The organism is Quyinboa sediminis (assembly GCF_042219855.1).
Lineage (GTDB): Bacteria > Bacteroidota > Bacteroidia > Bacteroidales > UBA5342 > JBHJHP01.
On the sequence record NZ_JBHJHP010000001.1, the window covers coordinates 692056 to 749726 of the forward strand.

45 protein-coding genes and 1 tRNA gene (2 of these 46 only partly in view) are annotated in these 57671 nt (G+C 40.9%); 30 read left to right on the forward strand and 16 right to left on the reverse strand.

Translation table 11 applies throughout. The annotated features are described in order from the left end of the window. From ACE1EF_RS02850 to ACE1EF_RS02865, 4 genes are all read left to right on the forward strand, one after another. Positions 1-560, forward strand: partial view of a glycoside hydrolase family 28 protein gene (locus ACE1EF_RS02850; protein ID WP_375719100.1) — the 3' end only. Its footprint begins 790 nt before the window's first position; the window shows 560 of its 1350 coding nt (coding positions 791-1350); its start codon lies beyond the left edge, outside the window; it ends in the stop codon at positions 558-560. A 118-nt stretch (positions 561-678) separates the two neighbouring features. After that, positions 679-1890 carry an outer membrane protein assembly factor BamB family protein gene (locus ACE1EF_RS02855; protein ID WP_375719101.1) on the forward strand — a complete coding sequence of 404 codons (1212 nt, stop codon included), beginning with the start codon at positions 679-681 and terminating at the stop codon, positions 1888-1890. 85 nt (positions 1891-1975) lie between these two features. Then, entirely contained in the window at positions 1976-3406 is a 1431-nt protein-coding gene (locus tag ACE1EF_RS02860) for an outer membrane protein assembly factor BamB family protein (RefSeq protein WP_375719102.1), read from the forward strand. 72 nt (positions 3407-3478) lie between these two features. Next, positions 3479-3988: a DUF4251 domain-containing protein gene (locus ACE1EF_RS02865; RefSeq protein WP_375719103.1), complete on the forward strand. Its 510-nt coding sequence runs from the start codon at positions 3479-3481 to the stop codon at positions 3986-3988. 7 nt (positions 3989-3995) lie between these two features. On the opposite strand, the gene ACE1EF_RS02870 is transcribed toward ACE1EF_RS02865, so the two are convergent. Next, entirely contained in the window at positions 3996-6389 is a 2394-nt protein-coding gene (locus tag ACE1EF_RS02870; RefSeq protein WP_375719104.1) for a glycosyl hydrolase family 28 protein, read from the reverse strand. 250 nt (positions 6390-6639) lie between these two features. Here ACE1EF_RS02870 and ACE1EF_RS02875 point away from each other — a divergent pair, with 250 nt between their 5' ends. The 13 genes from ACE1EF_RS02875 (at position 6640) to ACE1EF_RS02935 (ending at position 21748) form a co-directional block, all read left to right on the forward strand. Beyond that, positions 6640-7605, forward strand: a complete 966-nt coding sequence (locus tag ACE1EF_RS02875; protein WP_375719105.1) for an NHL repeat-containing protein — start codon at positions 6640-6642, stop codon at positions 7603-7605. Continuing rightward, a complete protein-coding gene (locus ACE1EF_RS02880) occupies positions 7605-7814 on the forward strand; it encodes a hypothetical protein (protein WP_375719106.1) in 210 nt (69 codons plus the stop codon). The genes ACE1EF_RS02875 and ACE1EF_RS02880 overlap by 1 nt, the downstream gene beginning before the upstream one ends. Beyond that, entirely contained in the window at positions 7792-8361 is a 570-nt protein-coding gene (locus ACE1EF_RS02885) for a hypothetical protein (RefSeq protein WP_375719107.1), read from the forward strand. Before ACE1EF_RS02880 ends, ACE1EF_RS02885 begins: the two co-directional genes overlap by 23 nt. A 1-nt stretch (position 8362) precedes the next feature. Beyond that, a complete protein-coding gene (locus ACE1EF_RS02890; RefSeq protein ID WP_375719108.1) occupies positions 8363-9619 on the forward strand; it encodes a 4Fe-4S binding protein in 1257 nt (418 codons plus the stop codon). A gap of 3 nt (positions 9620-9622) precedes the next feature. After that, positions 9623-11533: an outer membrane protein assembly factor BamB family protein gene (locus ACE1EF_RS02895; RefSeq protein ID WP_375719109.1), complete on the forward strand. Its 1911-nt coding sequence runs from the start codon at positions 9623-9625 to the stop codon at positions 11531-11533. After that, the gene (locus ACE1EF_RS02900) at positions 11533-13875 is read left to right on the forward strand and encodes an NAD(P)H-dependent oxidoreductase subunit E (protein ID WP_375719110.1); all 2343 of its coding nucleotides are present in this window, start codon (positions 11533-11535) and stop codon (positions 13873-13875) included. The genes ACE1EF_RS02895 and ACE1EF_RS02900 overlap by 1 nt, the downstream gene beginning before the upstream one ends. A 266-nt stretch (positions 13876-14141) precedes the next feature. Further along, positions 14142-15680: an FAD-dependent oxidoreductase gene (locus ACE1EF_RS02905; protein ID WP_375719111.1), complete on the forward strand. Its 1539-nt coding sequence runs from the start codon at positions 14142-14144 to the stop codon at positions 15678-15680. A 635-nt stretch (positions 15681-16315) separates the two neighbouring features. Further along, positions 16316-18118: a translational GTPase TypA gene (gene typA, locus ACE1EF_RS02910; RefSeq protein WP_375719112.1), complete on the forward strand. Its 1803-nt coding sequence runs from the start codon at positions 16316-16318 to the stop codon at positions 18116-18118. A gap of 7 nt (positions 18119-18125) precedes the next feature. Further along, entirely contained in the window at positions 18126-18857 is a 732-nt protein-coding gene (locus ACE1EF_RS02915) for a tRNA threonylcarbamoyladenosine dehydratase (protein WP_375719113.1), read from the forward strand. Between the two features lie 78 nt (positions 18858-18935). Beyond that, a complete protein-coding gene (locus tag ACE1EF_RS02920; RefSeq protein WP_375719114.1) occupies positions 18936-19175 on the forward strand; it encodes a hypothetical protein in 240 nt (79 codons plus the stop codon). A 91-nt stretch (positions 19176-19266) separates the two neighbouring features. After that, positions 19267-19878 carry an OmpH/Skp family outer membrane protein gene (locus tag ACE1EF_RS02925; RefSeq protein ID WP_375719115.1) on the forward strand — a complete coding sequence of 204 codons (612 nt, stop codon included), beginning with the start codon at positions 19267-19269 and terminating at the stop codon, positions 19876-19878. Positions 19879-19922: 44 nt separating this feature from the next. Further along, complete coding sequence (locus ACE1EF_RS02930) at positions 19923-21170, forward strand: glycosyltransferase family 2 protein (protein WP_375719116.1); 1248 nt, start codon at positions 19923-19925, stop codon at positions 21168-21170. A gap of 56 nt (positions 21171-21226) precedes the next feature. Then, the gene (locus ACE1EF_RS02935; RefSeq protein ID WP_375719117.1) at positions 21227-21748 is read left to right on the forward strand and encodes a lipocalin family protein; all 522 of its coding nucleotides are present in this window, start codon (positions 21227-21229) and stop codon (positions 21746-21748) included. A gap of 8 nt (positions 21749-21756) precedes the next feature. Here ACE1EF_RS02935 and ACE1EF_RS02940 read toward each other — a convergent pair whose 3' ends face one another. Next, on the reverse strand, positions 21757-22890 hold the full coding sequence (locus ACE1EF_RS02940) for an App1 family protein (protein WP_375719118.1): 1134 nt from the start codon (positions 22888-22890) through the stop codon (positions 21757-21759). Positions 22891-22937: 47 nt separating this feature from the next. Here ACE1EF_RS02940 and ACE1EF_RS02945 point away from each other — a divergent pair, with 47 nt between their 5' ends. Continuing rightward, positions 22938-23852, forward strand: a complete 915-nt coding sequence (locus ACE1EF_RS02945) for a diacylglycerol/lipid kinase family protein (RefSeq protein WP_375719119.1) — start codon at positions 22938-22940, stop codon at positions 23850-23852. Positions 23853-23875: 23 nt separating this feature from the next. Here the strand turns inward: ACE1EF_RS02945 and ACE1EF_RS02950 are convergent, their stop codons facing one another. Next, positions 23876-24613, reverse strand: coding sequence for a hypothetical protein (locus tag ACE1EF_RS02950; RefSeq protein WP_375719120.1), 738 nt, complete (start codon positions 24611-24613; stop codon positions 23876-23878). Between the two features lie 288 nt (positions 24614-24901). Here ACE1EF_RS02950 and ACE1EF_RS02955 point away from each other — a divergent pair, with 288 nt between their 5' ends. Further along, positions 24902-25747 (forward strand): enoyl-ACP reductase FabI, encoded by an 846-nt coding sequence (locus ACE1EF_RS02955; protein WP_375719121.1) that lies wholly within the window; start codon positions 24902-24904, stop codon positions 25745-25747. A 162-nt stretch (positions 25748-25909) separates the two neighbouring features. Here the strand turns inward: ACE1EF_RS02955 and ACE1EF_RS02960 are convergent, their stop codons facing one another. Continuing rightward, a complete protein-coding gene (locus tag ACE1EF_RS02960) occupies positions 25910-26368 on the reverse strand; it encodes a Rieske (2Fe-2S) protein (RefSeq protein ID WP_375719122.1) in 459 nt (152 codons plus the stop codon). A gap of 44 nt (positions 26369-26412) precedes the next feature. On the opposite strand from ACE1EF_RS02960, the gene ACE1EF_RS02965 reads away from it, so the two are divergent. From ACE1EF_RS02965 to ACE1EF_RS02975, 3 genes are all read left to right on the forward strand, one after another. Further along, positions 26413-26910 carry a hypothetical protein gene (locus tag ACE1EF_RS02965; protein ID WP_375719123.1) on the forward strand — a complete coding sequence of 166 codons (498 nt, stop codon included), beginning with the start codon at positions 26413-26415 and terminating at the stop codon, positions 26908-26910. Positions 26911-27067: 157 nt separating this feature from the next. After that, positions 27068-27538 carry a transcription elongation factor GreA gene (gene greA / locus ACE1EF_RS02970; protein ID WP_375719124.1) on the forward strand — a complete coding sequence of 157 codons (471 nt, stop codon included), beginning with the start codon at positions 27068-27070 and terminating at the stop codon, positions 27536-27538. Positions 27539-27544: 6 nt separating this feature from the next. Continuing rightward, complete coding sequence (locus ACE1EF_RS02975; RefSeq protein ID WP_375719125.1) at positions 27545-27937, forward strand: HIT family protein; 393 nt, start codon at positions 27545-27547, stop codon at positions 27935-27937. Positions 27938-28023: 86 nt separating this feature from the next. On the opposite strand, the gene ACE1EF_RS02980 is transcribed toward ACE1EF_RS02975, so the two are convergent. Next, the gene (locus ACE1EF_RS02980) at positions 28024-28719 is read right to left on the reverse strand and encodes a response regulator transcription factor (protein WP_375719126.1); all 696 of its coding nucleotides are present in this window, start codon (positions 28717-28719) and stop codon (positions 28024-28026) included. A gap of 2 nt (positions 28720-28721) precedes the next feature. Next, the gene (locus ACE1EF_RS02985; protein WP_375719127.1) at positions 28722-30323 is read right to left on the reverse strand and encodes a sensor histidine kinase; all 1602 of its coding nucleotides are present in this window, start codon (positions 30321-30323) and stop codon (positions 28722-28724) included. Between the two features lie 134 nt (positions 30324-30457). On the opposite strand from ACE1EF_RS02985, the gene ACE1EF_RS02990 reads away from it, so the two are divergent. Beyond that, positions 30458-31018 (forward strand): hypothetical protein, encoded by a 561-nt coding sequence (locus tag ACE1EF_RS02990; RefSeq protein ID WP_375719128.1) that lies wholly within the window; start codon positions 30458-30460, stop codon positions 31016-31018. An 80-nt stretch (positions 31019-31098) separates the two neighbouring features. On the opposite strand, the gene ACE1EF_RS02995 is transcribed toward ACE1EF_RS02990, so the two are convergent. Together ACE1EF_RS02995 and ACE1EF_RS03000 are read right to left on the reverse strand one after the other, a co-directional pair. After that, positions 31099-32370, reverse strand: coding sequence for an MgtC/SapB family protein (locus ACE1EF_RS02995; RefSeq protein WP_375719129.1), 1272 nt, complete (start codon positions 32368-32370; stop codon positions 31099-31101). Between the two features lie 113 nt (positions 32371-32483). Beyond that, positions 32484-35066 (reverse strand): ATP-dependent Clp protease ATP-binding subunit, encoded by a 2583-nt coding sequence (locus ACE1EF_RS03000; protein ID WP_375719130.1) that lies wholly within the window; start codon positions 35064-35066, stop codon positions 32484-32486. Positions 35067-35399: 333 nt separating this feature from the next. Between ACE1EF_RS03000 and gyrA the strand changes: the two genes are divergently transcribed. Together gyrA and ACE1EF_RS03010 are read left to right on the forward strand one after the other, a co-directional pair. Next, entirely contained in the window at positions 35400-37928 is a 2529-nt protein-coding gene (gene gyrA / locus ACE1EF_RS03005) for a DNA gyrase subunit A (protein ID WP_375719131.1), read from the forward strand. Between the two features lie 76 nt (positions 37929-38004). After that, a complete protein-coding gene (locus ACE1EF_RS03010) occupies positions 38005-39213 on the forward strand; it encodes a tetratricopeptide repeat protein (protein WP_375719132.1) in 1209 nt (402 codons plus the stop codon). A 410-nt stretch (positions 39214-39623) separates the two neighbouring features. Here ACE1EF_RS03010 and ACE1EF_RS03015 read toward each other — a convergent pair whose 3' ends face one another. Both ACE1EF_RS03015 and ACE1EF_RS03020 read right to left on the reverse strand, forming a co-directional pair. Further along, on the reverse strand, positions 39624-39884 hold the full coding sequence (locus ACE1EF_RS03015; protein ID WP_375719133.1) for a transporter suffix domain-containing protein: 261 nt from the start codon (positions 39882-39884) through the stop codon (positions 39624-39626). Then, entirely contained in the window at positions 39881-40987 is a 1107-nt protein-coding gene (locus tag ACE1EF_RS03020) for a Fic family protein (protein WP_375719134.1), read from the reverse strand. The genes ACE1EF_RS03015 and ACE1EF_RS03020 overlap by 4 nt, the downstream gene beginning before the upstream one ends. A gap of 278 nt (positions 40988-41265) precedes the next feature. On the opposite strand from ACE1EF_RS03020, the gene ACE1EF_RS03025 reads away from it, so the two are divergent. Continuing rightward, on the forward strand, positions 41266-41475 hold the full coding sequence (locus tag ACE1EF_RS03025; RefSeq protein WP_375719135.1) for a dodecin family protein: 210 nt from the start codon (positions 41266-41268) through the stop codon (positions 41473-41475). A gap of 168 nt (positions 41476-41643) precedes the next feature. Here the strand turns inward: ACE1EF_RS03025 and ACE1EF_RS03030 are convergent, their stop codons facing one another. Beyond that, positions 41644-42705, reverse strand: a complete 1062-nt coding sequence (locus ACE1EF_RS03030) for an HU domain-containing protein (protein WP_375719136.1) — start codon at positions 42703-42705, stop codon at positions 41644-41646. Between the two features lie 492 nt (positions 42706-43197). Further along, entirely contained in the window at positions 43198-43836 is a 639-nt protein-coding gene (locus tag ACE1EF_RS03035; RefSeq protein ID WP_375719137.1) for a peroxiredoxin, read from the reverse strand. A gap of 263 nt (positions 43837-44099) precedes the next feature. Here ACE1EF_RS03035 and metH point away from each other — a divergent pair, with 263 nt between their 5' ends. Further along, complete coding sequence (gene metH, locus ACE1EF_RS03040; RefSeq protein ID WP_375719138.1) at positions 44100-47819, forward strand: methionine synthase; 3720 nt, start codon at positions 44100-44102, stop codon at positions 47817-47819. Positions 47820-48168: 349 nt separating this feature from the next. On the opposite strand, the gene ACE1EF_RS03045 is transcribed toward metH, so the two are convergent. Both ACE1EF_RS03045 and ACE1EF_RS03050 read right to left on the reverse strand, forming a co-directional pair. Next, positions 48169-48507 carry a MerR family transcriptional regulator gene (locus ACE1EF_RS03045; protein WP_375719139.1) on the reverse strand — a complete coding sequence of 113 codons (339 nt, stop codon included), beginning with the start codon at positions 48505-48507 and terminating at the stop codon, positions 48169-48171. 10 nt (positions 48508-48517) lie between these two features. After that, on the reverse strand, positions 48518-49489 hold the full coding sequence (locus tag ACE1EF_RS03050; protein ID WP_375719140.1) for a M23 family metallopeptidase: 972 nt from the start codon (positions 49487-49489) through the stop codon (positions 48518-48520). A 149-nt stretch (positions 49490-49638) separates the two neighbouring features. Between ACE1EF_RS03050 and alaS the strand changes: the two genes are divergently transcribed. Further along, positions 49639-52263: an alanine--tRNA ligase gene (gene alaS, locus ACE1EF_RS03055; RefSeq protein WP_375719141.1), complete on the forward strand. Its 2625-nt coding sequence runs from the start codon at positions 49639-49641 to the stop codon at positions 52261-52263. Positions 52264-52310: 47 nt separating this feature from the next. Beyond that, a complete protein-coding gene (locus ACE1EF_RS03060; protein WP_375719142.1) occupies positions 52311-53465 on the forward strand; it encodes an MFS transporter in 1155 nt (384 codons plus the stop codon). Between the two features lie 106 nt (positions 53466-53571). Here ACE1EF_RS03060 and ACE1EF_RS03065 read toward each other — a convergent pair whose 3' ends face one another. Both ACE1EF_RS03065 and ACE1EF_RS03070 read right to left on the reverse strand, forming a co-directional pair. Next, positions 53572-55566: a fructose-1,6-bisphosphatase gene (locus tag ACE1EF_RS03065; protein ID WP_375719143.1), complete on the reverse strand. Its 1995-nt coding sequence runs from the start codon at positions 55564-55566 to the stop codon at positions 53572-53574. 791 nt (positions 55567-56357) lie between these two features. Continuing rightward, positions 56358-56430: transfer RNA gene (locus tag ACE1EF_RS03070), tRNA-Arg, on the reverse strand. Positions 56431-56646: 216 nt separating this feature from the next. On the opposite strand from ACE1EF_RS03070, the gene ACE1EF_RS03075 reads away from it, so the two are divergent. Then, positions 56647-57671: the start of a DUF748 domain-containing protein gene (locus ACE1EF_RS03075; RefSeq protein ID WP_375719144.1), read on the forward strand. 1396 nt of this gene lie beyond the right edge of the window; 1025 of the gene's 2421 nt are visible here — the first part of the coding sequence; the start codon lies at positions 56647-56649; its stop codon lies off the right edge, out of view.

Genomic DNA, 57671 nt, shown 5'->3' on the forward strand with positions numbered 1-57671 from the left:
TTAACAACTCTGACGATAATGTTGCTATAAAAGCCGGACGCGACAATGAAGGCCGGGCTTCGGCTACCGGTTCAGAGAACATCATCGTTCGAAATTGTCATTTTAAAGGTCTCCATGCCATTGTGATTGGAAGTGAAATGTCGGCAGGAGTTAAAAACGTGCTGGTAAAGGACTGCGATTTTGCAGGAAAACTAAAACGTGGCATATATCTTAAATCCAATCCTGACCGCGGTGGATTCATTCATAATATCTATGTGGACAATGTCAGGTTGGGAGAAGTTGAAGACTGCATTTATATTACATCTTTTTATCATAATGAAGGGAAGGGCCATGTAACGGACATCTCCAATGTATATATGAATAACATTACATGTCAAAAGGCGACACAAAACGGTGTGGTGATTCAGGGATATCCCGACCAAAAAGTTAAAGACATTTATATCAGTAATCTTACCATCGATACGGTGGCTAATGCATTAAGCATGGTAGATGCAGAGAATATTGTATTTTCTGATGTCATATTGGGTGAAGCAGCTACAGCACCATCTTATGTAAAATAAAAAACATTGTAATGCACAGTATTTTGCTTACAAAGAATTATTTTAAACTGATAATCGCTATTGTATTCATAAACTTTGACAACTATATTTGAAAAAGACAACTAAAAAAAACTGCAATATGAAGGCATGTACATTCTTTTTAACATTCTTACTGTTCTGTTCTGTTTCTGGTGTAGCACAAATTGAGAACGCATGGAGAGGGCCGGACCGGAACGGTGTTTATCCCGATAAAGATCTGCTGGATCAGTGGCCAGAAAACGGTCCTGAGATACTCTGGCATTATGATAATCTGGGAGAAGGTTATTCTTCGGCTTCATTTTACAATAACAGGATTTATTTATCAGGTAACGAAGATACCACCGGCTTTATTTATGTATTGAGCATGGATGGAAACCTGTTGTGGAAAAAACCTTATGGCAGGGCATACACCGGATCATTTCCAAACACCCGCACAACACCACTTGTAACTGAAAATAAAATCTACATGTACACAGGATACGGTGTCCTTATTTGTATGAATGCGGAAAACGGAGATAAAATATGGACGCTGGATACGCAGCATCAACTTGACGGAAGAAATATTACCTGGGGTGTTACAGAAAACCTGCTGATCGATGGAGATAAATTATTCTGTTCTCCTGGTGGTGAGAAATACAATGTTATTGCAGTGAATAAAAATACCGGGAAGCTAATCTGGTCATCACCGGGGCTGGGTGATCTGTCAGCCTATTGTTCGCCAGTTATTATTCCACGAAAAGGAAGAGATATACTGGTGACCATGATGGCCAGTCATATACAGGGACACGATACAGAAAGCGGCGAAATGTTATGGTCGTATGAGCAACCTAACCAGTGGTCGGTTCATGCCAATACGCCGGTATATGCCGATAATGCCATTGCCTGTGTTAGTGGATATGGTAAGGGAACCGTAAAACTTAATCTGAATGAAGATGGATCACAGGTTACAAAAGCGTGGTTTAATGAGGAGCTGGATAACAGGATTGGCGCATTCGTAAAGCTGGGCGACTATCTTTATGGATCAGGTGATAAAAACCGTGGATGGCATTGTGTGGACTGGAACAGCGGAGAATCAAAATACTATGATAAATCGCTGGCAAACGGCGTGGTCATTGCTGCTGATGGAAAACTGATCTGCTATTCAGATCGTGGAGAACTGGCTTTGGTTAATGCCACACCGGATAAATTTGACCTTGTAAGCCAGACGAAAGTAAATATGGGAACCATGCAACATTGGGCACATCCGGTTATAAAAGATGGAAAACTGTATTTACGGCATGGAAAATCGCTGATCGTATATAAAATCAAATAGAATACATTCGTTTATCCGAATTTATAAAATCAGAAGCTTAAGTGTATTTGGTCAGAGTTGGGAATAATACCTGGGAGAACGCTACATGGGAAAACTGAAATCATCACACATAATCATCACTCTTTTAATTTTAACTGGTGGTGGTGCAATTATTTGGTGGTTAACCAAGGATCCGGTTTCTGACCTGTCACTCAGTCTGCCGGGTACCGATAACCGTGGCAGTGACTCTGTGTTTGAGGAAGATGTAAAGATCGGGAGTCTTTTTGAAAGTTTCTCAGATGAAAAAGCTGAGGGGACAGAAGTGTGGGCCTGCTTCCGTGGTGCTGACAGGGATAATATTTCCGATACTCAATTTCATTTAAAATCTAACCTTGATCATGATAAACTTCCGGTCGTCTGGAAAACAGAGTTGGGAGAAGGACACGCCGGAGCCGCAATTTATAAGGGACAGGTTTTTGTATTGGATTATATGGAAGATGAACGTGCAGATATGTTGCGGTGTTTTGATCTTAAAACAGGGAAAGAACTATGGCGCAGAGGTTACAAGGTTAAAATAAAACGGAATCATGGCATGTCAAGAACCGTACCTGCAGTTACCGGGGATTATGTGGTAACCATTGGTCCGCGTTGCCAGGTGATGTGCGTAGACCGGCTAACAGGTGATTTTAGATGGGGTATAGATATTGAAAAAGAGTACCAGACTGAGGAACCTTTGTGGTATACCGGTCAATGTCCTTTCATTGATAATGGTAAAGTTATAATTGCTACGGGTGGTAAGGCATTACTGATTGCTGTGGATTGTGCTTCCGGTGAAAAATTGTGGGAAGTACCCAATACCGGTAACTGGGACATGTCGCATGCTTCGGTTATGCCTTTTACTTTTAAAGGCCGAAAAATGTATGTATACAGCGCTGTTGGTGGTGTTTGCGGCGTATCAGCCGAAGGAGATGATGAGGGTAAGCTGCTGTGGGAGTCATCAGAATGGAATCATTCGGTCGTGGCACCTTCAGCCCTGTGTTTACCGGATGGTAAGATTTTTCTGACAGCAGGCTATGGCGCCGGTAGTATGGTAATGCAACTCATTGAAAATAATGGCTCCTTTAGTGTAAAGGTTCTGGATGAGTTCAAACCCAAAGACGGTCTGGCCTGTGAGCAGCAGACACCTGTCGTCTGGAAAGGCCATGTATTCGGGATCATGCCGAAAGAAGGAGGAGCCAACCGAAACCAGTTTGTATGTGTTGACCCGAAAGATTTTCGAAAGATGGTGTGGACAAGCGGAAAAGATAAACGCTATGGCCTTGGCCCTTATTTTATGGCTGATGATAAGTTTTTTCTGTTGAATGATGACGCTACCCTGACCATTATTGAACCAAGTGTCAATGAATTCAAAGTACTGGATGAGGTTAAACTTTTTGACGGACAGGATGCCTGGGCACCTCTGGCTACAGCAGACGGATACCTGGTTCTCAGGGATTCCAAAACGTTAATTTGCCTGGATATGTATGTTGAGCGTTAAATTTGCTTAAGGATATACCGGGCACTAAGCTATTGGTACAGAAATTGATATGATTTATCCAAATCAAGTGTCATGAAAAAAATAGTAGCAATCACAGTAGTCTTATTTTTAGTAGCCGGATATCAATCTCAGGCGCAGCAGAAATTAAGCCGTAAGGAAAGAAAAGCATTGAATGAAGCTAATGCACTGAAAGAAACCAAAGCGTTGGTCGACAGTGCCAGATTTGTATTTGTTCCGTCACAGGCACTGCCACTTGGTATGCGCACACAAAATCTTGATGGCACATTCAGAGCCAAAATTCAAAACGACTCCATTTATTCGTATCTTCCTTTTTACGGAAGGGCATATAAGGCAGATTACAACAGCCTTGACGGGCCCTTTTCATTCGACCTGCCCATTGAAAAATTTTCTGTGGATACCTTGAAGAAGGAATACCTCCTACAGTTTCAGGTAAGGAATCAGGATGATTTGGTAAAATATGTGTTTCACATTGGTAAAACCGGATACACCACATTGAGTATCAACAGCACCAACCGTCAGTCTATTTCGTATTACGGTAATATTGAAAAGCCTGAAGAATAGGACTGTTTTATCTGACGATAAGCGGTGCAGACTTCACTCCGTTGCCGGACCTGGCTTTCACAATATATAAGCCAGAATTAAGATTTAAAAGACCCGGTTCAATAATTATTTCGTCTGAATTATCTGAACCGAAGCTCTTTCCGTAAATAATATGTCCTGAAATATCAGTAACAACAACAGAGCAAGGTGCTTTTTCATTGTTGCTGACAAACAACTTTTGTCCGGTATTCAGAGGGTTTGGATAAATTCTGAGAGCCTGTTCCTTTTTAATATTGTTAGTATGCTGTATTACCGTTGCTCCAAAAGGTTGCTTTATTTTATGATATTCCGTTCCATTTATGACGACACTATCTAAACACAGATTCTGATAATTATTAATCAGAAAGGGACTTGATATTGACCTGAATTCACAATTTGATAAGCGTATATTTTTAATCAGAGACCTCTCATAGCCATCAAAGCGCAGGCCAGCAGGCGCTTTATCACATGTAAGGTTCTTAATATCTATATCACGGACGATAGGATCAAACGTTGAAATATCACCTTCACCATAATAGAAATTTATTCGGATTACGGCATCAGAAACCTGACCAACTTCGATATTTCTCAGGAATATCTTTTCTATCAGTCCACCTCTGATTGAATTGGTTTTGATTCGGAGTGCACGTTCGAGATTTGGACTGTCCATAATACAATCCTCTGCAAAAACATGGTTCACGCCACCGCTTATTTCACTTCCGACTACAACACCGCCATGGCCATCTTTCATGATACAATTCTGAATAATAATTCTGGAAGACGGGACATTAACTCTTCTACCATCTGCATTCCGGCCTGACTTAATGGCAATACAGTCATCGCCTGTATCAAAATAGCAGTTTTTTATCAGAACTCCGGTACAGGATTCCGGATTACATCCATCATTATTCGGTCCATGTCCCGTAACGTGAACATTTGATACAGTAATATTCTCTGACAATACAGGATGAATATGCCACATTGGGCTGTTTAGTATCGTAACACTGTCAATAAGTACGTTTTTACATCTGTAGGGTTGTATCATATTCGGCCGTATATAATGGCCACTACCAAATATCCGTTCACTTACAGGCACATTGTTTTCACCCATAGTTCTTAGCGCAGATACATCTGAATCATCTTTGCCTGTCCATGACCACCAGTTGTTGTTACTCCCCATACCGTTGAGCGTACCGCTGCCGGTAACCGCAATATTCGTTTGTTCAAAAGCATAAATACATGGCGAGTAATTGTAGCATTCCGTGCCTTCAAAACGGGTGTAAACCACAGGCAGATAATCTTCAGGATTGGTGCTGAATTTAATTGTAGCATTGACAGTTACGTGCAGATTGACATTACTCAGCAAGTGTATGGCACCGGTCCTGTAGATTCCTTCAGGAACTATCACACGGCCGCCTCCTGCATCTGAACAAGCCTGGATGGCTGATTTGAATGCAGCAGTACAATCCGTTAAATCGTCGCCTGTAGCACCATAATCAAGAATATTAAAGTCGTTATCCGGAAAGGTTGGTGGGGTGATTGATGCTAACAATACAGGAAGTTCAGCCCAACCGGAATCCGGATCATTAATTGTACGTACATTAAAATCATAAACTTCACTGCCTAAATGAAGCAAGGCTGAACTAACACTTGCGAATTCTGTAGAACTGTTCACCCTGATATTTATATTATCATTGTTCTTCACTGTTGCTGCAGCACTGGTGAAAGGGCTGTTGTTGATGGAGTACATTCCGTTTTCAATGCTGATATTTAAATCAGAAGTTAGTCCTGTAACAGTTGCAGATGCAGACGTAACCGGACTACCCAGGGCAACATCAAACCGATCTTCAAACACAATAGGATCGGGTGTATTCTGAGAAAAATCAGGATTAAAAAGGATAACCGTATAGTTACTTGTTCCGCTTGACTGGTTGACAGAGCCCAGTTCAACCCAGCTATCTGCATCAAAATCTCTGGCATAAAGGCTAAAACTTCTTGGTGTTGATTCATCATTCACAATATCTTCACCGGTATCTTCCCAGTCGGTCATCCATGAAAGCTTATTCAAACGGTTGTCGAGGGCAATCAGTACTTTTACATTTTCGGTAGTATAAAACTTTAGCAAAGGGTTTTCTGTAAAAGACTTGGAGGCATTCGCTGTTTTTATCCATTCAGATCCTGTATATTTATCGGGGATACTACTGAAGGTAAAGGTTCTGTCGCCAAACTGATAATCGCCAACCCGCAGGTTATTTTCCACAGACCAGTAGTCCTTATTCTCATTATCAAAAACCTGGAACTGTTCTATTAATGAGGCCTGTCCATTGACACACACAACGAATGAAATAACCAAAAAAGATGGTTTAAGCAGAAATCTGAACATGCAATATTAGTTTGTGATGAATATCTGTGTAAAGGTAAAAAAACATTAATGGCACGCACAACAATATATCAGTTAAACTGGCATAAAACAATATACAGATCCCAAAGACAGAGGTTCTGAAAACAATGGCTTTACTTTGATCAGACTACCGAAACTTGGATTGAAATTCAGACTGATTCTAAATGAGCTTAACCATGTTTAGGGATCATTAATCTTTATTATTTTTACACGATTACAGGCATTTTGGGTTATGCAAAAAAAAGGGATTATCATATTCATTTCAGTTTTGGCGCTGGCATTAATCGCTATCATCGTAGCCGATGTGATAAAAACACGTACGGATAACAGGCCTGATAATCCCTATGCCCTGGAGTACGATGATCTGATGCATGTTGATCCTGCCTTGATAAGCCATAAAGAGGTAAAGAATTTTCGGCTGAGTGGTGATTCGGTAGGCGCATTGATTACAGACACTGCGTCCATATTTGTATCTGTTGATCATCAAATCCTGCAACTTGATTTTAACGGAGTTTTAAAAAATAGTATTCCGGTTCCAGAGATGGCCAGATCCATGGCATTTGCACCGGACCATAATCTGCTTGTCGGATTCAGCAATCACATATTAAAAATCGACAGAAAGGGTAATATTCTGGTACAAACAAAACCGGTTAATTCAAATTCCGTGATTACAAATATTGTCGTATATCAGTCACGGATATTATTTGCCGACGCAGGAAACAGAACGATTTATGAACTGGATCAGCATCTGAATATCATAAACTCATTTGAAGGAAAGCGGGAGGAAGGAGCCTTACATGGTTTTATTGTTCCAAGTGCCAATTTCGACCTGGCATTTTCCGGTTCCGGCGAATTATGGGTTGTCAATCCCGGTTTGCATGCAGTTGAAAACTACGACAGTTCGGGTAAGATGAGGAGTTTCTGGGAGGCGACATCATTCAGGCTCGATGGTTTCAGCGGGTGCTGTAATCCTGCCCGCATAACCATAATGAATAATGATTCCTTTGTAACCAGTGAAAAAGGCATCGTAAGAATTAAAATACATGATCCTTCCGGTAAATTTGCATCTGTAGTTGCACCTCCTTCGGCATTTAAAGAAGACGGAGCAGCTCCTGATGTTGCAGTGAATGAAAACGGCGTGATTTACGCTCTGGATTATGACAGAAATACAATACGGGTTTTTGAACCAATACAATAATGGACAGAAAAGCATTTTTACAACAGGTAGGGCGGTTAACATTACTGGGAGGTCTGGCAGCAGTTTCAGGTGTCATTCTGACCAAAAGGGAGGTAAGTGCTTACAGCTGTTCTGTAAATGAATTTTGTAAAAAGTGTAACGAATTCAGTTTTTGTTCAAAAGATCAGGCATTAAAACAGAGGGCAGATGAGCGAAAACAAAAAGATTGACCGGCGAAAATTCTTCAATACTACAGCCCGGGCATCGCTTCTGGTAGGACTTGGAGGTGTCGGAGCTCTGGCATTTAAACATAAAACCACTGATGATTGGGTATGGCAGATTGATCCGTTTGCCTGTACACAGTGTGGCCGCTGCGCTACGGATTGTATCATGTCACCTTCGGCAGTTAAATGTGTGCATGCCTTTGATTTATGTGGGTATTGTGATTTATGTGGCGGTTATTTTAAACCTGATTCCCATGCACTGGAAACCGGAGGGGAAAATCAGTTGTGTCCAACGGCTGCCATTGAAAGAAAATACATAGAGGAGCCTTATTTTGAATACGTTATAAACGAAGAATTATGTTTTGCCTGTGGTAAATGCGTAAAAGGATGCACATCTTTTGGAAATGGTTCGTTACACCTTCAGATAAGACACGACCGTTGTGTGAATTGCAACGAATGTTCCATTGCCCGGGTATGTCCTTCGGATGCCATAAAACGTGTTCCGGCCAGTGCACCGTACTTAATTAAAGGTAGTTTTACAAAAGAAAGCTGATATGAGACAAATAATCCTGACCTTACTCCTTTCTTTTGTGTTAATGCAGACCACGGCCTTTTCGCAGGCCCAACAGCGTTTTCCCAAGCCTGAGTTTGAGAACGGCTATGAACAACCGGACACAACAACACCGGAGCCAAGATCGGTATCCCTGGAATACTTCGATGTGGCCGTACTCCTTTTCGTTCTGATTCTGGCCACATGGTTTGCTCTTAAAAAACGGTCAAGACGTGGTATTCTCTGGTTGTCTGTATTTACCCTGCTTTATTTCGGCTTTTACCGTAATGGATGTATCTGTGCGATAGGATCAATACAAAATGTATCCCTAACTCTGGCTGATCCGGGATATGCGATCTCCATAACCGTACTGTTGTTTTTCCTCTTACCGCTATTATTTGCCCTCTTTTTCGGCAGAACCTTTTGTGCAGGCGCCTGTCCGTTAGGTGCCATTCAGGATCTGATTATCATAAAACCCATTTCATTGCCTTTATGGCTAAGAAAAACACTTGGACTTATACCTTTTCTTTACCTGGGTTTGGCTTTACTGTACGCAGCTACAGGAACTGATTTCATCATTTGCCGCTATGATCCTTTTGTGAGCATTTTCAGAATGGACGGGCCATTTCTGATGATTGCTCTGGGAATTGTAATGTTACTGATCGGTATGTTCGTCGCCCGTCCTTATTGTCGTTTCTTTTGCCCGCTAAGTGTACCGCTGAACTGGATGTCCCGTTTTTCAAGATGGCATTTGAGCATAACACCCAAAGCGTGTATTCAGTGCAAGTTATGCTCGGACTCCTGTCCGTTTGATGCGATCAACGAACCTGAAAACAGGAAAGATGACAAAGGAAATTTAAGACAGTTCCTGTTCTATATTATTCTGGTTCCGCTTATTGCATTAACGTTTGGATTTGCTTTTTCAAAAGCGCATGGTTTTCTGGCCAAAGCGCATCCGGATGTTTACCTGGCTGAATTGCTGATTAAACATCCTGAATTGAAAAATAATCCGGATAATCTGGATATTCAAACCTTTATGGCTTCCGGTAAAACAATGGATGAGCTGGTAGATTCGGCTAAACATATTCAATCGAAATTTTATACAGGCAGCTGGATTCTGGGTATATTCATGGGGCTCGTAGTTGCTCTGACACTGGTAAATCAAACCATGTTCAGAAGCCGGAAAGATTATGAACCCGATAAAGGTAACTGTTTCAGTTGTGGCAGATGTATGGACTATTGTCCGGTAAAAAAAGATTAATTCATGGATGACAACAAAAAAATAAAACTAGCCTTTAATGTTGCTCTCGTTGCCGGGATTTTTACACTGGTCATAGCCTTGTTGTTTCTCATTAATTATATCAACATTAAGCAAAATGACCCGGTAGATAATCAGGCGCTTGAAGCCATGGTTCAGCGCCTGGCAGATGAACCGGGAAATGACGCATTAATATCTGAAATACGGAATCTGGATCTTCTGGCACGAAAGGCTTATTTTACAGGACAGTGGCAGATTAATACCGCCTCATGGCTGTTGTTACTGGGTGCCATCATCACTACTATCGCGCTGAGGTTTTATTATTCGCTGACCAGCAAAATTGGTCTTCCTGATCCTGCTGAAATAAAGCCTTCTGCTGCTCGTTTAATGAGCACGAAATGGATAGCCGGGCTTTCTGCTGCAATTGTTATCCTGGCCCTGCTTTCATCGTTTGGATCACGGAATTACCTTGCAAAATACGATCAGATGAAACAAACTGCAGTTCAGGATTCTGTTGTGCAAAACGACATTCTGGTGGTTGATGTTAATCCTGTTTCAGATACGAAACAACCTGACACATCGCAAATAATTAAAGAAACAGCTCAAAACCAGACTGCACCTGATGAACCTGAGGTAGAGACAAGACAAAAGAATAACAGTGTAATACAAGATATAGCAGTACAGTCTAAGGTTGCCACGATGGACAAAGAAAACACCCCCCAGGATAATCTTAAAGCTGAAAAACCTGAAGCTGCGGCATTACCAACACTTAATGACATTAAAAAGCAACAGGCTTACTTCAGGGGCTATCTGGGACAGGGAATTTCATATGCAAAGAATATACCGGAAAGCTGGAACCCCGAATCAGGCGATCACATTAAATGGAAAACCGAAATTCCGTTAAAAGGCTATAATTCACCTGTAATCTGGGATGATAAAATATACCTGACCGGTGCTGATCAGAGCAAAAGAGTCGTCTATTGTATCTCTCGTAATGACGGGAAGATTCTATGGCAACACGACGCCGATAATATACCGGGGTCCCCGTCAAAACCTCCTAAAACTACTGATGACACCGGATTAGCAGCCCCAACAGTAGCAACCGATGGACAAAGGGTTTATGCGATTTTCGGTACCGGCGATATACTAACTTTCAAGTCGGATGGCACCAGGCTCTGGGCCAAAAATCTGGGCGTACCTGATAACCATTATGGCCACTCCTCATCACTGATATGTTACGGGGATAAACTATTTGTGCAATATGACACCAATAAAGGGGGCAGAGTTTTGGCATTAAGTGTTTTTGATGGTTCCGTGCTTTGGGATACAAGCCGTGAAAGTCATATTTCATGGGCTTCACCAGTGTTGGCCGGGTTTAACGGAAAAATGCAATTGATTTTATCATCTGAGCCGATTGTGGCTGGATACGACATCGAAAATGGCAAAGAATTATGGTCCGTTGAATGTATGATGGGGGAAGTTGGACCTTCAGTTGGTATAGGGGAAGGATTGGTATTTGCAGCGAACGAATATGCAACATTAGCAGCAATTGATCCGGTAAAAAAAGCGATCGTCTGGGAGGATAACGAGTATTTACCGGAAGTGTCCAGTCCTGTATCAGCTGACGGCCTTTTATTCATCGCAACATCCTACGGCGTATTTGTATGCTATGATGCTAAAACCGGTGAAAAACAGTGGGAAACAGAATTCAACAGCGGGTTTTATTCATCAGCAATGGTTGTTGACCATAAAATATACATTGCAGATATGGAAGGGGTGGTTCATATCATGAAATTAAGCCGCCAACACGAAGGGATAGCAGATATAAGCATGGGGGAACGGCTTATGGCAACACCGGCTTTCATGGATGGGCAGATTTTTTTAAGAACGACAGGTAGCTTATATTGTATAGAATAATGACGGAAGATCAGGCATTAACAGAGCAGATTCTGGAGGAGAAAGGGCGTAGTAAAAATGCCGTTATTCCTGTCCTTCAGGCTATTCAGGCCCATTATAAATACCTGCCTCAACCGGTACTTGAATATGTTTGTGAACATTCCGATATAACACCGGCCCAGATTACGGGTGTGGCCAGCTTTTATTCCCAGTTCAGATTGCAACCTGTAGGGGAGCATATGATTAAGGTTTGCGTGGGAACAGCATGCCACGTGAAAGGTGCTGTTCAGGTTTACGATGCTTTTAAACGCGAGCTTAAACTTGATGGAGATGCAGATACCGATGCAGAAGGCAATTATACAGTTGAAAAGGTGAGTTGTCTGGGATGTTGCACGCTGGCACCTGTGGTACAGATTGATGATGTAACTTACGGACATGTTAACACCAATCAGATCAAATCGGTCATCAGTGATTTTGAAAAGCACAGAGACGATAAAAAACGCAGGAAATTCCGAAAAGGAGACGGGAGTGAAATACAGGGAGAGATCAGGGTAGGTCTCGGTTCATGCTGTGTAGCCAGTGGAAGTGAAGAGGTACGTGAAGCAGTTGCCGGTGTGGTGGAATCTTCGGGAATGAATGTTAAGCTGAAACATGTTGGCTGTGTAGGCATGTGTCATCAGGTCCCTCTGCTGGAGGTTGTTCCGGTAAATAAAGAACCAACATTGTATGCCAAAGTCAAGCCGGAAGATGTAAAGCAGATTGTGGAATCACATTTTCAGTCTGCAGGTCTCTTTCAGCGTCTGAAAAACAGCTTAACCAATTCACTTGAAAACGTCCGCAGCGATGCATCCTGGAACGGTGTGGAGCGGTATAAATTAGATATCAGGGAAAAACATGTATCCTCATTTTTAGGTAAACAGGTGCCGATTGCAACCGAACATCGTGGAATTATTAATCCGACAGATCTGGATGAATATCAATCAAACGGCGGATTTAAGGCATTGAAGAAGGCACTGAACGGCATGACACCTGATGCTATTATTGACAGTATAAAAGAAAGTGGTTTAAGAGGTAGAGGTGGAGCCGGATTTCCGACAGGACTGAAATGGGAACTGGTCAGAAAGGAAGAGTCTGATATTAAATATCTCATATGTAACGGTGACGAAGGTGATCCCGGTGCTTTTATGGACAGGATGTTACTGGAATCCTATCCCTACCGCGTGATAGAAGGAATGCTGATTGCTGCTTATGCTGTTAGTGCGAGCCATGGTTATTTCTATATCCGGGCAGAATATCCACTGGCCCTGAAACGTATTCGGGAAGCCCTGGAGATTTGCAGAAGCAGTCACTTTCTGGGTTCAGATATTCTGGGTTCGGGATTCAGTTTTGATATAAACATTTACGAAGGTGCCGGAGCATTTGTATGTGGAGAGGAATCTGCATTGATAACATCAATAGAAGGTAATCGTGGTTTTCCGCGACTAAGGCCTCCGTTCCCCGCACAAAAAGGTCTTTGGGATAAACCAACCTTGATTAACAATACAGAGACTTTTGCTCAGGTTTCATACATCATAAAAAATAATTCGCTGTCATTCAGCAGGATCGGTAAAGGAAAGAGCAAGGGAACAAAAGTTTTTGCACTGGCAGGTAAGGTTGCCCGTGGTGGATTAATAGAAGTTCCAATGGGTATAACCATCCGCCAGGTGGTTGAAGAAATTGGTGGTGGAGTAGCTGAAGGACGATCCTTTAAAGCGGTACAGATAGGAGGCCCTTCCGGGGGATGTGTTCCGCACTGGTTGGCTGACACACCAATTGATTTTGAGTCACTTAAGGAAGTGGGAGCCATGATGGGATCCGGTGGTCTGGTGGTTCTGGATGACACCGATTGCATGGTGGATATCGCTAAATACTTCCTTACTTTTACTCAACAGGAATCATGCGGAAAATGTACATTTTGTAGAGTGGGTACACGACGAATGCTGGATATCCTTGAAAAAATAACGGAAGGGAAGGGTAAACCAGAGGATTTGGATGAACTGGAAAAACTAGCCGAATGGACCGGAAAAGGGAGTTTATGTGGTCTGGGAAAAACAGCGCCAAATCCGGTGCTGTCGACCTTAAAATACTTCAGAGAAGAATACGAAGCACATATTAACGGTGTTTGTCCAACAGGTAAATGTCAGGATTTAATCACGTATTCCATTACCGATGATTGTATCGGCTGTACTAAATGTGCCCAGGATTGTCCGGTGGATGCAATCGCTTTTAAACCGCATGAAGTACATAGCATCGACACGGAATTGTGCATAAAATGCGATGCCTGCAGACTGGTGTGTCCTGAAGATGCGATTTTAGTGAAATAGTGATAAGTTGTAAGTAAAAAGTAAAAAGAGAAAAAGGAAAAAGGGATAATTAAAAGTATGATATAACTCCTTATAGTCAGGCTGATATTCCCTTAAACATCTCTATCCCTTAAAGGAGAAATCCTTCTTATTTGTGGATTGGTCCCTTTAGGGAATTAAAGGGTTAGGGATGGAATAAAATTTAAATCGATAATCTTGATTCTTAAGTCTTATATCTTATATCTTATATCTTATATCTTATATCTTGGTTCTGATGTCTAAAAAATATGAAACTAAAACTCAATCATACAGAAGTTAATTTTGAAGCTGGCAACACCATTTATGAGGTGGCCAAAGCCAATGGTATCGATATTCCTGTGATGTGCTTTAACGATGACCTGGAGCATTTTACCTCCTGTATGATTTGCCTTGTGAAGGATGCCGGAACCGGTAAACTGATGCCTTCATGTACGATGAAAGCTGAACAGGGAATGGATATTATAACCAACGATGAAGAGGTGCTTGAATCGCGTAAAATGGCTTTGGAACTGCTTTTAAGCGAGCATGTCGGAGATTGTGAAGCGCCTTGCCGGGTAGCCTGTCCAGCTTATATGGATATTCCTGTGATGAACCGCTTACTGGCAGCCGAAAAACTGGAAGAGGCGTGGAAGGTGGTGACCAAAGATATTGCTCTGCCATCCGTTCTGGGACGCATTTGCCCGGCACCATGTGAAGGAGTATGTAAACGAAAACCCATTGATGGTGCTGTATCCATTTGCATGTTGAAACGTTATGCCGGTGATTTCGGATCAGTACAGGAAATACAAAGTATTAAACCTACAGGAAAGAAGGTTGCAATTATTGGTTCAGGTATAGCCGGACTGGCAGCGGCCAGACACACTGCAGAAAAAGGCCATTCCGTCACTGTTTTTGAAAAAGCGGATTTGCCGGGAGGTAAACTCAGATACGATACAAACGATGAGTTATTACCTAAAGATGTACTGGACAAGGAAATAGGCCAGATTACAGCATTGGGTGTTAGCATAAAACCCGGAACGGAGATAAACCAAGAAGTATTCAAAACCATTCAAAACGATTTTGATGCAGTCATAATCGCCTCAGGGGAAATAACTGAAGAGCAGAAGACCTGGGGCATTCGCTTTAATGAAAAAGGGTTTAATGCCGATAAAAACACTTATGCGACTGATCTTCACGGGGTATTTGTTGTTGGGACAGCCTTAAAACCGGGCCGACTGGCTGTTAAAATGCTGGCACAGGGGAAGGAAGCGGCATTCAGTGTTGACCAGTTTTTATCCGGTCTGCTGGTTGTTGGCGAACCCAAACGCTTTAACTCCCGCTTTGGGAAGCTCCGGGAAATGGAATTTGACGAATACCTCAAAGAATCATTACCGGGAAACCGCATAGAACCTGAATCCGGCGTAAGAAGTGGTTTTACACTTCAGGAAATGAAAGTGGAAGCAGCACGCTGTATGCACTGTGATTGCCGAAAGCCGGATACCTGTAAACTCAGGATATATGCTGATGAATTTGATATTAAACAAAAGGTGGATAGCGATCGCAGGCACCTGACCAAAAAAAATGTTCAGCATGACTATGTGGTATTTGAGACCGGTAAATGCATTAAATGCGGCATCTGTGTACGCATGACAGCCAAATACCAGGAGAAGTTTGGTTTTACATTTATAGGTCGAGGCTTTGATGTGGAAATTGGTATACCATTCAACAAAACACTGCATGAAGGCTTAATGAATGTAGCTCTTGAAGTTGCCGAGGCCTGCCCAACCGGCGCCATAGCAAGAAAATAGCACGTCCCCCTTAATAAAATTTAGCAGTTCCAAACTTTAATAAATTAATATACCCTGAAGGGAGATCATTATTTCAGCCCGGGGTAAATGAATGAAGTGAATGCCACCCCGGGTAATAGAACGTATGTCAATCAAGGACGGCCATCATTACACCTGTTGAAATAGAAGCGAAACCCGGCCGCACGTTTGAAGGAACTCATGAAATAAGGGCAGAAACATACTATTTTGACTAAATCCTCCGTCCCCTTGCTTCGATCAGGATTTTTAACCCGTGGGAAATTTGCATAGCAAATGCCGCCTAAAATCAAATAAAAATGATTAATATTTCGCTGATGCTACGGATAACAATGGAATGAAGAATTATGAAGTCCTGTGCCTTGTTTCTTGGCTCTTATATCTACAACAACAGCAGTAAAATTCTGCGTCACAATTCACATTGCGACACCTCCTTCCAACAAAAGGATGACAAAATAAATCTGCTTTCATTAAAAAGATTACCTTTGCAGCGATTTTTCAGAAGGGTAGAATGAACCAAATGTTTTGCCATACATTCTATAAATAAACAGGTTCAGGAAAAATATTTTGAAGAGTCAGAAATATAGAATCTTGGACAAACACTGATTAATTTAAGACACTTGAAATCAATACGTAATATTGCTATTATTGCCCATGTTGACCATGGCAAAACCACGCTGGTAGATAAAATGTTACTGGCCGGACAATTGTTTAAGGATCACGAAAAACCGGGTGATCTGATCATGGACAGCAATGATCTGGAGCGGGAGAGGGGCATTACCATCCTATCCAAAAACGTTTCCATTCTTTATAAGGATGTAAAAATAAACATCATAGATACACCTGGTCATGCCGATTTTGGTGGAGAGGTAGAACGTGTTCTGAACATGGCTGATGGCGTGCTTTTGCTCGTCGATGCCTTTGAGGGCCCGATGCCCCAAACACGTTTTGTTTTACAGAAGGCTCTCGGACTTGGATTGAAGCCCATTGTAGTCATCAATAAAGTAGATAAGCAGAATTGTCGTCCGGATGAGGTACACGAAGAAGTCTTTGACCTGATGTTCAATCTGGATGCATCTGAAGAACAGCTTGATTTTGTGACGGTATACGGTTCAGCTAAAAATGGATGGATGAGTGAAGACTTGAACAATCCATCAGATAATATTGAGCCTTTGCTGGACGCTATCATTAAATATATTCCTGAACCGGAGTATAAAAAAGGAACGCCACAGATGCAGATTACTTCTCTTGATTACTCAGCATATGTGGGACGTATCGCTATCGGCAGGGTTTTCCGTGGTGAACTGGAAGAAGGACAGACCGTAGCTTTAGCTAAGAGAAACGGCTCCATCGTCAGGACAAAAATAAAAGAGCTGAATGTCTTCAGTGGTCTGGGGCGTACACCTGTAAGAAAAGTAAGTTGCGGTGAGATATGCGCACTGGTTGGAATAGATAATTTTGAGATTGGCGATACCATCACCGATATTGATAATCCGGATCCGCTGGATCCCATTTCAATTGATGAACCGACAATGAGTATGACCTTCACAATCAATAACTCACCGTTTTTTGGTAAGGAAGGTAAATATGTAACTTCCCGTCATATTCATGACCGCTTGATTCTGGAACTGGACAAGAACCTGGCACTTCGTGTTGAAACATCAAACGAGGCAGATTCTTGGACGGTTTATGGCCGTGGTGTATTGCATCTATCGGTTTTAATAGAGACCATGCGACGCGAAGGTTATGAACTACAGGTTGGTCAACCCAAAGTGATTATTAAGACCATTGCAGGTGAAAAGAACGAACCGGTTGAAGAGCTGACCGTGGATGTTCCTGAGGAATTTTCAGGAAAGGTCATTGAGCTGGTTACGCGAAAAAAAGGAGAGATGCTGGTTATGGAACGCAAGGGAGACCGCCTGCATCTTGAATTTAATATTCCGTCGCGAGGCATCATTGGATTGAGAAACCAGATACTGACTGCCACAACCGGAGAAGCCGTTATGACGCACCGGTTCATTGAATATCAACCATGGAAAGGTCCGATTGACAAACGTTTGGCCGGTTCATTGATAGCCATGGAAACCGGGACAGCTATCGCTTATGCCCTGGATAAATTACAGGACAGAGGTAAATTCTTTGTTGCTCCTCAGACTGAAGTTTACATGGGACAGGTAGTTGGTGAGCATACCAAGGAAGGCGATGTGGTGGTTAACATTACCAAAAGTAAAAAACTGACCAACATGCGTGCCTCCGGTTCAGACGATAAGGTTAAACTGGCACCTCCGATAGTATTCAGTCTTGAAGAAGCACTGGAATACATTAAGGATGATGAATATGTGGAAGTGACACCAAAATCCATCCGTTTGCGTAAAATTCTGTTAAACGAACACGACCGCAAACGCGCTTCTAAAAAAGAGTAGATCAAAAATGAGTCATCTCGACTGGACATCCCGAACGGAACTTTTACTGGGCAGCGAAAAGCTTGATATGCTTAAAAACGCTCATGTTCTTGTGGTTGGATTAGGCGGTGTTGGGGCATATGCTGCAGAATCAGTCTGCCGGGCAGGTGTTGGTAAAATGACAATCGTGGATGGAGATGTGGTTAATCCAAGTAATCTGAACCGTCAACTCATAGCATTAAACTCTACGATTGGCCAATCCAAATCTGACATTCTTGCAAAGCGCCTTATGGACATTAATCCGGATCTCAAACTCGATGTCCGTAATGTCTTTCTAAGAGATGAGGAAACCATTAAACTTTTGGATGCAGACCATTACGACTATATTGTAGATGCCATAGACACCCTGAGTCCGAAGGTTTATCTGTTGTATCACGCATTACAGAAAGGTTATAAGGTGGTTTCATCCATGGGTGCCGGTGGTAAAACGGACCCGACAAAAATTCAGGTTTCTGACATTTCGAAATCATCGGTTTGCAGACTGGCAAGAACGGTCAGAAAACGTCTGGGCAAAATGGGCATACGTAAAGGAATCACCGTGGTTTTCTCAACTGAAGAAGCTGCAGAGCATGCCATTATCGGAAGTAGTGAGGAACAAAACAAAAACTCAACCGTCGGAACCATTTCATATATGCCGGCTGTTTTCGGTTGTTTTGTGGCCTCCGTAGTCATTCGCGATCTGACAAATATGATAAAATAAGGTTAAATTTATCCCAAAACAGAACTAAGGCAGGATAATTGCTGTTATGTTTGTGAATTATAAAGAGAGGACTTTAACATGTTACAGATAGTATTAGTTTCAATAGGTTTGGTTGCCGTGGCATTTATACTGCTCGGAATAAATGTGCTGTTTAAAAAGAAAGGAAAGTTTCCGAATTATCATATCGGTGGAAACAAGGAAATGTCTAAAAGAGGTATTTACTGTGCCACAACAAACGATAAGCTGGAACGCAGATCAAACGGTCGTTTCGATTTTGCTAAACTTCAACAGGAAGTAGATGATTCCGTGAGTTGTTAATGTTTGTTAATAAGCCACTATTTTCCTGCCATCTGATTAATTGCGTGATGCAAAAAATTATTTTTGTATCTGGTCAATTAAAACGTAAATAATGAAGAAATTAATTCCTATCTCAATTGCAATTCTTTTTATAGCTGTCATTATTTTATTTGTAATGCAGTGCAATGTTTCAAAGCAATGTTCAGCACCTGCAGGTAAAACGGACAGTACTAATGTCAGGACAGATGGCACGAATTTAACCATTGCTTATATTAACACAGACACATTACTGTTAAACTATCAGTTATCACGTGATTTAAATGAAGAGCTTCTTAAAAAACAGGAAGATGCCAGAACCAACCTGAACCAGGAAGCACGCGCCTTCGAACGTGAAATGCAGGATTTTCAGCGTAAACTTGAAAACAATGGTTTTCTGTCACGTGACAGAGCGGAAAGAGAGCAACAGCGTCTCATCAACCGCGAACAGGAGCTCAAGGATTTAAATGCCAAGTTATCCAATGAGCTTATGACAAAACAACAGGAAATAAGCGCGCAATTGCTGGACTCCATTACGCTGTACCTTAAAGAAATGAATCTTGATAAGGATTATGATCTGATTCTAAGCACCACAGTCGGTGGAACAATTTTGCATGCCAAAGACGGTCTGAACATTACCGGTGAAGTGCTGGATGCTTTAAATAAAAGGTATAAAAAGAAAAATTAAAACAGATAAAATATTATTTTTAAGGGCTGCAAAGCCCTTTTTTTATGCACATATACGAACAGTATCTTAGCAAACATCAAATTCCGGGACAGCTGTTAACCGAATGGCAAAAAAACGTATCCATTGTCATCGTTATACCGTGTTACAATGAACCGGATATTAAAAATACATTACTATCGCTAAAAAACTGCGAAACCCCGAAAACCCATATTGAAGTTATTGTTCTGATTAATTCAGGGGAGTTATCACAGGAAAACATTATACTTCAAAACAGGAATACATACAATATGATCCTGTCTGAATTTCCCTTTACCCCGGAGGCCAACCTCAATTTCAGACCTTGGATTGTTGAAGGAATCCGCAAGAAACATACCGGTGCCGGATACGCAAGAAAACTGGGAATGGATTTGGCTGTGTCACTGTTCAATGGCTCAGGCAATGAAAACGGCCTCATTGTTTCACTGGATGCCGATACCCTGGTTGAATCCAACTATCTTCAGGAACTCTTCACGGTTTACAGTAATTCAGAAATAAGGGGTGGAACCATTCATTTTGAACATCCGGTTACCGATTCCACAGCGCCTGAAAACATGGCCATACTGCTTTATGAACTCCATTTGCGTTATTATCATAATGCACTCAGACAAATCGGTTTTCCTTACTACTACTACACCATAGGATCTGCTTTCTATATTCGGGCGATGGAATATGCAAAACATGGTGGAATGAACCGGAGACAGGGAGGGGAGGACTTTTATTTTCTGCATAAGGTACTCCCGCATATTACAAACAGAACCATCACAACGACCAAAGTTATGCCTTCGTCCAGAATTTCTGACAGGGTACCATTTGGTACGGGCCCCAGGATCAGACAATACCTTGAAACCGGTGAGATGCTGACATATTCCCATGAGGCCTTCCATTCACTTCAGGTGTTTTTCAGTTTAAAAGAGAAGCTGTTTAGAGCACGTATAGAACAGCTGCAGCAGTTGATGTATTCGGTTCCCGAACCACTACGGTCCTTTTTATCAGCGATTGATTCAGAGAAAAAAATGATGGATCTTAAACAAAATACGGCCAATATTCAAACATTTACAAAGCGCTTTTTTGATTTGTTTAATGCTTTTTTCATTGTGAAGTACCTGAATGAGACGCATTTGCAATGTTTTGAGATGAAAAGTGTCTGGCCTGAGGCTGCCGGATTTTTTAAAATGCATTATAACATTCATTCGGATTCTCCATATGATTTACTGTGTCAAATCAGGCTTAACGATATAAAAACAAGTAAATAATAAACTCATCCCGTATTAGTTTGTTTTTAGATTAACTGACAATCAAACTAAACAGTATGAGATATCTGACATTAATTATCATAATCATGTTATTCGGGTGTAAAACACAAAAACTGCAACTGGAAACAGTAAATCAACTGGATCTGAAAAAGTACACAGGTACCTGGTATGAAATTGCACGATTACCGAATTCATTTGAAAAAGGCTTAAAATGTACCACTGCGAATTACAGTATTAATGATGATGGAAGTATAAAGGTTGTGAACAAAGGTCATAAGACGGACGAACCGGATAAGGTAAAACAATCAACCGGCAAGGCGCTGGTACCTGATAAAGCTGAGCCGGGTAAGCTGAAGGTATCCTTTCAGTGGCCTTTTTATGGTAAATACTGGGTTTTAAAGCTGGACCCTGAGTATAAACATGTACTGGTAGGCACACCTTCAGGCAAATATTTGTGGTTGTTAAGCAGAAATCCGGATATGGATGACCGCGAAATGCTCGAATATGTTGAATATGCCAAGAGCAAAGGATTCAATATTCAAAACCTGATTTATGTGGCGCAGGATTGTAATCCGTAAAAACAACGTCAGATTAAAGTTTCCATCTGTTGCAGCTCGTTTAATTCCTTTGATTTCTCCGGGATCAGGCCGAGCTTAGCCGCATGTTGTGCTGCATCCTGGGTATCAGTTATAAACAGAACCGGAATATCTAATTTCCCCATTCGTTTTTCAAGCCTCTTTTCGTCACGATCCTTCTTCCTGATCAGCCTTATATAAACAGCTTTAATTCTATGGGTATATTCTGTTGCAATCCGGGCATAGATCTCAGGATCTTTTTGACCACTGTCCCCAATGAGAACAAAGGGCAGGTCAGGATATGTTTCAAGAATGGTTGTAATTTTTTTATACTTATGTTGATGTTCCTGTTTTTCTTTTTTACGCAACTTCAAAAGGCCTGATTTCAATTCCTTTAGCAGAAAAACACCTTTAGGAAAATCATGATATGTGCAAAAGTCGTCCAGCAGATCATACAGGTTCCATTCACTGCTTGAGACATAAAATACCGGATTTTGATTATCCCCATTGACACCTTTGTGCAAAGCCCTGTAAAAAGCTGCAGCGCCGGGTAACGGTGTTCTGGTACGTGAATTTTGCAGCAACATCAAACGTAATTTCCGCAAAATGTGTGTTGAATGGCTGACGATGATCGTATCATCCACATCAGAGATAATTCCGTAATCACTGTCCCTGCCTGGGAAAAGCACCTCGCATGATGCTTTTAAATCGTTTTTAATATCTGATAATGATGAACTTAAAACAATGTCAAATTGCTCCCATCTTGTTCTGTTTTCCGAAGATGTTGTTGTGTTCAGTGGAATATTCAGTTTATAAATTCCATTATCTGATGTGATTGTATTATATGATTTCTGCCTGCTTTTAACAATCACCTCAGCACCCGGAACTTCGTCACTGGTGTAACGTTTAATCATGGATAAAATGTTGTCTAAAACGGTATGGGTTTCGTCCGGTTTTAAAAGTCCGTTATCTTCGGTTACATAACCTGTAACAGTAGCTTCGAACTGATTTCCGTAACCTCTGAAAGTAACTAATTTAGGTATCCCCGGCCATCCAAAGATATATTTAATCACCAGCCAGATACTCCTGAAACTGTTTCTGGTGTGTTTTTTTAAACTGTGAAATTTCTTAACGATCCTAAGCATTTAATCTGGCACGAGTTTTATACATATTAATAATAAATGCAGAGCTTATGCCAAAGAATAATGACACGGATCATTCAACCATACTTTTTGTCATCAATCCGGTATCGGGTGATACGGACAAGGCAGAACTGGAAGAGAGAATTGAACGACTTTCCGTAGCAAAAAACATAAAATGTGACCTTTTTTATACCACAGGTAAAGACGATGAAGAACGGTTGAAAGAGAGACTTAAAACCTGTAATCCTGATAAAGTAGTTTCAGTAGGCGGGGATGGAACCTGTAATCTGACAGCCCGTGTATTGCTACACTCAGATATTCAGCTGGGAATTATTCCGCTTGGTTCAGCCAACGGACTGGCAAAGGAACTGGAACTGCCGGTTGACCTGGATGAAAGTCTGGATATTGTGACAGGAAACCAGATTAAAACGATTGATGTTTTGAAAATCAATAACCATATATCGCTTCATCTCAGCGATATCGGTGTTAATGCTGAAGTTGTAAATCGCTTTGAAAAAGATAATGTCAGGGGGCTTGCGGGTTATGCACGGCACTTCTTCCTGGAACTGTTCAGAGCAAAACCTCATCACTTTTTAATCGAATCCGGTGATAAAAAAATAAACAGAAAAGCCTATATGGTTGCCATAGCCAATGCATCAAAATACGGAACCGGGGCCGTAATAAATCCAAAGGGAAAACTGGATGATGGTTGGTTTGAAGTTATTTTAATCCGGCCCTATAAATTAGTGCATCTTTTACAGATGATTATTCCGTTTTTCACCCACGAACTGGACCAGTTGGATTATGTGGAAATATACTCCTTTAAGAAAGCAACCATATCCAATAAAAATAAGCGTGTTCTGCAAATAGATGGGGAAATTATTGGACAACAGGAAAAGGTAAACGTGGAAATTCTTCCCCAATGCATCAAAGTTCTGATACCCGAAAATAAAAAAGCGCAGTAAAAACCGCGCTTTTGAATCTTTATTTATTGTAGTGCCGGATTACATTCAGAATATGAAGCAAAACGCCGCAGGATATTAACCAGTCCGGTTAACTGTTCCGGCTCATTCATATATTCGAACTTAATCTTTTTATAAAAATAATTATCCTCAATGCTTATCCACTCAGTACCACCATCAGCACAATCAGGACAACCATACACTGATTCCATGTAATAGAACAGTGGTTTACTGACATAATCAAGAACCTTATTTGTGCTGTCAGCAGGAATACGCATGGAACAATCAATATCCGGCAGTGTATCGGTATTAAGACTTTCATACAAAAAATCGAGCTGACCACGGGTAAGGGTCATTGTTGAAGAACAATAACCTAAACACTCGCCAAACGAAGTGCCGTACTTAACTTTCATGTTTTGTTGTGAGCGTTCAGCTGTTTGCAGGTGTAAAACTTTTATCCTGACAGATTTAATCTCATCTGAAGTTGTGTCAGTATATTCAAAATCCTCAAATTCATCATAAGTGGTACCTGTGAAAATAATCTGTAAACCATCTTTTTTCAGGCTGTCCGGAAAGACATCCGGTTTAAGAAAAATATTGTAGTTCAGACTTTGTATAAGGTATTGGGATGAATCTCCTTTTGGAAAATCGTATACTGCTCCCGGACTGTCTATAAAATTAAATGTTGTGTAATTATCACCCTCCTTCAAACACGATGTTAAACCGACTAAAACGATCGCCAATGAAATAATTATCCTTCTCATATGTTTTTCTGTTAAAGATTTTAAATATACAGTTTTCGTTGCATGATCCTTCACAGGAATGCCAAATTTTAACGCTTTATTTCAAAACAGGAGAAAAGTTTTCATTTATTAGTAAACCCGGTAAAAAGAATAAAACCCTACTTATTTCGTGTAAAAACCTGTTATTTAATTCGTTTTAGAACTTTTTTAATGTAAGCCGTGTTTATAGTGTGATAAATTATACTGCACAAACAGTTCACTTTTTATCAAAGTGACTACTTTTGTGCCCGTAATCTTTAAAACTTTAATATGGCTTATAATTTACTTAAAGGAAAAAGAGGAATTATTTTCGGTGCGTTGAATGATATGTCGATAGCGTGGAAAGTTGCTGAACAAGCAGTTGAAGAAGGGGCAACGGTAACACTGACCAACACACCCATGGCAGTACGAATGGGTGAGGTTAACGAACTCGCTAAAAAGCTGAACACAGAAGTTATTCCCGCCAATGCAACAGAAGTGGAAGATCTTGAACTGGTATTCGACCGCTCCATGGAAGTTTTAGGTGGTAAAATTGATTTTGTTTTACACTCCATCGGGATGTCTCCCAACGTGCGTAAAAAGAGACCTTACGATGACCTTAACTATGCCTATCTGTCGCAGACCCTTGATGTATCTGCAATCTCATTTCATAAAATGATACAGGTTGCTAAAAAGAAAAAAGCAATAAATACCTGGGGATCAATTGTAGCATTATCTTATGTAGCAGCACAGAGAACCCTGTATGGTTATAACGACATGGCCGATGCTAAATCGTTGCTGGAAAGTATTGCTCGCAGCTTCGGTTATATATACGGCCGCGAAAATAATGTCCGGATCAATACCATCTCTCAGTCGCCGACCATAACAACAGCAGGACAGGGAGTTAAAGGTATTGATAAATTACTGGACTTCTCCGAACGCATGTCACCACTTGGAAATGCAACAGCAGAAGAATGTGCCAACTATTGCGTGGTTATGTTCAGTGACCTGACTAAAAAAGTGACCATGCAGAATCTTTATCATGATGGTGGATTTTCAAGCATGGGTATGAGCCTGCGTGCAATGACACAATATGAAAAGAGTTTTGACCTGGATGAGAACGTGTCTTACGGATAAAAACATATGATGAATTTATAAGGCTTTTCGGATTCGGAAAGCCTTTTTTTTGTGCCTTACCGTACCCATTGTGGCTGAAGGTGCAAACAAGCTTAAAGCAACAGAGTTCATCATTATCCAAAGTTTATAACCTGCCACTTACTATTTCTTCTTAACCAAACCCTAATTTGCATACTGATATACAGAAAGCTCATTTCCGGAAACACTGACATTATAGCGACGGAGAGGAAGCGTTGCCGGACCTGTGGAAGGAATCCCGGAACCGTCAATCAATACGTAAACAGAACTGTCTACAGGGCAAACGGCCAACGCACCGTCGGCGTTTACCTGGTGTGCCTCATTGGGATTATATGTGCAGCATCTGTCAAATGCGTAAAAACCGGAGCTGGCAAATGAACTCTTAATTATAACTAAACCGGCATAACCGGCTCTTCTCCCGTAATTATCAAATGTAGGCAGGGTTATAGATTGTCCGTCTCCCAGTAATGCGGCATATTCAGGTCGTGTAAGATTAATCGTCACATTAAAGTTGACCGTTGGTATATTAGAGTTTATTTTGTCCTTACAACTGCTTAAAAACAGCAAAACAGCTGTAAATGATGTGATCCATATTTTGAACATCGAAGAATATATTTTACTTTTGATGTAAAGTTAAAGCAAAAATCATGGATTCTGATAACAACATAGGCGATTTTATCTATTTGATATTACTCGTCGTATTCGGCGTTATCGGTGCTTTTGCCAAAAAGAAAAAAAAGCCGGTAAACGGTCCCAGGCCTGCTTCGCAAACGAGAGATATCTTTGATACCCTTTTCCCGTCAGATGATGATGAGATGGTCAGGGAAAGTACTTATGGCAATCAGGACGATGAGGATTATGAACCTTACGCCCATAAAGAGATTAAACCACAACCTGTTCCTTCATCAAAGTCATCCGGTACTAAATCAACATTGCCCGGCGAAGGGATGAGAATCCACGATGAAACCGTTTCCCGAAAAATAACGCACACAGAGATTTCCGATAAGATCAAAGATATGGACCCCATAAAAGCCGGGGAAATACAACAGCAGGGATCAAACATTGATGTTGATTTATCGGATCCAGAGGAAATTAAGAAAGCAATTATCTATTCTGAAATATTAAAAGCAAAATACGTTAATTGAATGTAATTGTTTTGATACATTCTAAATATTGTGAACGTACAGTATTTTAAATTCGGAAAAATCTTATTATTTTTGTGCCTGTACTTGAGGATCCTGATAAGGTATCAGGGTTCTTATTTTTTTATGTCACTATTGAAAACTATTGGAGGAAACTGATATGGCAATTTCGTATATTTCAAAGGAAGGTCTTGAAAAGCTAAAGAAAGAGCTTGATTATCTTGAAAGTGTTGAAAGACCATCAATTTCACATCAGATTGCTGAAGCACGTGATAAGGGTGATCTCTCAGAAAATGCAGAGTATGATGCTGCAAAAGAAGCTCAGGGATTACTGGAGATGCGTATTGCCAAATTGCAGGATACCATTGTCAATGCCCGGATTATTGATGAATCCATGATTAACACCGATACGGTTCAGCTCATGAACAAGGTCAAGATCAAAAACGTTAAAACGGGAGCTGTGATGACCTATACCCTGGTTTCAGAATCAGAGGCTGATCTCAAAAGCGGTAAACTATCCATCAGCACGCCAATAGCACAGGGCCTGCTGGGTAAAAAAGTGGGTGATGTTACCGATGTTAAGGTACCGACAGGTATTGTTCCGTTCGAAATTCTGGAAATTTCAATCTAAGGTATTATGTCTTCCATTTTTTCAAAAATCGTTGCCGGTGAAATTCCATCTTATAAAATTGCAGAAGATGAAAAGTTTTATGCTTTTCTGGACATTAATCCTCTTGTAGAAGGGCATACATTGGTAATTCCTAAAAAAGAAATTGACTATATCTTTGATCTTGAAGATGCGTTGTTGTCAGAGATGATGGTATTTGCCAAGAAAGTATCCAAAGGTATAAATGCGGCAATTCCCTGCAACAGAGTTGGCATCGTTGTCCTTGGGCTTGATGTTCCACATGCGCATATTCATCTGATCCCCATCAACTCTGCTGATGACATCAATTTTAGCCGTCCAAAACTCAAATTCACACCGGAAGAATTTAAATCAACGGTGGAGAAGATTCAAGAGAACTTATAAAACAGCGTGTTAGCTTTACGAAAAGTAAAACATAAAAGAAAGCCGTAGCAGATTTGTTACGGCTTTTTTTATATATCGGCTAATTTTTATTCTTTACCCACCAACAGGATATAACCACTCCTGGGAATGGAATCAATTTTTATCGCCGGATCCTTCTGAAGTCGCTTTCGGAGCTTCGTGATGAACACATCCATGCTTCTGCCATTAAAATAATCATCCTCACCCCAAAGTTTATTGAGCACTTCAGCCCGTGTTATCAACTCGTTCTTCCTAGAAATGAGCAGCTCCAGCAGCTCTGCTTCCCGTGGTGAGATCCGGATAATCTCATCCTGAATGAATAAGTTGCGTAACTGCACATTAAAGCGGTATTGCCCGATCTGATACTCACTATTTTCCGGCTGGACCGGCATTTTGTTCCGTTTCAGAACCGCATCGATTTTGTAAAGCAATACTTCAGTATCAAAAGGTTTGGTGATATAATCGTCCGCACCAGATTTATAGCCTTTTAATATATCTTCTTTCATGGATCTGGCTGTAAGGAACACAAAGGGCAAATCCGGTTCCTTATCACGGATGTGTTTTGCCAGGGTAAATCCATCCACATGAGGCAACATCACATCAATAATGGCAATATCAAAACAACCGGGTTTAAATCCGGACATGGCACTGTTTCCATCGGAATACCATTCCACCTGATAATTATTCAGCTCCAGAAATGTTTTTAGCACGTTTCCGAACGGGAGATCATCTTCGACAAAACAGATGTGTTTTAAAGCAGTCATAATTACTTTGCATAAGGTAAAAACATCCTGAATGTACTTCCTTTCCCCGGTTCGCTTTCTACGCTTACCGTTCCTTTATGAGCTTCGCAAACCGCTTTAACGTAACTTAATCCGATACCGAATCCCTTAACGTTATGTACATTGCCGGTTGGGATACGGTAAAACGTCTCGAAAATCCTGTGCTGCATCTGTTTACTCAGACCAATGCCGTTATCGGTAACCGAAATATATACCCCGTTAGCAGATCCTGATGTGGCTATTCTGATTTCAGGCTGATGGGGCGTATATTTCTCAGCATTATCAACCAGATTGGTGATGCTATTGTAAATATGCTCATAATCGGCCAGTACAACAGGATTGGCTGCCTTTAAACTGCATTCAATACTTCCGTTTCTACCCTCCAGTTTCAGTGCAAATTTAGTACAGATATCTTCCAGTACTTCATGCAGATCCACAGGTTTGAACCTGAATTCAACTTCCTTTCGTTCCATTCTGGCCACACTCAGAATCTTTTCTACATGACCATTCATACGTTTGTTTTCCTGTTTAATCAGTCCGGCATATTCCGCAACAGCTTCAGGATTTCCTAAAACCTTCTTATTGACCAGAGTATCAGCGGCAACAGCAATCGTTGCTATTGGAGTTTTAAATTCATGGGTCATATTATTAATGAAATCAGTTTTTACCTCCGATATCTTTTTTTGAAGTAATATAGAATAGATACTCAGTATAAACGCAGTGAGAATAAGGATAGTGAAGAGGAGAGAGGCAAACATCAGCCAGTTTACAGATTTAAGGAAATAACGGTTCTCTCCTTCAAATTTTATAGCAACAAAAAGGTCCTTTATTATAATATCGTTGGGAAATAGCATGGCCTGGTAACTGTTTTCCCTGAAATCCAGTGTGTCCGTAACAGCTTTATCGCTCTCGGTTATTTTACCTGAATCTATCACCGCCAGGTTGTATGGCAAATCGATATGGCTGTTTTTAAGTTCATCATCCACAACTTCTTTAATGGCATCAAAATCAAGCGGTAACTCTTTTTCAAGGATCGTTACTTCAGTCTGAAGTTTCTCGCCAATCCAGTGAATTCTTTTTTCTTTATCCTGTATGCGTTGAATTATGACATCCCTGTTATCATCACTACCGGTAAAAACGATGGTCGTATCAGAATTGACAATCTTTACGGTATAATCCCGGTTACTGCTGCTGTCGTGCCCGGTGCTTATAACCACATTATTATTTTTAAATGTAAACTGCTTACCTTTTGCATGACCTGAAGTAACAATATTCATTTTAAACTTTTTCAACTCAGCTGTATCGAGTTGCGGGATGGTAATATTTCGGGGAAGTTTAACCTCTATTTCCTGCGTAGGAGGCGGGGGAGGCGGTGGTACCGGAATTTCGTTTTTAACAAAGTAATTCATATACGACTTATTCTCTATGCGCTCTGAACTGCTTGTTAATGCATTGATAACCTTGGTTCTGTATTCCTCTTTACGCAATTTTACAGCATTATTGATCCAGATAATCTGAATGATAATAATTCCCGGCAATGCCAGCGACATGATAACAATAAGAATGATAAGTGTGCTGCGTTTCATATCTCAAAATTAGAAATTTAAACCATATCCTTAAAAACGTTAACCAACCATTAACCCGAATTAACCGGTCATTAACCATCTTAAAGAGCGCGTTGCCCTAATTTTGGTATATCAAATTACAAAATATGGATCAAATGAAACGAAATTTATTATTTAACAGCCTGGTCGTAACGTTCGGTGTAATATTCGCTATCTCCGCCCAGGATAAAACTAAAAAAGTGGAGAAGAATGTGCAGGTTGTTGTGAAGGATGGCAAAGTCATCATGGACACTGTAATCTGGAAAGATGTTGACGGTGATATGGATTATTCTTTCACTACGGACAGCAACGTCAATGTATTTGTGATCAAAAAGGGCAAGGGAAAGGAGCAGGAAAAGATCATCCGTATCAACTCAACAGGAAACTTACCCGGAAAGGAAATGAAAATTGAAACAATTGTGGACGGGGAAGGGGATACTTCTGTGGTAAAGACAATTGTACTTTCTAATGGTTTTGATCATGATTTTAATTTCAAAGTTCCACCACCTCCGCCACCTCCGGTGCCGAAATTCAGGTTCATCGAAAAGAATTCTGATCCACTGGAGGCCGTAATAAACGATCCCGGATATGAAATCCTGGACTACAGTAAAAAAGAGAAAAATGGCGTGGAGAAGATCGAAATTAAACGAAAAAAAATATCTGCCGATAAGGAATAGTGATAAAATATCAGATGCAGATTAATTCCCCGATTAATCAATGTGTTTCCAAAAGAGAAGTTTATACGGCTTCTCTTTTTTTATATAATGATCACAAATAATATGTTAACTGCTATAATAACCAGGAATCCGGTGATGAGCCACCGGGTTTGTTTTTTAGCAAAAAAACTGATGGCATAAAACATTTTAAGAAAATTGTTGCTTACGATAGCCAGTAACGATGAAGAAGCAATAGCTGTCAGTGCAATATCATATTTCCCCTGAAACATATTTAAAAGGAATGGATCAATATCAGCCACACCTACGATTAGTGCAAGAATATGAAGTCCGTCTGTACCCCAGGTTTTAATCGCAAAATGGTTCACAAAAGTAAAAAGGATGTACAGGCCGGTAAAAAGAAGAGCCACATTGAACTCCAGCGGGTTTTTATTCTCTTTCACTTCGGGAACATCTTTTTGTCTGTGCGTCCCTTTAAAATAATAGAGTAAGATTCCGGAGGCCGCTGCAATAACGGCCAGAATGACCAGGTAAGGCACCATCAGATTTGCCAGCCGGGTGTTAAAAATATACACCAGTATCACAATACGGACATACATCATAGCCTGGGCCAGAAGTATGCCAGCTGTAATTTCGCTGGATTGCTCAGGCATGGTTTTGCTTTTTCTGGACAGGACAACTGTTGTGGCTGTGCTTGAATATAAGCCACCCAGAATACCAACCAGTAACAACCCTGCATTTTTAAAAACAAACTTACGCAGTAAATAGCTGACATACGATATGGACGAAATGACTACCACAGCCAACCAGATTTTATAGGGAGTGATGGTGAGGTAAGACACGATCGGTTTATCCGGCAAAAGCGGCAGAATGATACCGGCAATCAGGATAAACTTAGCCACTGTGATAAATTCCGTCTTGTCAAATTTCTGTGATACAGAGCTGAGTTTTTCCTTTAATTCAGAAAATATGAGGATGATAACAATATATGTCAGATAAACATAAACAGGTTGTGTAATCAATACCGCTGCCTGAAGATAGGTGAGTAGTGCTACCATTACCGATGTGAGACCAGGTTTATCATGTTTACCCCATTTATGATAATAATGTATTCCCAGAAAAAAGGAAAGTATAACGGCTCCTGTCATAAAAAACAGTTTGTTCTCCTTATCCAGAATAAACAACACAAAACCCATTATCCCTATAAACGTAAAGGTCCGGTCTGTACCGAATACATACTCATCTTTATCGTTATCACGCAGGTGTTTCTGCGAAAGTCCGATAATCAGGGAAAATACAGTGATCATCACCAGGTGGATTAACACATCGTTTAACCAGGGAGTCAATTCATTCATACGCCGGAAATTTAAACTACAAGGTACAAAAAAAGCATTTTTCTGCTTTACAAAACGACAATAAAAAAAGGAGACCAAACAATTGATCTCCTTTTTTTGCTGTATGTTAGACTTTATTCTTTCTCAGAATCGTTTTTTTCCGGAATCTCCTTCGGAGGATCGGGAAGTGCCTTTCTTTTCTTACCGGGTGGCAGTTTTGCCTTACCCTTGTCAATGCTGGTGACTATTTTGTGCTCTTCCTTATCAAAGTCCACGACAATAGCATCTCCTTCCGTGACTGTGGCCTTAATAATTATTTCAGCCATTTCATCTTCCAGATACTTTTGAATAGCCCGTTTCAGTGGTCTTGCACCAAACTGAACATCATACCCTTTTGATGCAATGAACTTTTTGGCTTCATCTGTCAGCTTAAGTTCATAACCCAGGTTCTGTACACGGTTGTATAAGCCTTTCAGTTCAATATCAATTATTCTGAATATGGACTCTTCCGTCAACTGTTCAAATGTAATCACATCATCAATACGGTTAAGAAACTCCGGTGCAAATGCTCTGTTCAATGCTTTCTGAATAACACTGCGGGAATGTTCCTTATCGCTGGCAGACGCTGTCTGGAATCCAACACCACGACCGAAATCTTTCAACTGCCGTGTACCTATGTTGGAAGTCATAATAATGATGGTATTTTTAAAGTCGATCCTTCGCCCCAGGCTATCCGTCAGACGACCTTCGTCCAGCACCTGTAGCATGATGTTAAATACATCAGGATGTGCTTTTTCAATCTCGTCAAGCAGCACGACAGCGTAAGGTTTTCTCCTGACTTTTTCAGTCAGCTGACCTCCTTCTTCATAACCAACATAGCCCGGAGGGGCACCAACCAGACGCGAGACGGAGAATTTCTCCATATATTCACTCATGTCAATTCTGATCAATGCGTCTGTGGTATCAAACAGAAACTGTGCAAGTATTTTAGCCAGGTGTGTTTTACCAACACCGGTAGGGCCAAGAAAGATAAATGAACCAATCGGTTTGTTCGGATCTTTCAATCCGACCCGGTTTCGCTGAATGGCTTTTACGATTTTATCCACAGCCTCATCCTGTCCGATAACCTGGTTCTTCAGTTCTTCCGACATCAGCATCAGACGTTTACTCTCTGCCTGTGCAATTCGCTGAACCGGGATACCTGACATCATGGCAACCACTTCTGCCACTTTTTCTTCATCCACAATTTCGCGGTGTTGCTGAATCTCTTCTTCCCATTTATCTTTGGCCGCATCCAGGTTCAGAATATATTCCTTTTCCTTATCCCTGAAACTGGCTGCAAGTTCAAAATTCTGCGATTTAACGGCTTTCAGCTTTTGTTCCTTGGTTTCTTCTATCAGTTCTTCCAGTTTCACAATATGTTCCGGAACCACGATATTGGTAATATGAACCCTTGAACCTGTTTCATCCAGTGCGTCAATGGCCTTATCCGGAAGATGCCTGTCGCTGATATAACGTTCTGTCAAAGAAACACAGGCTTCCAGTGCTTCTTCTGTATACGTTACATTGTGATGATCCTCATAACGGTCCTTGATATTTTTAAGGATCGCCAGCGTTTCAGCCGCCGTGGTCGGGTCAACCATAACCTTCTGGAAACGTCGTTCCAGTGCACCATCTTTTTCAATATTCTGACGGTATTCATCAAGCGTGGTTGCACCAATACATTGTATTTCACCTCGGGCCAGGGCAGGTTTAAGCATATTGGCAGCATCCAGTGAACCTGCCGCACTTCCGGCACCTACAATGGTATGAATCTCATCGATAAAAAGAATGATATCTGAGTTTTTACTCAACTCATTCAGAATCGCTTTCATACGCTCCTCGAACTGTCCCCTGTATTTTGTACCGGCCACTATCGATGCCATATCCAGCGCAATAACACGCTTGTCGAACAACACTCTTGAAACCTTTCGGCTCACGATACGCATAGCCAGACCTTCCACAATGGCGGACTTACCCACACCCGGTTCACCGATAAGCACAGGGTTGTTTTTCTTGCGACGGCTCAGAATCTGCGCCAGTCGTTCTATCTCTTTTTCACGTCCGATGATCGGATCAAGCCTGTTTTCCTCTGCAGCGCGGGTCATATCAACACCAAAGTTATCCAGTACAGGTGTGTCTGAATTGGAACGCGGATTTGACTTTCCCTGATCACCGGAGGGAGAGGAACCTGATACCGGAATATCCTGGTCATCATCGTCGTCATGATATTCAGAACGCGTCTGAACATGCTCGTTTTCAAAAATTCTTCTCACTGAATCGTAGGTAATATTAAAATCCTGCAGCATACGGGCCACAAGGTTATTTTTCTCTTTTAAAAGTGCAAGTAATAAATGTCCTGTACCTACCACCTCACTACTTAAGGATCTGGCTTCAAGGTAGATAAGCTTTAAAATTTTCTCACTGGTACTTGTCAGTGGAAGATTACCGGATAAGCTCTGATGATAATCACCACGAATCTCATTTTCAAGTGATGTCTTTATATCAATAATATCAATATTCAACATTTCCAGTACATCCATCGCTCTTCCTTCTCCTTCACGTAGTATGCCAAGAAAAAGGTGTTCAGGACCAATGGATTCATTTCCAAGCCTTTCCGCTTCCTCCTTGCTGTAAGTCAGCACATCTTTTATTCGTTTCGATAATTTGGAATCCATCTATTCGTTATTTAATATGGGTAAAAATAGAAAAGTTAATACATAACAACAAAATTTCTTAACCCATCTTTTTAATAAATTAACAACAATAATCTCAATGTTGTATACATCTTTAACAAGAAGTATGCCGTATTTGTTGTTTAGCGTTTCAGCTCGATGTTGAAAGATGTTAAAATACTGATTATCAAATGGTTTATAATTTAATTAACTTTTTATCCAATCGTTCTGTTAATTGTCTTTTTTCTATTATTTTCGCTTAGTTGTAACGTATGGAACATAATATTTTTAACACATCGGAATCATTAAAAAAACGATACTAAAAACACATATTAAATGACTGAAGGAGAAAAGGTTATAAAGATTAATATTGAGGAGGAGATGAAATCGGCTTACATCGATTATTCGATGTCGGTTATTGTTTCCCGTGCTTTACCAGATGTCAGGGATGGACTGAAACCGGTCCACAGGCGCGTTTTATATGGAATGAATGATTTAGGGCTGGCATCCAACAGGCCATATAAGAAATCTGCCAGAATCGTAGGAGAGGTGCTTGGTAAGTACCATCCTCACGGCGACAGCTCAGTATATTTTGCCATGGTAAGAATGGCACAGCCCTGGTCACTTCGCTATCCGCTTGTAGACGGACAGGGTAACTATGGTTCAATAGATGGTGACAGTCCGGCAGCTATGCGTTACACGGAAGCACGATTACAGAAAATTGCAGAAGAAACACTCGCAGATCTGGATAAAAACACGGTTGATTTCAACAACAACTTTGATGATACCTTAAAAGAGCCATCTGTGTTACCGACAAAAATTCCGAATCTCCTGGTAAACGGGGCTTCAGGTATTGCTGTTGGTATGGCTACAAACATGCCGCCCCACAATTTAAGCGAAGTTTCAGATGCAGTTGTAGCATATGTAAGAAACCCCGAAATAGACATAGAGGGTTTGATGCAGTTTATTACAGCACCTGACTTTCCGACAGGCGGAACCATTTATGGCTATAATGGTGTAAAAGAAGCGTACGAAACGGGTAGAGGCAGAGTGGTTGTCAGGGCAAAAGCAGAAATTGAAGTCAGTGATAACGGCCGTGAGAAAATTATCGTCACCGAAATACCATATCAGGTTAACAAAGCGGAACTGATTATGAAAGTTGCTGACCTTGTCAATGATAAAAAGATTGAAGGTATTTCGAATCTGAATGATGAATCGGACCGTAACGGCATGCGCATTGTCTTTGAGATTAAAAAAGATGCCATTGCCAATGTGGTACTTAATAAACTGTATAAGTACACTCAGCTGCAGAATGCATTCAGTGTGAACAGTATTGCGCTGGTAAACGGAAGACCGAAAATTCTGAACCTGAAAGATCTCATTTCAAATTTTGTGGATCACCGTCACGAAATTATCGTAAGACGGACACAATATGAACTTGACCAGGCTGAAAAAAGAGCCCATATTCTCGAAGGACTCATTATTGCTAGTGATAATATTGATGAAGTAATCCGTATTATCAGGGCTTCAGCTACGCCAGACGAAGCCAGAGAATCGTTGATGGAAACATTCAGCCTTTCTGAAGTTCAGGCGCGTGCCATTGTTGAAATGCGTTTACGCCAGTTAACTGGCCTGGAACAGGATAAATTAAGAGCAGAATACGATGAGCTGGTTAAAGAAATTGCACGCCTTAAGGAAATTCTGGAAAAAGTAGAACTGAGAATGCAGATTATCATAGATGAAATGCTTGAGATCAAGGCAAAATATGGTGACGAAAGACGGACAGACATTGTATATGCCTCGGAAGAGTTCAACCCGGAAGATTTCTATGCGGATGAGGAGATGATCATCACGATCTCGCATATGGGATATATCAAGCGTACGCCGCTGGCCGAATTCCGCACGCAGACCAGAGGTGGTGTAGGCTCAAAAGGAAGCAATACGCGCGATGAGGACTTTCTTGAAGATATTTATCCGGCATCAATGCATAACACCATTATGTTCTTTACGCAAAAAGGACGGTGTTTCTGGAAAAAAGTATGGGAAATACCTGAAGGCAATAAAAACTCAAAAGGAAGAGCCATCCAGAACCTGCTGAACATTGATCCGGATGATAAGGTAAATGCATTTATCAAGGTAAAAAACCTGGATGATGCCGAATTTATCAACAGCCATTACCTTATGTTCTGTACGAAACAGGGCGTTATTAAGAAAACATTACTCGAATCCTATTCGCGCCCGAGGGTAAACGGTGTTAATGCGATTTCACTCCGGGATGATGACCGTGTAATACAGGTGAGAATGACGGATGGAGAAAGTGAAATTCTTATTGCCAATAAGAACGGACGTGCAATCCGGTTCAACGAAAAAACGGTGCGCCCGATGGGTAGAACAGCCACAGGAGTCCGCGGTATGACGCTGGATGGAGGAAGTGATGAAGTGATTGGCATGATTTGTGTTAATAACCTCAACGAATCTGTTCTGGTAGTCAGTGAAAAAGGATACGGAAAACGTTCCGATATCGATGATTACCGCATCACCAACAGAGGAGGAAAAGGTGTGAAGACCATTAACATCACGGATAAAACCGGAAATCTGGTTGCCATTAAAAATGTGACAGATGATAATGATTTGATGATTATCAATAAGTCTGGTGTTACCATCAGATTAGCTGTCAGTGAGATGCGCGTGATGGGAAGAAATACACAGGGTGTACGGCTTATCAATCTTGACAAACGGAATGATGAGATTGCAAGTGTAACAAAAGTGTTACATGAGGATGAAGAAATTATTGAAGAAATAATTGATGAAACACCGGATGTGGAAAATTCTTCTGAAAACATTGAAAATGGTGATAATGAATAGATTTTGAATTAATTATTTGTAAAAAATTCATAGTTTTGCATTCTCAATTGAACTCAAAATAAAAATGAAAAATAACATGAAAAAACTATTTTTAATATTCACAGCTGGTTTGATGAGTACCGGATTGTTTGCTCAGAAAGGTGCTGTTAGTTACGCCGATTACGAACTGACTGCAGATAAGCCGGATTATGAAAAAGCCATCTCAAAAATTGAAGAGGCTGTGAAAGATGACAAAACAAAAGAATGGCCTAAAACCTATGTGGTTAAGGAGCGTGTATACCGCACTGTTTATGAAAAAAAGGACAAAAAACAAGCCTATATTGACAGTGCCTATAATGCTTTAATGCGGGCGGATTTTCTGGATCGTCGCGGTGATGAAAAAGGGAAGAAGAAAGGTAAATACCAGAAAGACATTCTTTTAGAGATGGTAAGCCTCAGGAATACACTGATCAACGAAGGTGTGTATGCCAATAATGAACTCAAGGATTATGAGCGTACATTAAGTGCATTCGAAAAGGTTCTGGCTCTTGACAAAAATGAGACCTACCTGCAGGACAAACCTTACGTAATGGATACCGTAATCATGTATAACACCCTGGCTACAGCGTATTCGGCTCAGAAATACAATAAAGTTGTAGAGCTGGCTCCGGAGGTCATTAAAACAGGCTACCAGGAAGATCAGCCTTATCTTATTTTATATGATAGCTACAAAAACCTGAATGATACAGCCAAAATGCTGGATGTTCTTAAAGAAGCATTACTGAAATATCCGGACAAAAAAGTGTTCCTTGATCAGCTGGTATATCACTATGTAGAAATGGGAAATGCTGAAGAAGGTATCAATTATATTCAGCAATCGCTTGCGAAAGATCCTAATAATGCACAGCTGCTGTTCATTTTGGGTACGTTTTACGATGAGATAGGACAGAGGGATAAAGCCATTGAAGCATATAAAAAAGTAAATGAGGTTGATAACGCTACTGAAAGTTCAATTACGAATGCCAATTACAATCTGGGTGTAATTTACTACAACGTAGCGGTTGAAGCCATGAACGATGCGAATGAAATTAAGGATTATAAGAAATTCAAGGCTGCTGAAGAAAAGGCCGTTAAAGAATTTGAGGTTTGTATTCCTTATTTTGAAAAATGTCTCGAAGTTGATCCTAATAATGTAGATGCACTTCAGGCGTTGAAACCGGTGTATTATCGTTTGATTAAATTCAACAATACATACCAGCAGAAGTATAACCAGGTAATGGATAAACTGAAAGCGCTGGGTAAATAATAGTATTCATGAACCGGTCTGAATAGGGCCGGTTTATTTTTACATATTCTATTTAACATAATATCTATTATGAGACACTTAAATATAACCGTAACAGGACTGAAAGTCATGTTTAACATAAAATCTGTTATGGTTGACGGAGTCCCATAACTATCGATTTTATGTTAAGTTTTTATGCTTAGTTCTGTAACGATAGATTTTATATTAAAGTTTTATGTCTGGTCTTTTTGAACAACAAATTATGAATGCCGGAGAAAATATATTTTCCTTACCGGACAATATCATAAATAGAAATATCCTTTACTGTAATTTATTATGTTAAACTAATAATCTCTCAGATTTAAATATTCCTGTATAAATAGCCGGATAATTTCAAATATTGAATTCTCAGAGCCTTTAGCCACAGATAATTATTTTGACTTGCGCTTAAACCAGTTTACGGGATTCAGTTTGTCCTTGTATTTTTTAAACAATTCTTTTCCCAGTAAAAATCCTCCGACATAAAATAAAACCTCCATGGTAATCAACGCAGTTGTTGATCCGATGACCTTGGTTTTATTTTCCAGGTCCAGAAATGGAATCAGTAACATAATTGCAAAAGCGACACCTGACAGTAATATTAGAATAACTCCCAATTTTATTTGTTGGCTCTTTTTCAACGGAAGTTTCATGATGAGGATTTAATAGTATAACTGGTACTGCGGCCACCACCTGGTTCCTTTTCCAGAATTCCTTTATCCATTAAATCCTGTATATCCCTGAGTGCCGTATCCGGTGAACATTTGGCTATTTTAGCCCACTTACCCGTTGTCAGCTTACCATAAAAATTATCCAATATCTTATTTAACATAATATATTGACGCTTATTAAAAGATGTGGCTGCATGTTTTTCCCAGAATCTGGCTTTAAACATCACATTTTCAAGCATTTCGTCTGTGTCGTTCAGGGCATCCTGCAGTATTCGCAAGTACCACTGTAACCATATGGTGATATCCAGCGATCCTTTCTGCGTTAACTCCAGGATTTCGTAATAACTTTTGCGGTTTTGCTCTATTTGTTTGGAGACACTGTAAAAGCGCAGATTGGTCTCATCTGCCCTTGATAACTGCATATCGGCTATGGCCCGGGCTATTCTTCCATTACCATCATCAAAGGGATGAATGGTTACGAACCACAAATGTGCTATCCCGGATTTAAGCACCGGCTCTACAGAATTTTTTGCGTTAAACCACTGTAGAAACTGTTGCATTTCCTTTGGCACCAGGGCTGATTCAGGCGCTTCAAAATGCACTCTTTCCTTTCCTAACGGACCGGAGACAACCTGCATCGGGCCGGTTTCGCCTTTGCGCCAGCTTCCTACGGTAATTTTATGCATTCCACTTCTGCCGCTTGGAAAAAGCGCAGCATGCCATCCAAACAAACGTTCATTGGTTAACGCAGTATCATAATGTTGCGTGGCATCCAGCATCAATTCAACCACACCATCCACATCACGGTCCGATGGTACCAGGCCTGCTATATCCATCCCCAGCTTACGGGCAATGGACGATCTTACCTGCTCTGAATCAAGCATTTCCCCTTCTATTTCGCTGGAAGTAACCACATCTGCCGTTAAGGTCTTTAACATGGCCTGATCGCGCAACTGGAAGCCAACCAGTTCCATTTTACCCAGCAATTTTCCCTGTAAACTTCTTACCTGGCTTAATGCGGGTAATAATGCATCATTATCCCATTTAAAATCCGGCCATTGCGGTTTTTGATGAATATAAATCATTATTCGCCTTAATTTTGCGGTAAATATACAAAATATTCTCCGCAAATTAAGTTAAATATAGTAATAACAAGTCTATTATATTTAAGTATTCCTTTTCGTTTTAAGTCTTTGAGTAATAATTTTCAATTTGTTATGAGTTAAAAACTAAAATTATATTATTCTTTTAAATTAGTTTAAATGCTCTTTAATTGATAATTATATGTAATTTTTTGACTTCCCAGTCAAACTGCCGTAACTTTAAAAGACAGTATATTTTTTAACCTCAAAAACAAAACATTATGTCAGAAAGTGTTTACAAAATTATTGAACTGGTCGGAACCAGTTCAGAATCATGGGAAAAAGCAGCAGAAGCCGCTATTAGCAAAGCTTCAAAAAGTCTGCATGACCTTCGTATTGCCGAAGTTTCCCAACTGGATATGCACATTAAGGACGGTAAAATTGAAAACTACCGTGCTAAAGTGAAAGTATCATTCAAGTACGAAGATTAATAAGGATGCGAGCCTACCACCCTTTTACCCAATAACTGATTTATACTAATATTTGCTGCTGGAAAGTAGTTTATTCAGCGGAAATCTGCGTCATTTTTCTGCGTACATCTGCGAGAACTATTAGCTGTAAATTAAATGATTATATAAATATAAAGTCTGAATTTAATATCAGACGGTTGCCTTAATGGTCAGCAACCAGGCATCTTTAAATTTAGGGTTCTTTTCCCTGAATGTTTCCAGTACAGGAACCGCATCTTTTTTGCTGGTAAAGGTTCCGATGCTTACCCTGAATCTGCCGTTGCTTTCAATGATGCTGTAATCAGGAAAATACTTTTTACAGTTCTGTTCTACAAATTCCAGGGCCTGTTCCTTGGATATCAGGCTGGCAATGATGATATGATAGGTTACCGAGGGAACCATTTTCACCTTATCTGTAACAGGATTTGAAGTCTGATCCTCATTCTGATCCTCAGAAGCAGCCGGCTCTATTTCACTGTCTTCAGGGACATTTGCACTTGCAAACTCATCTGTTTCAGACCCGTGGTGTTGAGCTGTCTGATCCATATCCGGAGTCAGATCATTCTGAGATACAGCATGTTCCTTTGCTGGAATATCGGTAACACTTTTGTTCAGCGAATCAAACATGCTGGTAAAATCAGCAGTCTCAAGTCTTGGATCCTTTACTTTAGCCGGAAAAAGAAAAAAGAACAGTAAAAACAATGCAGCCACGGCAGCAGCAAAATGCGAAATAGAGCGACCTGATTGCGGTTTGTTTTTTTTCACCAGCTTCATATCCGCGCCCCTCTCCTGCTGTTCAATCTCATTCATACTGAATGATGCCAGTCCGTAAGCAGATTTGAGTAATCGGTTTTCCTGTTCAGGTTCAAACAGCAATATCCCATCTTCCCGGCGCGACAGAATTCCCAGACCACTTAATACAAGTACATCATTATCAAGCCATTGTTCAGCATTTTCAACGGCCGACTGAATTCTATCAACCGAATCTGCAAAACTCTTCTTTTCGTGCTTCATAATCTGCTGGCACAGCAGACCATCGTTATGTGTCAGCTTTGAATTGAATGTAATCTCTTTGGAAGGTGGAAAAAAACGTTTCAGAGCAGCATCAAAACAGGCCGGTTTATAACTGGATACAAAGCCACCGAATTGCGGAATAATCACACAATCGTGCACGAGTAACAGGTCTTTAATATATCCGGCGAGATTTTGCATCAAACAAAAATAGCAAATGATGCTATCCTCACCAAGGAACGATAGTACTTTAGGTACACTTTTTATTAACAATTTTTAGGTTAGGTTCACAATTCGCTAACTATCAGATTGGTGCTTACATCGAACCGTTCTTTTAACTTCGAAATCATGACATAGGAATAAGGAGGACGGTTTACACCATATTTGCCGGTGAGGACGGAAGAGTTCCGGTGAAACATATTACAATTCAAAAACATAAACCTCTCTTTTTCTTCGCTTTTCAAGTTAGCTATCGGGACGAGATAAAAAGAAGCGAAGAATCTTTAAGTAATATTGCTTTCTAATAAAGATAACAAAGATTGCCAAAACCTGAGTTATAGACATACATATATCTTTTGTCTTATGTCTTAAACCTTGTGTCTTGATTCTTGTGTCTTGATTCTTGTGTCTGTATATAAACAAAAAGGTCACCCGAAGGTGACCCTAAAAAATAACCAAAAAGAACTATTAACATTAATTTTTATGTTTTCCCAGGAATTCAGCAATACCTTCCTGAGTCGCTTTCAAACCTTGTTCGCCCTTGTGCCAGTCAGCCGGACAAACCTCACCGTTTTCTTCAAAAAACTGCAGAGCATCTACCATACGCAGGGCTTCAGAAACACTACGTCCCAGTGGCATGTCGTTAACAAGCTGATGACGGACAACACCTTCCTTATCAATTAAGAAAAGACCGCGGTATGCTCTTGGTTCACCCACAAACACACTTTCACCCTCATCATTAATATCATAATCACCAGCAAGCACATCGTAATTTTCAGCAATCGTCTTTGCGGAATCTGCTACCAGGGGAAATTTCACACCTTTAATACCGCCATCGTTTAGCGGTGTCTGTAACCATTTCCAGTGCGAAAATTCTGAATCGGTAGAGCACCCAACAACAGCTACGTCACGATCTTCAAATTCTTTTATCGCGTCCTGAAATGCAATGATTTCGGTTGGACAAACGAATGTAAAATCAGCAGGGTAGAAAAAGAATACAACATATTTTTTACCCTCATACTGCTCCAGAGAGAAATTTTCTACGATTTCACCGCCGTTTACAACAGCTGGTTGAAAGAATTTTGGAGCTTTTTTTCCTACTAATACAGCCATAATTGTTTTTAAAAGTTAAATTGTTTGTAATAATGGTATTATTTATCTCAATATTTAATTCAATAAAAAAGGCCGGACTGATAAAAACCAAAAAATAAAAACACAACGAAATACCCCTAAACAGCAAAACCCATGCAGTCCGGCCTACATACATAACAAAAGGGTATTTAAATTGTTTTTCAAATGAAATATTTTTTTGAATCATTCTAAATAAAGATAAGAATCGGTGGATTTTATTACTTTTGCAGCACAAAACTACAGTTATGATACAAAAGCCGGATATCAATAATATAGCCAAAAACAGAGTATTAATTTTAGATGGTGCTATGGGATCAACCATACAGCGCTACAAGCTTCAGGAAGAGGATTTCAGAGGCGATCGCTTCAAAGACCACCCCTCTCCTGTCCAGGGGAATAACGATTTGCTCTGTATTACCAGGCCGGATATCATTTCGGAGATTCACCGGAATTACCTGGTGGCAGGTGCCGATATTTTATCTACCAACACATTCAATGCCAATGCCATCTCACTTGCTGATTATCACATGGGTGATCTGGCTTATGAGATCAACCTCGAAGCAGCAAAGCTGGCACGTCAGGAAGTGGATAAAATGACCCGGGAAACACCGGATCAGCCGCGTTATGTTGCCGGTTCAATAGGACCCACAAATAAAACGGCATCCATGTCCCCGGATGTAAATAATCCGGCCTATCGTGCTGTATCTTTCGACGATCTCGTAAAAATATATAAGGAGCAGACCCTGGGGCTGATCGATGGAGGTGCTGAACTATTGCTGATAGAAACCATATTTGACACCCTGAATGCCAAGGCAGCCATATTTGCAGCCGAACAGGCACAGAAAGAGCGTTCAGTAAATCTGCCGTTGATGATTTCGGTAACCATTACCGATCTGAGTGGCAGAACATTATCCGGTCAGACGGTCAAAGCATTCTGGATTTCTGTGGCACATGCAAAACCATTCTCTGTTGGTGTCAACTGTTCTTTTGGAGCCAAAGCACTTATGCCTTATATCAAAGAACTGGGTGATATGGCATCATGTCTGATCAGTGCACATCCTAATGCCGGCTTACCAAATCAGCTGGGCGACTACGATCAGACACCACGGATCATGGCGGAACTTGTTCAGGCATATTTTGACGAAGAGCTGGTAAACATTATTGGCGGTTGTTGCGGTACACGACCTGAGCACATTGCGGAACTGGCAAAACGGGCCAAAGCAGCAAAACCACACGTGCCGGCTGTTGGAGACCATCTGATGCGTTTAAGCGGTCTTGAGCCCTTGGAGATCAGACCTGACTCCAATTTTGTTAATATAGGTGAACGCTGTAATGTAGCCGGATCGAAGAAGTTTGTCCGGCTGATAAAAAACAAACTGTATGATGAAGCCTTGGAAGTCGCCCGCGATCAGGTAGAAGGCGGAGCACAAATCCTTGATATCAATATGGACGATGCACTCCTTGAAGCGCAGGATGAAATGGTTCAGTTTTTAAACCTGCTCATGTCTGAACCGGATATATCCAAACTGCCCATTATGGTAGATTCATCCAAATGGCCGGTGATTGAAGCCGGTCTGAAATGTTTACAGGGAAAATCCATCGTTAATTCCATAAGCCTGAAAGAAGGTGAAGAACAGTTCCTGTATCAGGCTTCACTCGTTAAAAGCTACGGCGCTGCAGTTGTGATAATGGCCTTCGATGAGAAAGGCCAGGCTGATAGTTTTGAAAGGCGCCAGGAGATTTGTTCCAGGGCATATCATCTTTTGGTGGACAAAGTGGGTTTTCCACCCCAGGATATCATTTTTGATCCTAATGTTCTGGCTATTGCAACCGGAATCGAGGAACATAACAATTATGCCATTGATTTTATCAAAACGATAAAATGGATTAAATCAAATCTCCCTCATGCGAAAATCAGTGGCGGAATCAGCAACCTGTCCTTCTCTTTCAGAGGAAACAATGTGGTTCGTGAAGCTATACATTCCGTATTTCTCTATTATGCTATTAAGGAAGGTCTGGATATGGGAATTGTTAATCCGGCCATGTTACAGGTGTACGATGAAATTCCGAAAGATCTGCTTGAACTGGTGGAAGATGTGGTTTTGAACCGCAGACCTGATGCTACTGAACGGTTGATTGAAGCCGCTGAAAAAATCAAAAGCAATGATGACGGACAGGGTCAAACCAAAGCAAAAGATGAATGGCGTAACGGCACACTGGAAGAACGGCTCAGTCACTGCCTGGTAAAAGGGATCGACAGCTATCTGGATGAAGATCTGGACGAAGCTCTGCAGAAATATCCTGCGGCTCTCGACATTATAGAACAGCCTTTAATGGCCGGAATGAATGTGGTCGGCGATCTGTTCGGGGATGGTAAAATGTTTCTGCCTCAGGTGGTAAAAACAGCCCGGGTAATGAAAAAAGCCGTAGCCATACTTCAGCCCTATATTGAACAGGATAAAAAAGGCGGATCACATTCTGCCGGAAAAATATTGATGGCCACTGTAAAAGGTGATGTCCACGATATCGGAAAGAACATCGTGAATGTAATCCTGGCCTGTAACAACTTCGAGGTCATCGACCTAGGGGTAATGGTTCCTGCAGAAAAAATTCTGGATACGGCTGTGGAAGAAAAAGTGGATGCCATTGGACTTAGCGGCCTTATCACACCCTCGCTGGAAGAGATGGCCAAAATAGCTGAAGAGATGGAGAAAAGAGGTATGACACTTCCATTGATGGTGGGTGGTGCTACGACGTCAAAAGTACATACAGCAGTTAAAATTGCCCCTAAATATTCCCATATTGCGGTACATGTAAAAGATGCATCTCAAAGTGTTCAGGTAGCTGCTGCCATTATTAATCCGAAGACAAAAGATGAGTTTAAAGCAAAGCTTGACGTTGAATACGGACTGCTGCGTGACAAATTCGCGAAGGGTAATAAAACCAGTTTTGAACCTATCGAATCCGCCAGAAGAAAAGGTGTAAAACTTGAATTCAATGCGAGTACCATTTATAAACCTGAATTTTTAGGCGTTAAAGAACAGGGAGAACTGGATATCAGCAAACTCAGGGCTTTTATCGACTGGACCTTCTTTTTTAAAGCTTGGCGACTGCCAGGTTCATATAAAGGCATACAGCTGTTTAAAAGTGAAAAAGATGAAACTGCATGGTTGAATACTTTCAATGAGGGGCTGGAACGCGTTAAAGCCAAAGAAGCACTTACACTTTACCGTGAAGCAAATGAGATGCTGGATGATATCATGGGAAATAAGAAATTAAGGGCTAAAGCGGTACTCGGGTTCTTCCCGGTAAATTCAGATAAGGACGACATTATATTCTGGACAGATGAATCCCGCAGGGAAATTCAATTGCGCTTTCCATTCCTGCGACAGCAGGCATCCAAGGATTCCGGTGTTTATAACTGTTTAAGTGATTATATTGCACCTGTCTCTCATCCAACATGTGATTATGTTGGTGCATTTGCTGTAACTGCCGGACTTGATATTGAACCGTGGATAGAAAAATATGAAAAGGATAACGATGATTACAGTGCTTTGCTGTTAAAATCGCTTTCTGACCGTCTGGCAGAAGCCTATGCAGAACTTTTGCACATGGAGGTCCGCCGCAATTACTGGGGGTATGTTAAAGATGAAGATCTGAGTATAAAAGATATGCTTCGGGTAAAATATCAGGGCATACGACCAGCCATCGGGTATCCGTCAATGCCTAACCAGGCGGATAATTTTCTGCTGGATAAACTCATACCACTGGAAAAAGCAGAAATTGAGCTGACTGAAAACGGTGCCATGTATCCGAATGCATCGGTGAGCTGTCTTGTTTTTGCACATCCTGAATCGTCATATTTCGCAATTACAAAAATTGATGATGACCAGGCTTCAGATTATGCAAACCGGCTTGGCATCGCACACGAGGAAATTGAAAAATGGCTGTACGGAATGGTGTAGTCAATTATTAATGAAGAATGAAAAATTAAGAATTACAGTTTCAATAATAAATGAATCCGGTTATTTAGTGTCCCTGTGTAAAACTGGAATGTTTCAAAATACCGGGTTACTGAGTAGAAACAAAGTTGCGTATCGAAGTAACCGGATTGATTGTGATATTTGAGAAAATTCAGTATAAATTTATGAGTGTGAAACCTGATTCTCGCTGATTTTCGCTGAACTAATAGCAGATCTTCGCAGATGAGGTCTTAAATAATTTATTGATCTAATCGGTTACTGAGTATACCGATGCTAAATCGGCATGTACCGAAGTAACGTCTCACAAATAACGATTCACAAAAAAAATAAGTTAATCCAGGTTTTCCAGAATTTGCTTCAGCTGATCTCTGACATTGGATAGCCGGGTTGCAATTTCAAAGGTCTGAATGGTTTTTTCGGGATTTTCTTCCAGTTTCTTCTTTGCGCCCTTCAGGGTCATCCCCTGCTCTTTCAGTAGAAAATAAATGAGATGAAGATTTTTCAAATCCTCAGGCCTGAAATAACGTGTGCCCTTTGCATTTTTAAAGGGTTTAAGAATTTCGAATTCATTTTCCCAGAAACGAATGGTCGTTTGCGGGATATCAAACATCTCGGCTGTTTCCCGCATGGAGTAAAACATTTTCTCTATAACCGGCTTTTTGTATGGCATCAGCAGGCTGTTAATCGAATGTTTGACCTGTATTGGTTGAAATACTGATCATTTCGTCATACTGCTCCGGTGTAAGATCCTGGTAGTAAAAATCTTTAGGATTAACCGGTCTGTTTTTATAATGAACCTCGTAATGTAAATGTGGACCTGTTGAATCACCGGTATTCCCTACATAACCGATAACATGGCCACGTGTAATATTCTGTCCCACTTTAACATTAAAACCACTTAAATGTCCGTACAATGTTTTATACCCGAACCCATGATCAATGACGATATAATTGCCAAATCCGCGTTTTGACTTGATAACCCGCACCACTCTTCCATCACCTGTGGAGTATACATCGGTACCGATTGGTGATGTAAAGTCCATACCGTAATGGAATTTTCGTATTTTTTCAATGGGATGAATCCTGTATCCCCAACCGGAAGCTGTTCGTTTCAGATCGCGGTTTGATATTGGCATGATGGCAGGAATGGAATGTAACATTTTTTCCTTGTTACGTGCCAGTTCCACGATCTCATCAAAGGATTTTGTCTGAATATACAACTCTTTGGTGAGTATATCGAGTTTTTTTCTGGTGGAAATAACGAGCTCTGCATTCTTCATATTTTCAAGATGCTCGTAGCGGTTGGCACCACCAAAACCTGCTTTGCGAATGGAAGACGGAATAGGATCAGCTTCAAAAATCACCCGGTAAATTCCTTCATCACGCTGCTGAACTTCATCCAGTATCTGCGAAAACTGATCCATCTGCTGATTCATCAGATCCAACTGCATGATAAGCCGGGAATTTTCCTGTTTTTCAGATTTTAACCTTGGCGACTCCGCATAAGTCCAGAGCAGATATGCCATAACACTACCAAAAACCAAACTGGGAACCAGGTAAACCAGAACTTGTTTTAAACGATACTTGATACCCTTCTTAACTTTCTTAAAACTAAGGGTCTCCGGATCGTAATGATAATGAGCTTTTGCCATGTATCCTCTTTTAAAACAATTTAAGTGCAAAATTAATTATTTCGACTAACTTTGCAAAGCTGAAAAAAAAGGGTATTGCAACCCCAAATCAGTGCTTAAATATAATAAAATTTTCATTCATTTAACATTAAATTAGTTTTTTCGCTCATATGAAGACAGCTAAAGAGATACGCCAAGCCTTTAAAGATTTTTTTGAAGAGAAGGAACATCTAATTGTTTCGTCTGCTCCAATGGTGGTTAAAGACGATCCTACACTGATGTTTACCAATGCAGGAATGAATCAGTTTAAAGAGATTTTTCTGGGGCATGCCAAAGCGAAATCTCCGAGAGTAGCAAATTCTCAAAAGTGTTTACGCGTTTCAGGAAAACATAATGATCTTGAAGAGGTTGGTCACGATACCTACCACCATACCATGTTTGAAATGTTGGGAAACTGGTCGTTTGGTGATTATTTTAAAAAGGAAGCGATTCAATGGGCCTGGGAATTTCTGGTTGAACGAATGAAAATTGATCCGGACAGATTATATGCCACAGTATTTGAAGGCGATGAAGAAGACGGACTTGAACGCGATAATGAAGCTGCTGGCTATTGGAATCAATTTCTGCCGGAAAACCGTATCATCAACGGAAACAAAAAAGATAATTTCTGGGAAATGGGCGATACAGGGCCATGCGGACCTTGTTCTGAAATCCATGTAGATATAAGAAACGACGATGAACGTCAAAAAATAAGTGGCCGTGAGCTGGTCAACAAGGATCATCCGCAGGTTATTGAAATCTGGAACCTGGTGTTCATCCAGTTCAACAGGATGGCAAGTGGCAAACTGGTTTCATTACCTGAGAAACATGTGGACACCGGCATGGGTTTCGAACGCCTTTGCATGGTTTTACAGGGCAAACAGTCAAATTACGATACTGACGTGTTCCAGTCCATTATCAAATCCATCGGATCGATGTGTAACACCTCTTATGGTGATGATCCGAAAAAAGATATTGCCATGCGCGTGATTGCCGATCATGTAAGAACCATCGCATTTTCTATAGCTGACGGACAGCTGCCATCCAATAACAAAGCCGGCTATGTAATCCGAAGAATATTACGCCGTGCCGTGCGTTATGGCTACACATTTCTTGATTTCAGGGAACCTTTTATGTATAACCTGACTACGGTATTGAACAGAACCATGGGTGAAGCCTATCCTGAACTGATAAAGAACAGCGACCTGATATCGAATGTCATGCACGAAGAGGAAGAATCTTTCCTGAGAACCCTTGATACCGGAATTCGTCTGCTGGACAGCGTTATAAAAGAGGTGAAAGTCAAAAATGAAACGATTGTTTCAGGTAAAAATGCGTTTGAATTATACGATACATTCGGATTTCCTTTGGATCTGACCGAATTAATATTAAAAGAGAACGGGCTGGTGGTTGACCGCAAGGCTTTCGATGTGGAAATGCAGAAACAGAAAGAAAGGGCCCGTAACGCCGCTGCCATTGAAACAGATGACTGGGTGATCATTAAAGAAGATGACAGAGAGGAGTTTATCGGATACGATTACCTGGAGACTGATCTTTATATCACCCGTTATCGCCAGGTAAAATCAAAAAACAATACATTTTATCAGTTGGTGTTCAATGTCACACCGTTTTATGCTGAAAGCGGTGGACAGGTTGGTGATTCGGGATATATAGAAGCTGAAGGTAAAAAATACAGTGTTATTGATACTAAAAAGGAGAATAACCTGATTGTTCATATTGTAAAGGAACTTCCCGAAAATATTGAAGCACGATTTAAAGCCACCGTAAATGATAAAGACAGGCAGCTTACTGCCAATAACCATTCGGCCACTCACCTGCTCCACCAGGCACTGCGGATGGTTCTTGGCGAACATGTAGAACAGAAAGGTTCACTGGTATGCCCGGATTATTTACGGTTTGACTTTTCGCATTTTCATAAGGTAAGCGATGACGAGATAAAGCAGGTTGAGCGTATTGTGAACCGGAATATCAGGAAAAATTTCAAACTGGAAGAATTCAGGGAAATTCCGATCAATAAGGCTAAAGAAATGGGTGCCATGGCGCTGTTCGGTGAAAAATACGGCGATGTGGTCCGTGCCATTAAGTTTGGTTCATCCGTTGAATTATGCGGTGGTACACATGTATCGGCCACAGGTGAAATTGGTCTGCTTAAAATTACAAGCGAAAGTTCAATATCTGCCGGTGTTCGAAGGATTGAAGCTGTTACAGCCGATAAAGCTGACGAATTTGTGGATAACCTGGCCGATACGTTAAACAACGCAAAGGAAATTCTGAATAATCCACCTAACCTGGAAAAAACACTGGAGAATCTACTGGCAGAAAACAGCGAACTTAAAAAACAGCTGGAAGCATTTAAAGGTGATGCACTTAAATCTGTTAAAGGCGAACTTAAGCATAAGATTGTGGAACAGAATGGTGTAAAAATCATCAAATCTGTTGTAGATAAAATGGACGCAGCTGCTTTACGCGATCTCTCATTTCAGTTGAAAGGTGAATTCGCGGATCTGATTTGTGTGCTTGGAACAGAAAACGATGGAAAAGCCAACCTGTCTGTGATGATCTCAGACGACCTGGTAAAATCGAAAGGCTGGCATGCCGGAAACATCATCAGGGAAGCCGCTAAATCCATTCAGGGTGGCGGTGGCGGTCAGCCGTTCTTTGCCACAGCCGGTGGGAAGAACCCCAAAGGACTGGAACAGGCTTTGGATAAAGCCATAGAGTTACTGAACATATAATTTACCGATTGCCACTTTTTCAGTGGCAATCGTTTTTATACCCATTTATGGTTACGATAAGTAAAGAGGTTCGCAAAGATCCGATGTACCTGTTTCTGTTGATGCTCGTCATCAGCATGGCCGTCTCTTTTCAGGGCTGGCGTACACTTTACAGCAATTTTGCTGTAGATGTAATCGGAATAAACGGGTTTCAGAACGGTGTGATACAGGCCGTACGTGAAATTCCGGGATTCTTATCATTCACCGTGGTGTTTTTACTGTTGTTTTTAAAGGAAAACCAGGTGGGTTATCTTTCTGTTCTGTTACTTGCCTTCGGTGTTCTGATTACCGGTTTCTTCCCCTCATTTACAGGATTGATGATCACCACTTTTGCGATGTCTGTTGGCTTTCACTATTACGAAACGGTGAACCAGTCCCTTACCCTGCAAAGTTTTAATTTAAAGACCGCACCACTTGTTCTGGCCAAACTGCGTAGCGTTATGTCTATCGCCAATGTATTGATCGGTGCTGCAATAATCGGCCTGGCTTACATATTACCGTTAAAATGGATTTACGTCGTTCTGGGTGGTTCAGTGATCATCCTGGTCATCTATACTATATTTAAATTTCCGGCACGGGAACCGGACGTTATACAGCATAAACGCATTATTTTACGCAAGCGGTACTGGTTGTTTTACCTGCTTAACTTTCTGAGCGGAGCCCGAAGACAAATCTTTGTGGTTTTTGCTTTGTTTATGCTGGTGGAGAAATACCATTTTTCAGTTCAACAGATAGCACTGCTTTATGCTGTGAATAATCTCATAACCTGGCAGCTTAATCCATATATTGGCAAATGGATCAATAAGTTTGGCGAACGCAAAGTACTCAGCATGGAATACGTAAGCCTGATTTTTGTGTTCATCGGGTACGCCTTTATTGAAGAACCCATAATTGTGGCAGTATTATATGTAGTGGATCATATCTTTTTTGGATTTTCAATCGGCATTAAAACATTTTTTCAGAAAACGGCTGATCCAAAAGATATTGCACCGTCCATGGCAACCGGATTTACCATTAACCACATTATGGCAGTCTTTATGCCGGTTGTTGGTGGTGCCTTATGGATATGGAACTGGCGGCTACCGTTTCTGGTCGGCTCAGGCATTGCTGTGACATCACTGATTTTTGCACAGTATATAAGAGTTCCCGAAGAGCTGGAATAGCATTAGAGGTTCAAATACTACATGCTTAAAAATCCTCGTTGCAAACGAGGATGAGATACACTTTCCCTAAATATTGGTCTTGCATCTTGACTCTTGGTTCTTGAGTCTATACTTGTTTCACCTTTACCACGCCTTTCCGGTAGGCTTCAAGCAAACGGTGCAGGTCACGAATTTGCTGTTTCAGGTGCACGCCATTGTCCGTGTCTCCTACCCTTATCCTGGTGATGGCATGTTCAATCATATTTCGTGTGGAGACGATATCTATCTCATCCTCAATGGCTTTACGTCTGGACTCAAATGGCATATGCTCCGCAAGGATCAGATTATAAGAGTCGAAGATAAGCGTATACCCTGCTATCCCGGTCACTTTCTGGTAAGGTTTTGACATACCGCCGTCAATCACAAACAGTTTTCCGCCTGCTTTTACCGGACTCTCTCCTTTGGTCACCTTGACCGGCACATGGCCGTTGACGATATGCGATACATCCGGATCAAGGCCAAACTCCTTTAATATCCGGGTACAGGTCTCTTCATCATCCCGGAGTTTATAATAGAGATTGCCTTCTTCATGATGTGTTTCCTTGTCATCGATAAAATAGCGCTCAAAAGTTGCCATTTTCTTTTTACCGAATAACGGGGAAGCAGCGCCACTCCAGAGTGACCACATATAATCCCGGTCCTTACTGACAAGCTCCTGGTGCTCGCGGTTAAAATAGGCACGGCGACAAATGCGGTCATACTGATCACATAAGGCTTTACCACTATACTCCTGGCCATGCAGGGTCACTTTTTGAAAATTACCCTTGTCATCCAGTGGAATACAGCCATGGTACAGCAGATTGGAATTGTAGATCATATAGGTGCTGCCCTTGGTAAACAGTGTCTTCACATGCCGTTGAAGTTTTTCACTGTTTAAAAAGGAGAAGCGCAGTTTCCGGGTCAGCTCTTTTTCTTCATCACTCAACTCGTAAGGATGCTCCGGATCAATAGTTGGAAATAGTTTATCGTTCAATTCATAATCCTTACCATCCAGTTTAATGGTTCCCTTTTCATGATCTATTTTATGCAACAACAATCTGTCTTCCATGCCCAGTTCAGGTGTGCGTTGAATGATTTGTCCCGACAGCTTCATTTCAATAATGGCAATGGCTTTGTGCATTTTACTGATCAGCTGTACATGGGTAGAGCCAATATTTTCCTTAGGTGTGTTTACCGGAATAAATTGAGTACACGGATCATTGCGATAGGCTTTCATCGCAAATGTGGCTAAAGGTACCAGGTTTATCCCATAAGCATCTTCGAGTGTATCAAGGTTGCTGTAACGAGCACTAATTCGGATTACCGCAGCAATGCTCGCCTGTATGCCGGTAGCAGCAGCCATCCACACAATATCATGATTCCCCCATTGAATATCCACGGCATGATGATTCTGAATCACATCCATCACCTTATCAGCATATGGACCGCGGTCAAAGATATCACCAATAATATGCAGGTGATCAATCAACAGACGCTGAATGAACTTACTCAGGGCAATGATAAAGGAATCCGCCCTGTCCACATCAATGATGGACCGGATTATGCTGTTAAAATACTCTTCTTTTTTAACGTTATGCTCTGTCAGTAACTCCTCTATGATATAGGCAAAATCAGCCGGCATAGCCTTACGCACTTTGGATCGTGTATATTTATCTGCAGAGACACGGGCAACCTCAATCAACCGGCGCAGGGTAACTGCATACCAGTTTTCCAGATCTTCCTGGTCTTTCACTATCAGCTCCAAACGTTCTTCGGGGTAATAAATAAGGGTAGCCAGTTGTCGCTTTTCCTTTTCACTGATGGTATACATGTACACATCATTAATCTTTTTACGCACCATGCCGGATGCATTTCTCAGGATATGACTGAAGGTCTCATATTCACCGTGAATATCGGTCAGAAAGTGTTCTGTACCTTTGGGCAGATTAAGAATTGCCTCAAGATTAATAATTTCTGTACAGGCAGCCTGAACCGTTGGAAACTTTTCAGCAAGCAGATTCAAAAAACTCAATTCATCTTCACCATAATTGTTGCGGTATAAACTTTCTTCAGTGTAATCCATTGTGGTAGATATAAAAATTCAGAATATACTAAGATAACATAATTAGCTATCAAAATGCTCAATCCACATCGATACTTTGGGGTATAATACCTAAAAAAAGTACTTGTATCAGGCATTGCAAATGCTTACAAAATGCATTCTCGTTATACAGGAGGATGAGATTATATATGACTTATTTAAAAAACAAATTCCATTCCAGGTTCAGTTAAGGTATGTAAAAACCAATAAGCCACATAAACCGTGTATAGGCCGCTGTAAAGGGTGTGGATTTTGGGGACCGAAAACCTACAGTTCTATAGTTTCGGGTAAGTTATTGCGGTTCTTTACAGCTCCCGACATTTTATGTCGGAATTGATGTCTCAAGAGAAACAACTGGGAGAATCCTGATCTTAGCGAAGGAGAGAGTGTTAAATCCCACATTGATTGCACTTTTAAAATTTAAGATTTTGATAAGGAGATTACCTTCCTTACGTCAGTCACTTCTCGTCCCTCTGATTACAGACATAAAAAAACGGACCAACATTTCTGCTGATCCGTCTTAAGTGAACTTGGAGGGACTTCCCGATACGCTTCGCTATCGGGATTACCTTCCTTCGTCAGTCACTTCTCGTCCCTCTGATTACAGACATAAAAAAACGAACCAACATTTCTGCTGATCCGTCTTAAGTGAACTTGGAGGGACTTCCCGATACGCTTCGCTATCGGGATTACCTTCCTTCGTCAGTCACTTCTCGTCCCTCTGATTTCAGACATAAAAAAACGGACCAACATTTCTGCTGATCCGTCTTGAGTGAACTTGGAGGGACTCGAACCCCCAACCTTCTGGTCCGTAGCCAGATGCTCTATCCATTAAGCTACAAGTCCTTTTTATATGGTGCCTTCCGCTTTGGAATTGCGAGTGCAAAAATACACAATTTTACTTAACTGCAAACCTATCCAACAGATTTTTTATACCAACAATTGATAAACTTATTTTTGGCGATTTTCGTTAATAATGTGTAACAGGTTTATGCAGATTTACTAATCTTTATTATTTTAGGCTCTTGGATAAGAAATCTGAAATCAAGATAATTTAAACATATGAAGAAGGTTCTTGGGATCATTGCGATCATCATCACGGTTTTAATCATTGCCATCATTGCAACGCCGTTTATATTTAAAAAGCAGATATCATCGCTGGCAAAGAAGGAGATCAGTAAACAGATGGAGGCCGAAGTGGATTACAGCTCTGTTAACATCTCCCTATTTAAGCACTTCCCCGAGCTGACCCTTTCTCTTAATGACCTGTCCGTTGTTCAGGAAGAAAAAGATACATTAATCAGCATGAAACAGATGCTGTTGAACATGGAAGCATGGAGTGCCATCACCGGCAATGAACTCAAAATTAAAACGATCGTCTTAAATACACCCAGAATTAGTTATGTTACCGGTGTTGCGGATGCCTCTTCTGCAGAATTGGGGGAAGAAATGCCGGAAAAATCAACTCAGGATACCATTACAGAGGAACCTTTTCTTGTAAAGCTACAAAACCTTTCCGTCATTAACGGACGAATAGCTTATCTGGATACCACTGAACAGATGCATGCCGTTGCAGATGGCATTAACCTTAATTTAAGCGGTGATTTCTCTGAAATTAAAACCTTACTGGATATTGATTTTAAGGCAGATAATATCTTTTACGCACAGGAAGGGGAAACCTTAATCAAAGGCTTTCCGTCCAGTTTAAAGGCTCAGGTTGACGCCGATTTACAACACATGGTTTTCACATTGAAAGATAATAATCTAAAGCTTGGCGTGTTAAACCTTGAACTGGATGGGAACGTAAAGGAAAGCGGACCGAATTACTTTATTGACCTGACACTGAATGCACCTGTAACAGATATGAGCGATCTTTTAGGCATGCTTCCGGAAAGTTATGCCAGCATGATGGACGGTATGAAAACCGATGGCAAAATAGCCATAAACGGTAACATCAAAGGCGATTTTGTGGATATGGATCATCTGCCGGAGTTTGATTTCAAATTCAGTGTGGTGGATGGTATGTTCCAGTATCCTGACTTACCAAAATCCATTAACAGCATCAACATCAGTGCAACTATAACCCA

Coding starts and splice junctions, on each gene's coding strand:
- ACE1EF_RS02890 (WP_375719108.1), top strand. CDS start 8,363: ATGAGACAAATAATCCTGACCTTACTCCTTTCTTTTGTGTTAATGCAG.
- ACE1EF_RS03000 (WP_375719130.1), bottom strand. CDS start 35,066: ATGGATTCCAAATTATCGAAACGAATAAAAGATGTGCTGACTTACAGC.
- ACE1EF_RS02950 (WP_375719120.1), bottom strand. CDS start 24,613: ATGAGAAGGATAATTATTTCATTGGCGATCGTTTTAGTCGGTTTAACA.
- ACE1EF_RS02960 (WP_375719122.1), bottom strand. CDS start 26,368: ATGTTCAAAATATGGATCACATCATTTACAGCTGTTTTGCTGTTTTTA.
- ACE1EF_RS02975 (WP_375719125.1), top strand. CDS start 27,545: ATGTCTTCCATTTTTTCAAAAATCGTTGCCGGTGAAATTCCATCTTAT.
- ACE1EF_RS02860 (WP_375719102.1), top strand. CDS start 1,976: ATGGGAAAACTGAAATCATCACACATAATCATCACTCTTTTAATTTTA.
- ACE1EF_RS02930 (WP_375719116.1), top strand. CDS start 19,923: ATGCACATATACGAACAGTATCTTAGCAAACATCAAATTCCGGGACAG.
- ACE1EF_RS02995 (WP_375719129.1), bottom strand. CDS start 32,370: ATGAATGAATTGACTCCCTGGTTAAACGATGTGTTAATCCACCTGGTG.
- ACE1EF_RS03035 (WP_375719137.1), bottom strand. CDS start 43,836: ATGGCTGTATTAGTAGGAAAAAAAGCTCCAAAATTCTTTCAACCAGCT.
- ACE1EF_RS02980 (WP_375719126.1), bottom strand. CDS start 28,719: ATGACTGCTTTAAAACACATCTGTTTTGTCGAAGATGATCTCCCGTTC.
- ACE1EF_RS02880 (WP_375719106.1), top strand. CDS start 7,605: ATGGACAGAAAAGCATTTTTACAACAGGTAGGGCGGTTAACATTACTG.
- ACE1EF_RS02915 (WP_375719113.1), top strand. CDS start 18,126: ATGAGTCATCTCGACTGGACATCCCGAACGGAACTTTTACTGGGCAGC.
- ACE1EF_RS02940 (WP_375719118.1), bottom strand. CDS start 22,890: ATGCTTAGGATCGTTAAGAAATTTCACAGTTTAAAAAAACACACCAGA.
- alaS (WP_375719141.1), top strand. CDS start 49,639: ATGAAGACAGCTAAAGAGATACGCCAAGCCTTTAAAGATTTTTTTGAA.
- metH (WP_375719138.1), top strand. CDS start 44,100: ATGATACAAAAGCCGGATATCAATAATATAGCCAAAAACAGAGTATTA.
- ACE1EF_RS03060 (WP_375719142.1), top strand. CDS start 52,311: ATGGTTACGATAAGTAAAGAGGTTCGCAAAGATCCGATGTACCTGTTT.
- ACE1EF_RS03020 (WP_375719134.1), bottom strand. CDS start 40,987: ATGATTTATATTCATCAAAAACCGCAATGGCCGGATTTTAAATGGGAT.
- gyrA (WP_375719131.1), top strand. CDS start 35,400: ATGACTGAAGGAGAAAAGGTTATAAAGATTAATATTGAGGAGGAGATG.
- ACE1EF_RS03045 (WP_375719139.1), bottom strand. CDS start 48,507: ATGCCATACAAAAAGCCGGTTATAGAGAAAATGTTTTACTCCATGCGG.
- greA (WP_375719124.1), top strand. CDS start 27,068: ATGGCAATTTCGTATATTTCAAAGGAAGGTCTTGAAAAGCTAAAGAAA.
- ACE1EF_RS02985 (WP_375719127.1), bottom strand. CDS start 30,323: ATGAAACGCAGCACACTTATCATTCTTATTGTTATCATGTCGCTGGCA.
- ACE1EF_RS02955 (WP_375719121.1), top strand. CDS start 24,902: ATGGCTTATAATTTACTTAAAGGAAAAAGAGGAATTATTTTCGGTGCG.
- ACE1EF_RS03025 (WP_375719135.1), top strand. CDS start 41,266: ATGTCAGAAAGTGTTTACAAAATTATTGAACTGGTCGGAACCAGTTCA.
- ACE1EF_RS02925 (WP_375719115.1), top strand. CDS start 19,267: ATGAAGAAATTAATTCCTATCTCAATTGCAATTCTTTTTATAGCTGTC.
- ACE1EF_RS03030 (WP_375719136.1), bottom strand. CDS start 42,705: ATGCAAAATCTCGCCGGATATATTAAAGACCTGTTACTCGTGCACGAT.
- ACE1EF_RS02895 (WP_375719109.1), top strand. CDS start 9,623: ATGGATGACAACAAAAAAATAAAACTAGCCTTTAATGTTGCTCTCGTT.
- ACE1EF_RS02920 (WP_375719114.1), top strand. CDS start 18,936: ATGTTACAGATAGTATTAGTTTCAATAGGTTTGGTTGCCGTGGCATTT.
- ACE1EF_RS02870 (WP_375719104.1), bottom strand. CDS start 6,389: ATGTTCAGATTTCTGCTTAAACCATCTTTTTTGGTTATTTCATTCGTT.
- ACE1EF_RS02885 (WP_375719107.1), top strand. CDS start 7,792: ATGAGCGAAAACAAAAAGATTGACCGGCGAAAATTCTTCAATACTACA.
- ACE1EF_RS02905 (WP_375719111.1), top strand. CDS start 14,142: ATGAAACTAAAACTCAATCATACAGAAGTTAATTTTGAAGCTGGCAAC.
- ACE1EF_RS02865 (WP_375719103.1), top strand. CDS start 3,479: ATGAAAAAAATAGTAGCAATCACAGTAGTCTTATTTTTAGTAGCCGGA.
- ACE1EF_RS02965 (WP_375719123.1), top strand. CDS start 26,413: ATGGATTCTGATAACAACATAGGCGATTTTATCTATTTGATATTACTC.
- ACE1EF_RS03050 (WP_375719140.1), bottom strand. CDS start 49,489: ATGGCAAAAGCTCATTATCATTACGATCCGGAGACCCTTAGTTTTAAG.
- ACE1EF_RS03065 (WP_375719143.1), bottom strand. CDS start 55,566: ATGGATTACACTGAAGAAAGTTTATACCGCAACAATTATGGTGAAGAT.
- ACE1EF_RS02900 (WP_375719110.1), top strand. CDS start 11,533: ATGACGGAAGATCAGGCATTAACAGAGCAGATTCTGGAGGAGAAAGGG.
- ACE1EF_RS02935 (WP_375719117.1), top strand. CDS start 21,227: ATGAGATATCTGACATTAATTATCATAATCATGTTATTCGGGTGTAAA.
- ACE1EF_RS02875 (WP_375719105.1), top strand. CDS start 6,640: ATGCAAAAAAAAGGGATTATCATATTCATTTCAGTTTTGGCGCTGGCA.
- ACE1EF_RS03015 (WP_375719133.1), bottom strand. CDS start 39,884: ATGAAACTTCCGTTGAAAAAGAGCCAACAAATAAAATTGGGAGTTATT.
- ACE1EF_RS02945 (WP_375719119.1), top strand. CDS start 22,938: ATGCCAAAGAATAATGACACGGATCATTCAACCATACTTTTTGTCATC.
- ACE1EF_RS02990 (WP_375719128.1), top strand. CDS start 30,458: ATGAAACGAAATTTATTATTTAACAGCCTGGTCGTAACGTTCGGTGTA.
- ACE1EF_RS02855 (WP_375719101.1), top strand. CDS start 679: ATGAAGGCATGTACATTCTTTTTAACATTCTTACTGTTCTGTTCTGTT.
- ACE1EF_RS03010 (WP_375719132.1), top strand. CDS start 38,005: ATGAAAAAACTATTTTTAATATTCACAGCTGGTTTGATGAGTACCGGA.